The sequence below is a fragment of the Micromonospora sp. CNZ280 genome, assembly GCF_011759515.1.
Map to the genome: position 1 here is coordinate 337,043 of NZ_JAAOYP010000004.1, position 56,686 is coordinate 393,728.

Consider the following 56,686-nt stretch of genomic DNA (forward strand, 5'->3'; position numbering starts at 1 on the left):
ACAACACGCTGCTCGGGAAGTACCCCGGGACGGTCGGTGGCAAGACGGGCTTCACCGACCTGGCCCGGCAGACGTACGTCGGCGTGGCCGAGCGCGACGGCCGGCGGCTCGCGGTGACCCTGCTCGGCGCGGAGACCGCCCCGCTGGGCAGTCTGGGCGAGGCGTCCGCCCTGCTCAACTGGGGGTTCGGTCTCCCCGACGGCGCGTCCGTCGGGGAGTTGGTCGGGCCGGAGGAGAAGACGTACGACCAGGCCGTGGTCCCGGTCAAGGGCGAGCGGCGCAGCGGGGAGTCGTCGTCGCTGTCGTGGCCGGCGGGGCTCGGCCTCGGCGCGGCCCTGGCCTTCGCCGTCCTGGTCCTGACGATTCCGTGGTGGCGCCGGGGAGCCCGCGAACGGTAGGGGGCCGGGTCGGGACGGGCCGGGGGCCCCGGGGGTTGCGGGGCCCCGGCATGTGAGGATGCCGCCCATGCGTGCGGTGATCTTCGACGAGTTCGGTGCCCGGCCCGAGGTCCGCGACGTCGCCGACCCGGTGGCGCCGCCCGGGGGCGCGGTGATCCGGGTGGAGGCCACCGGGTTGTGCCGCAGCGACTGGCACGGCTGGCAGGGCCACGACCCCGACATCCGGCCGCCGCACGTCCCCGGCCACGAGTTCGCCGGGGTCGTCGCGGCGGTCGGTGCGGGCGTACGCGGCTGGCGGGTCGGCGACCGGGTGACCGCGCCGTTCGTCTGCGCCTGCGGCCGGTGCCCGGCCTGCCTGGCGGGCGACCAGCAGGTCTGCGAACGGCAGACGCAGCCGGGCTTCACCCACTGGGGCTCGTTCGCGGAGTACGTGGCGGTGCACGACGCCGAGGTCAACCTGGTCCGGCTCCCGGACGACCTGGACTACCCGGCCGCGGCGGCGCTCGGCTGCCGGTTCGCCACCGCGTTCCGGGCCGTGGTCGGCCAGGGGCGGGTCGCCGCGGGCGAGTGGGTAGCGGTGCACGGCTGCGGCGGGGTGGGGCTCTCCGCGGTGATGATCGCGGCGGCGTGCGGTGCGCGGGTGGTGGCCGTCGACGTCGCCCCGGGCGCGCTCGACCTGGCCGCCGGCTGCGGGGCGGCGGTCTGCCTGGACGGCAGTGCGCTGTCCGGTCCCGGTGCGGTGGCCGCCGCCGTCCGGGAGGCGACCGGCGGCGGCGCCCACCTGTCGCTGGACGCGCTGGGCAGCCACGCCACCTGCACCGCCTCCATCGAGAGCCTGCGCCGGCGCGGCCGGCACGTGCAGGTCGGGCTGCTTCCCGTCGCCCAGGGCCGGCCGGCGCTGCCGATGGAGCTGGTCATCGCGTACGAGTTGGAGCTGCTGGGCAGCCACGGCATGCCCGCGCACGCCTACCCCGAGCTGCTGCGGCTGGTGACCTCCGGGGTGCTGCGCCCGGCCGAGCTGGTCACCCGCACCATCGGCCTGGCCGAGGTGCCCGCCGCACTGGCCACCATGGACCGGCCCGGCGCCGGCGGGATGTGCCTGATCCGGCCGCACTGAGCGAGCTGCCGACCGGAGGCCGGGACCCGGTGGACGTGGCTCTTGCCGGCAAGGAGTGAATGGTGATTCAATCCTTGCGTGGTCTATCGGAGCACCGAGCGGGTGCAGGCCCGCCTGAGCGCCTCGCGGCAGCGGATCATCGCCGCCGCGTTGGAGATCATGGCCGGGGCGGGATACGCCGGCTGCTCGGTCGCCGCCGTCGCCGAGCGGGCGGGCGTGGCCACCGGCACGGTCTACCGCCACTTCCCCACCAAGGCCGACCTGTTCGCTGAGGTGTTCCGCACGGCCTCGCAGCGCGAGGTGGACGCCGTCGCACGCGCCGCGGCGCTGGAGCGCACCGCCGCCGCGCAGGTGTCGGCCGTCGTCGAGACGTTCGCCGGCCGCGCGCTGAAGTCCCCGCGGTTGGCGTACGCGCTGCTCGCCGAGCCCGTCGATCCGGCCGTCGACGCCGAGCGGCTGGTCTTCCGCCGGGCGTACGCCGACCTGATCGCGGGTTACGTCGCGGCCGGCGTCGCCGACGGCGAACTGCCCCCGCAGGACCCGGAGCTGACCGCCACCGCGCTGGTCGGCGCGCTGGCCGAGGCCATGGTCGGCCCGCTGGCCGCCGGGGTCGCCGGCCCGGGCACCATCGCCGGCCTGATCACGTTCATCCACCGCGCGCTGGGAGTATCGCCGTGACGACGCACGAGGTCATCAACCAGGTTCCCCCGCTGGTCGGCTACGACGCGGCGGACGATCCGGCCCTGCTCGACGGGCTCGAGCGGGAGGGCGCCGGTTGGGCCGCCGCCGAGCTGCACGAGCTCGGCCGCCTCGGCGGCACCGAGGCGGCGATCGAGCACGGGCGGTTGGCGAACGACCACCCGCCGGTGCTGCGCACCCACGACCGCTACGGCCACCGGATCGACGAGGTGGAGTTCCACCCGGCCTGGCACGAGCTGATGCGTACCGCTGTCACGCACGGGCTGCACGCCGCGCCGTGGGCGGACGACCGGCCGGGCGCCCACGTGGCCCGGGCCGCCAAGTTCTACACCTGGCGGCCCGACGCCGGGCACGGCTGCCCCATCTCGATGACCTACGCGGCGGTACCGGCGCTGCGCCACGAACCCGGGCTGGCCGCGCGGTACGAGCCGCTGCTCACCGCCACCACGTACGACTTCGGGCTGCGCGCGCCGCTGGGCAAGCGGGGTCTGCTGGCCGGCATGTCGATGACGGAGAAGCAGGGCGGCTCGGACGTCCGCGCCAACACCACCACCGCCCGCCCCGAGCCGGACGGCAGCTACCGGCTGCTCGGGCACAAGTGGTTCACCTCTGCGCCGATGTGCGACGTCTTCCTCACCCTCGCCCAGGCGCCCGGCGGGCTCACCTGCTTCCTGGTCCCGCGGGTGCTGCCGGACGGCAGCCGCAACCCGATGCGGCTGATGCGGCTGAAGGACAAGCTCGGCAACCGGTCCAACGCCTCGGCCGAGGTCGAGTACGAGCACGCCGTCGCCTGGCGGGTCGGCGACGAGGGGCGGGGCGTGCGGACCATCATCGACATGGTCAACCTGACCCGGCTGGACTGCGTCATCGGCGCGGCGGCCGGGATGCGCCAGGGCGTGCTCACCGCCGCCCACCACGCCACCCACCGGCAGGCGTTCAGCCGGTACCTGGTCGACCAGCCGCTGATGCGCAACGTGCTGGCCGACCTCGCGGTCGAGTCCGAGGCCGCCACCGTGCTGATGATGCGGCTCGCCGGCGCGACCGACCGGTCCGCGCGCGGCGACGACGCCGAGACCGCGTTCAAGCGGCTCGCCCTCGCCGTCGGCAAGTACTGGGTGTGCAAGCGCTGGCCGGCGCACGCCGCGGAGGCTCTCGAATGCCTGGGCGGCAACGGCTACGTCGAGGAATCCGGCATGCCGCGGCTGTTCCGCGAGTCCCCGCTGAACTCGATCTGGGAGGGTTCGGGCAACGTCGCCGCGCTGGACGTGCTGCGCGCTCTCGGCCGAGAACCCCAGGTCATGGCCGCGTTCCAGGCCGAGGTGGGGGCCGCCGCCGGCGCCGACGCCCGGCTCGACGCGGCGGTACGCCGGCTGCGGGCCGACCTGTCCGACGCCGGTGACCTGGAACTACGGGCCCGCCGCGTCGTCGAGCGGCTCGCGCTGGTGCTCCAGGGCTCGCTGCTGGTCCGGTACGGCCACCCCGCCGTCGCCGACGCCTTCTGCGCCTCCCGGCTCGGTGGCGACCACGGGCAGGCGTTCGGCACCCTGCCCAGCGGGGTCGACTTCGCCGCGATCATCGACCGGGCCGTACCCAAGCTGGGCTGACCGGGCCGCACCGGCGGCCGGTACGCGGAAAAGCGGCGGACCGGCGGGGGCGCCCTGACATAGGTTGGCGGGGTGGAGAGCGCGGCCGTCATCGTCGAACGCCGGGTCACCGAACGCGGCGAACTGGTCCTGCGGGCCGACGCGGGGCACTACGAGGTGATCAGCAACGGGGTGTTCCTGATGGACACCCGCGCCGGGCGGTCCGAGCGGCTGCTGATCCAGGCGGCGCTGGCGGCGGTACCCGGGAACCCGCGGCTGCTCATCGGCGGGCTCGGGGTGGGCTTCTCACTGGCGGAGGCGGCCCGCTCGGAACGGGTCGCGGAGATCACCGTGGTGGAGATCGAGCCGGCGCTGGTCGCGTGGCACCGCAGCCACCTGTCCCGGTTCAGCGAACACGCCCTGGACGACCCCCGGGTACGGGTGGTGACCGCCGACATCGTGTCCTGGCTGCGCGGGACCGACCAGCGCTTCGACGCGATCTGCCTGGACGTCGACAACGGTCCGGACTGGACGGTCTTCGACGGCAACGCCGACCTCTACGGCGTCGACGGTGCCGCCCTGCTCCGGTCCCGGCTGCGCCCCGGCGGGGTGCTGGCGGTCTGGAGCGCCGCGCCCTCCCCCGGGTACGCGCGGCGGCTGGCCGAGCACGTCGGCCCGGTGGACACCCATCGGGTCGACGTGCCGCGTGGCGAGCCGGACGTCGTCTACCTCGCGCACGCCCGGTAGCGGGATCGTCAGCCGACTCCGGCCAGGCTGTGCAGCGCCACCAGGCCGGGCACGGCGACGCGGCCGAGTTCCCGGCCGGTGGCGGGGTCGTACCAGCTCACGGCCCGGGTCTGGCCCACGTGGAGGCGATTGCCGCCGGGGCTCAGCACGAGGCCGGCGACCGGCTCGCGGACCGGCCACCGCGCGGCCTCGCCGAGGCCGGCGAGGTCCACCGTGCGTACGGTCGTGCCGGCGCCGATGAACAGGCGGTTGTCGTCCGCGGCGACGTGGGCCGCGCCGGTGGCCGTGGCCAGGGTGGCCGTCCGGCGTACCGTCAGCTCCTCGGTGGAGATCTCCGCGACGCCGCCCGAGGCGACGTCGGTCACGTAGATTCGCCGTCCGTCCGGCGTGATCGCCATGCCGTGACCGCTCGCCGGCCCCTCCCCGAACGGGTGCGGCAGGTCGACGCAGTACGCCCACCGCTCGACCAGGTTCAGCGTGTGGACGAACGCGTGCGCGTTGCCCGGCCGCCCGCTGACCAGGTCGCGGGTGTGCCGGTGGCCGGGCTGGTGGGTGTAGAGCGTGTAGAGCGTCCGGCGGTCCGGGGCGAGCACGGCCTGGCGTCCGTCGCCGCGCATCTCCTCCTCGGTGCCCGGTGGGACCGGCGCCTTGGCCCGGGTGGAGAGTGGGCCGGGCGTGCCGGTGGCGAGGTCGACAACCCGGACCCGGTAGCGGTCCGGCGCCGCCGCCGGCAGCCATTCGAGGACGAACAGGCCGGTGAGGTCGCCGGTGAACGCCTCGGGCACGACGTTGCCACGCAGGTCGAGCCGCTGGCGGACCCCGCCGGCGTCGGCGATCAGCACCGGCGTGACGTCCCGCCCGGCCGGACGCCCGGCGGTGACGCGCACGAGCTCCGAGGTGAGGGCCACCGCCGTACCGTGGGCGGCGACGGCCTGCGGCACCCACCGTCCCGGCAGGACGACCCGGGGCGACGTGCTGCCGGTGACGGTGTCCGCCCGCCAGAAGGCGGTGTCGGCGCCCTGGGGAGCGGCCGCGTAGACCGTCCGCCCGTCCGCGGTGGCGACGGCGTGCGGGAGCGTCCGCCGCTCGGCGCCGCGCAGCACACCGAGACCGCCGGCGAGTTCGACGAGCAGCGGGTCGGGAATCGCGGCGGTGGGTGCCGAGGCCGGGCCGCCGGTGGGATCGCAGCCGACCAGCGCGACGGCGCCGGTGCCGGCGAGCGCGGTCAGCAGGGTACGCCGCGAGAGCGTCGTCGTGGCCATCATGTCTGGGTGACACCGCCGCGTCCGCCGGGGTTCCGCCCGGTCGGTGGTACGCCGAGGTTCCGCTCGGCGGGTGGAACCGGGACGGCGTACGCGGTGTCATGAGGTCAGTCACCCGGAGGTTCCCCTGGACGACGAAGAGTTCGTCACCCGCGCTCGAGCCGGTGACCTGGAGGCGTACGAGTTCCTGGTCGCCCGGCACACCGCGTCCGCGCACCGGACGGCGGTGCTGCTCGGCGCGGGCTCGGACGCGGAGGACGTCATCCAGGAGGCGTTCGTGAAGGGCTACCGCAAGCTCTCCCGCTACCGCGGGGAGTCGTCCTTCCGCTCCTGGCTGCTGGCCATCGTGGCGAACGAGACCCGTAACCTGCACCGGTCGCGGGGGCGGCGGGACGGGCTGGTGCTGCGGGCCGCGGCGAACCGGGAGCCGGAGGTCGCCGAGGATGCGGCGGTCGGCGCCGTGCTGGCCGCGGAACGCCGCGCCGCGCTGGTCGACGCGCTGCGTCGGCTGCCGGAGAAGGACCGCGAGGTGATCGTCTGCCGGTTCTTCCTGGATCTGAACGAAGAGGAGACCGTGACCATGCTGGGCTGGCCGCGGGGCACTGTCAAGTCGCGCACCTCCCGGGCACTGGTGAAGCTCCGCGCCCTGCTCGACACTGCGGAGGTCCGCGGTGGATGACCTCGAACGGGAGCTGCGGGCACTGTCCACCTCGCTGCGGACGCCCGAGCCGCCCGACGTCACCGCCCGGGTTCGCGCCCGGCTCGGCGCGCCCGCGCCCCGGCGCAGCCGCTGGCGCCGCTGGCGTTACCACCTCGCGGTGGTGCTCGTCGCGGTTCTCGTCGCCCTGCTGCCGCCCGGGCGGGCCGCCGTCGCCGACGCCGTGGTCGGGCTGCTGCGCTTCGCCGGGATCACCGTCGACACGTCGTCCGGGCCGGCCCTGCCCACCGGCACCCCGTCGCCGATGCCGTCGCAGCGGCCCGCCTCCCTGGCCGAGGCGCAGCGGGCGGTGCGCTTCGCGATCCGCGTGCCGACCGCGCTCGGCCCGCCCGAGCAGGTGCTGGTCGCCGACCCGGACGGCACCGGCGGGCACCGGGTCGCCACCCTGCTCTACCGCGGGGGCGCGCTGCGCCTCGACGCCTTCGACGGCCGGCTCGACCCGGTCTTCCACAAGCAGGCCAGCGGGCCGGGCACCGAGCTGATCCAGCTAGACGGGGACTTCGCGGTCTGGGTGGGCGGACCGCACGCCGTGGCGTACGTGGACCGCACCGGCACGGTCCGGGTGGAGACCGCCCGGCTCGCCGCCTCGACGCTGGTCTGGGAGGAGGCCGGCGTGACCTACCGGCTGGAGGGCGAGGTCACCCAGGCCGAGGCGGTGCGGATCGCCGGCACGCTGGACTAGCCGGTTGCTCCCGTCGGACGGCGGCCCGGTGGCGTGAGATCGGCGTAACAGGTGATCCGGGAGTGCTCAGGGGGATCACCGACGTACCGTGAGATCGTGCAAACGACAGACGTGATCACCAGCGCCGACCTCGCCGAACTGCGCCGCTCGGCGCTCGGGACGGCCAATCCGCTCGGCGTCGCCGCCGAGCTGGCCGAGGCCGTGGAGCAGGGCCGGCTGGCGGAGCCGGCGGATGCCGGGGACGCGTTGACCCTGGCCGCCGAGATCGCCGAGATCCGGGCGCGGCTGGACGCCGCACTCCGGTACGCGGACCGGGCGGTGGCCACGTACCCGTCCGGGGACGACCCGCGGGCCGGGATCGCCCGGGCGCTGCGGGCCCGGATCCTGTTCCGCGCCGGCGGCCGCGAGGACGAGGCGATGGCGGAGCTCACCGCGCTGCGTCCGCTGCTGACCGAGCAGCCCGACGCCCCCGCGTACGTCAGCGCGGCGTTGGACGCCGGCGGCCGCACCGCGGTGGCCGAGGAGTGGCTGAGCGCGGCGGTCGACACTCTGCTCGGCGAGCGCGCCGGCGCCGCCGAACCGGCCGCCTCGACCGCTGCCGCCGCCGAGGCGGCGCTGGAGGTGGGCCCGCCGGAGGCGCCCGGCGTCCTGTTCTTCCTGCTGCAACAGCGGCACCGGGTACGCCGCGACCTCAACCTGCCGCACGACCGCAACGACGACCTCGCCGACCGGCTGGAGGCCCGGCTGGTCCGCCGGGCCCAGGAGCGGCAGGCGGCCGAGCCCGACCTGCTCTTCTGGCCCCGGGCCGAGTTCGACCGGCTGCTCGCCGAACAGGCGGCGCTGACCGAGGCGTACGGGCCGGACTGGGACGCGCACCGGGCCCGCCTGGAGAAGCAGTTGGTCCGGCTGGCCGGCGCCGGCCGCACCGGGCTGCACGTGCTCAGCGGATCGGTGGACGGGCTGGTCGGCCACGCCGGCCGACACGACGGCGACCCGGCGGACCCGGAGATCCGGGCCGGTTACGCGCGCGAGCTGGCGGCCCGCCCGACGGCGCGGATCGGCTGGCCGCCGGAGCGCAACGACGCCTGCTGGTGCGGCTCCGGCAGCAAGTACAAGAAGTGCTGCCTGCCGCGCTCCCGCGGCTGAACCGTCGGGTGCGGCGGCCCGGTCGCCGGTTCAGCCGGTGGTGGGGGCGGCGAGCAGCCGGAGGAAGTGTTCGACGGTCTGCGCCATCGCGGTCCGGCCGAGCGACAGGTACGCCCGCGGGTCGGCGCCGCGGGGATCGTCGGCGAGGCGGGCCCGGACCGCCGCGGTGAACGCGACGTTCAGCGCGGTACCGATGTTGATCTTCACGATGCCGCCGGCCGCCGCCTGGACGAGTTCGGCGTCGGAGACGCCAGACGAGCCGTGCAGCACCAGCGGCACGTCGACCGCGTCCCGGAGCTTGGCGATCAGCGCGTGGTCGAGGGTGGCCGTGCGGGTGGTCATGGCGTGCCGGCTGCCGACCGCCACGGCCAGCGCGTCCACCCGGGTCGCCGCCACGTACGCCGCCGCCTGGTCGGGGTCGGTACGGGCGCCGGGCGCATGGGCGTCCAGCGGCGCCTCGCCGTCCTTGCCGCCGATCCAGCCCAGCTCGGCCTCGATCCAGAGCCCCCGGTCGTGGGCCCAGTCGGCGGCCCGCCGGGTCGCCTCGACGTTGGCCGCGTAGGGCAGCCCGGCCGCGTCGTACATCACCGAACTCACTCCGGCGTGGGCGGCCTGGCGCAACAGTCCTTCGTCGCACACGTGGTCCAGGTGCAGCGCGACGGCGACGGCGGCGGACCGGGCCACCTCCGCGGCCGCCCGGGCGATCGGCAGCACCCGGCCGCCGTGGTACTTCACAGCGTTCTCGCTGATCTGGAGGATGGCCGGGGCGCCGACCCGCTCCGCCGCGTTCACCACGGCCTCGGCGTGTTCGAGGGTGATGACGTTGAAGGCGGCGGCCGCGTGGCCGGCGCGGGCGGCCCGCGCGACGAGGTCGGCGGTGGCGGACAGGGGCATGGCGGACTCCGGGTGCTCAGGTGGTGTGGGGCGTCGGCGTGCGGGTCACCGCCGGCCGGGGGGCGAGCCGGCGGTAGGTGTCGGCGTCGAACTGGCCCGCGCGGGGTGCCCGCACCGTGGCGGCGGAGAGCGCCACCGCGTCCGCCAGCCGCCGCGGCCACGGGGTTCCGGTGTGGAGGCCGGCCGCGATCGCGGCGACGACCGAGTCGCCGGCCCCGGTCGGGTTGCCGGCCAGGGGCTCCGGCGGTTCGGCGCGGAAGGTGCCGTCGGGGGTGGCGGCGAGCAGGCCCGCCGGTCCCAGCGACGCCACCACCGCCCGCGCCCCCGCCGTGCGGAGCGCCTCGGCGGCGGCGAGCGGGTCGGGCAGGCCGGTGGCCTCCGCCAGTTCGGTGGCGTTCGGCTTGACCACGTCCGGGCCCGCCGTGACGCCGGCGCGCAGCGCCGCTCCGGCCGCGTCCAGGATCACCGGCACGCCGGCCCGCCTGGCGGCGTCGGTCAGCTGGGCGTACGCGGTGTCGGGCAGCCCCGGCGGCAGGCTGCCGGAGAGGACGAGCACGGAAGCGTCGGCGAGCAGTCGGTGCACCTGCGCGCGGAGCGCCTGCCACTCCGCGCCGGACACCGCCGGACCGGCCTCGTTGAAGACGGTGGCGTCGCCGCTGCCGAGGTCGACGACGGTGAAGGTGCGTCGGCTCTCCCCCGCGGTGTCGACCAGCCGGTGGGCGATGCCGTGCCGGTCGAGGTCGGCGGCGACGGCGGCGCCGGTGAGGCCGCCGCGGAACGCCACGGCGACGGCGGGCAGCCCCAGCGTGTGCAGGACGCGGGCGACGTTGACGCCCTTGCCGCCGGCTTGGGCGGCGACGTCGGTGACCCGGTGGCTGCGGTGCGGCACCAGCGACGCGACGGTGTGGGTGATGTCGAGCGCCGGGTTCAGGGTGACCGTGACGATCATGTCGTCGCCGGCCGCGCCGTGTCAGGGTGCCGCATGACCCCTCCGAGTTTCCGCATTGGGGCTGGACCGTAATACGGCAGCCAGCCCGCTGGCAACTGTCGGTGCCGGCGGTCGCCACCCGATCGGGTCGTCGCAGGCACCGGCGGGCCGGGACCGACCCTTGACGGTCCACTTCGACCATCATTAAGGTCCGGCCCGTAATGACGTGGACGAACGGAGACAACGATGCCCCTCAGCCGTCGATCACTCCTGGCCGGTAGCTGCCTCACCGGCGCTGCCCTGGCCGTGGGCCACGGATCGCTCGCCACGCCGGCCTTCGCGCAGGACGACGAGCCGCTCACCCCGACCAGTTTCGGGCCGGCGTCGTTGACCGCCGCCGTCCGCGGCGCCGCCGTCATCGGCGACAGCGTCTTCATCACCTCCCGGTTCAACACCCCCGAGGGGAAGATGCGGCTGGGCGAGTTCGACGTCAACACCGGCGAGATGCGCAGCATCGACGACCTGGCCATCCCGAGCAACGGCGGGCAGAAGCTGGCCGCCGACGGCCGGTACGTCTACATCGGCCCGGCCGGCAGCGCGTACGTCCACCGGTTCGACCCGCAGACCAGGGAGCTGGTGGCCTGGGCGCGAGCCGGTGGCAGCACCACCTGGTACTACGACATGGTGGTGCACGGCGAGCACCTCTACCTCGGCACGTACCCCGACTGCACGGTCAAGCGGGTGCGGCTGGCCGACGCGACGGTCGAGACGTACGGACGCATCTCGACCTCGAAGTACGCGGCGGCCGTGGCGGTCGACGACGAGTACGTCTACGGCGGCTCGGCCGCGCCCGGCACCCTGCTGGTGTGGCCGAAGGCCGGCGGCGCCCCGACCGACCTGACCGCGCACCTCAGCGCCTCGCCGGTCGGCATCCTCGACCTGGTGGTCAACGACGGGGTCATCTACGTGGCCAGCGGCCGGCAGCTGATCTCGTTCCGCCGCGACGGCTCCGGCCGAGTCTCCCGGGACATCCCGGCCGAGGACCGCTACATCGACCAGCTGACCGTCGGCGGCGACGGCAAGGTGTACGCGCTGACCCGGCTCACCACCAACCTGTACGAGGTGACCGCGGACGGCCTGGTCCGGGTCGGCAAGCCGCTCGCCGACGTGGAGAACCAGCTCCTCGCCCCGCTGCCCGGCGGCGCCCTGCTCGGCGTGAGCGGCCTCGGGCACGTGTGGCGGGCGACGCCGAACGGCGCGGCCACCGTGTGGCGGACCGCCACCCGCGGCTTCGGCTACCCGGAGACCATCCAGTCGATGCTGCGGCACACCCGCAACACCGTCTGGGTCGGTGGCCACTACGCGATGACCGTGCACCGCCCGGAGGCCGGCACCAGCCAGCGGTTCGACGTCAACGGCGAGGTCAAGGCGATGGCCGAGGGGAAGGCGGGCACGGTGTACGCCGGCCTCTACCCGAGCACCCAGATCGTGGTGATCGACCCGGACAGCTTCGCCGTCACCGTGCTGGGGCTGCTCGGCAACGAGCAGCTGCGCACCAAGCGGATCCACGTCGACCGACCGCGCAACCAGCTGATCGTCGCGTCCAGCCCGCAGACCACCAAGCACACCGGCGCGCTGACCTTCGTCGACCTGTCCGACAACAGCTTCGACTCGCACCGGGAGTTCCTGCCCGAGCAGAGCGTGATGGACGTGGTGGTGCAGGGCACCACGGCGTACCTCGTCGGCGACACGTACGGCGAGGGCACCAGCGGGCCGATCCGCAGGACGGCGCAGGTGGCGGCCGTCGACATCGTCACCCGCAAGCTGCTGTGGCGCGAGGAGATCAAGCCGGACTGGCAGTCGTACGAGAGCTTGCACGTGGTCGGCAACCTGCTCTACGCGATGGGCCGCCGCCCGCGCGGGGCCTGGTTCGCCTACGACCTGACCACCCGCACCATCGTGATGGAGGGTGACCTCGGCGGGTACGGCCAGTTCAACGGGGTCGACGGCCGGGTGTTCTCCTGGGTGCACTGGACCAACGACATCTGCGAGCTGCCGACCGTGCCGGGCGGCGAGGTGACCACGCTCTACGACAACGTGCCACGTGGCTGGTACAACAACCCGGCGTTCCACTTCACCCCGGACGGCAAGGCGACCTGGGGCATGCTCGGCATGGACCTGGCCCGCTTCCCGCTGCCGAAGAAGTAGCCCGGCTCCGCCGGGCCCGGGCCGCGGTCCGGACCCGGTCGGGCCGCCGCCCGCCGGTCGGGCTCACCCGGCGGCGGGCGGCGGCCCGGTGTAGCCGCTGTTCCACCGGAACCGGTTGGCCGGCTGGGCGTACTCCTCGATGACGTGTGCGATCCAGCCCGCCGTCCGGGCCACTGCGAAGACCACCTCTGCCGCGCCCGGTCCCATGCCGGTGGCGTGCGCCAACGCGGCGAGCGCGAAGTCGACGTTGGGCCGGGCGTCCCGCCGCGCCGCCGTCGCGACCAGGTCGTCGACAGTGTGCCGGAGGGCGCCGTCGACCGACAGGTCCGCGACCAGGTCGAGCAGCGCCGCCCCGCGCGGGTCGCCGTCGGGGTAACGCGAGTGCCCGAAGCCGGGCAGGCCGCCGGTCCGCAGCCACTCGGCGACCGCGGCCGCCGTCCCGTCCCGCAGCGCGGCCTCGATGAACCGGTGGACGGTGCTGCCGATCGCGCCGTGCATCGGCCCGTCCAGCGCGCCGAGACCCGCGAGCACCGCCGCGTAGGGGTTCGCCCGGGTCGACGCCGCGACCCGCACCGCGATGGTCGAGGCGGCCAGGTCGTGGTCGGCGAGCAGGACGAGTGCGGCGTTGAGCGCGCGGACGCCGTCCGGGTGCGCCGGCGCGCCGGTCAACCGGCACCACAGCCGGGCCGCCAGGCTGTCGTCCGGTGGCGCCTCACCGGCCGGAGGCAGGGCGTCGACCATGGTGGACAGCAGTGCGGGCGCGAGCGCGGTGACGGTGGCCGGCGCCAGATCGAAGCGGAGCGGGTCCATCGCGGCGGCGACGGCGACGATCACCGGCAGCCGGTCGAAGACCCGGGCCTGCGCGGGCAGGTGCTCGCTCGCCCGCCGCGCCCGCTCCAGGGTCTCCGCGGGTGCGGTGAAGGCGGCGGGCCGCCGTTCGCCCGTCCAGAGCCACTGCGCGACTTCCTCGAACGAGGTGACCGGCGCCAGCGTCGCGGCGTCCAGCCCTCGGTAGTGCAGCCGCCCGTACGCGATCAGCGTGGTGGCGGTCCGCATCGCCGGGGCGGCGTCGCGTTCCGGCCGGGTCGCCTGCGTACGGGCGGCCAGCCGCTCCACGTCGGCCAGCCGGAACCGACTGACCCGCTCGCCCTGAACCTTGACCCGGTCAAGCAATCCCCGACTGACGTACGCGTAGACCGTCTCCGGCTTGATCCGCAGGCGGTGGGCCACCTCGGCGGTGGTCAGCAGGGGTTCTCCGGGCATGTGGCCATGCTCTCACATTGACTGGATCAATGTTGACTGGCCGCGCTCGGCGGCGCGAGGCTGCCGGGCATGGCTGACACCATCACCGTTCCGCGCGGGCTCGCCGGCGTCGTGGTCACCGACACCACCATCGGCCACGTCCGCGGCCACGAGGGCTTCTACCACTACCGCCAGTACTCGGCCATCGACCTGGCCGAGCGCCGCACGCTGGAGGACGTCTGGGCGCTGCTCATCGACGGTTCCCTCCCCGCCGAGCCCAAGGCGCTGCACGGGGAGATCGCGCCGCTGCGCCACATCCCACCCGCGGTCGCCGCCGCCCTGCCCGGCATCGCCGCCGCCTCGGCGTCGCAGGACCCGATGGGCGGGCTGCGCGCCGCGCTGGCCGTCGCCGGCCTCGCCGGCGGAGCCCGCCCGCTCTACGACACCCCGCCCGCCGAACGGCGGTCCCAGGCGATGGCGCTCTGCGCCCTGACGCCCAGCCTGCTGGCCGCGCTGTACCGGCTGCGCGCGGGACTGGAGCCGATCGCGCCGCGGGACGACCTGTCGCACGCGGCGAACTACCTGTACATGATCACGGGCGAGGAGCCGTCCGAGGTCCACGCCCGGGCGATCGAGCGCTACCTGATCGCGACCGTCGACCACGGGTTCAACGCCTCGACGTTCACCGCCCGCGTCATCGCCTCCACCGGCGCCGACATCCACGCCTGCGTCGGCGGGGCCCTGGGGGCGCTGTCCGGCCCGCTGCACGGCGGCGCTCCCAGCCGGGCCCTCGACACCCTCGACGCCATCGGCTCGATCGACCGGGCCAACGCGTGGCTGCGTTCCCGGATCCTGAACGGCGAGCGGATCATGGGGTTCGGGCACCCGATCTACCGGACCGAGGACCCACGGTCCCGGATGCTCAAGGGTATCGCCCAGTCCCTCGGCGGTGAGCTGGTGGACCTCGCGGTGGCCGTGGAGGAGCGGGTGCTGTCGTTGCTGGCGGAGCTGAAGCCGGGCCGCGAGCTGCACACCAACGTGGAGTACTACGCGGGGGTGGTCATGCACCTGTGCGGGCTGCCCCGGGAGATGTTCACCCCGACCTTCGCCACCAGCCGGGTCATCGGATGGTGCGCGAACGTGCTGGAACAGGCAGCGGACTCGAAGATCATCCGGCCGGACTCGCGCTACGTGGGCCCGCCCCCGCCACAGCCGGTGCCGTGAGCGGACCCGTGGGTCGGGACGCTCCGGCTGCTGATCCACCGCGTCACCTGCCGATCCGGACGTGATCGCCCGGCCCGGCCGTCGGCGCGTCAGGTGCCGGGGCCGCCGGTGACCTCAGCCCTCGCCGCCGGCGACGAGCGGGGTACGGGCGCACTGCCGGCAGGCGCGGGCCGAGGCCGCGATCCGGGCGTGCACGGCGACGGCGAGCACGGCGATGAGCGCGCCGAGCGGCCAGTTCCCGGCCAGCGCCGCCGCGACGGCGAGGGTGAGGGCGCTGATCGCGAGCGCCGCAGTGGCGGTGGTGCCGGCCCAGGCGACCAGCAGCGGCAGCCGGTGCGGGGTGGGCAGCCGGCGGGCCAGGGCCCCGGTGAGCGCCAGCGAGGCCCCGGCCAGCAGGGCTGCCGCGGCGGCCACGCCTCCCAGGTGGGCGGCCAGGGTCTGGGCGAGCTGGGGCACGTGCCGGCCCTGGCCGCCGCCGACGATCGTCACCAGGTGCCAACAGGCCAGCAGGAAGGGGACGGCGAGGACGACGGCACGGGCGGTGTGGCGGGCCTGGGCGACGGTGAGTTCCTGCTGGAAGGCGGGCGCGACCTCGTCGACGCTGCCGAAGTCGCGCACCGCGGCCCGGGCGGCGTGGTTGTCGACGGTCGCACCACGGGCGAACGCCGTCGCGGCATCGGTGAGGCCGTCGCGCGCCTCGGTCAACATCCGGGCCTTGACCCGTGCCGGGCCGTGCAGGGTGGCTGCCAGGGCCGCGAGATGGTCCTCGATCGGGTCGGGCCCGGCGCGGTCGAGGGCCGTCACGTGGCCGGCCTCGGCGCCGGCGTCGGGTCCAGGACGGCACCGATCGCGGAGGTGAGTTCGCGCCAGGCGGTGCGCTTGTCGACCAGGGCCCGCCGCCCGGCGTCGGTCAGCTCGTAGCAGCGACGGCGGCGCTCACCGACGGACTGCCAGTCGCTGCGCAGCAACCCGAGCCGTTCCAGCCGTTGCAGGGCCGGATACATCGTGCCCGTACGCAGTTCCAGGGCTCCACCGCTGCGGTCCCGGACGGCCGCGATGATCGCGTAGCCGTGCAGCGGCCCCCGCTCCAGCGCGGCCAGCAGCAGCGCGTCCAGGTGCCCGCGCACGGCGTCGTCCTTCATCGGTAGGCAGCCTACCTCTCCTCCTGTAGGTGTGCTATCTATTGGTAGCCAATATGTAGGCCACCAACCTAAGGGGAACCGGTGACCAAGCTACTGCTGTCGGTGCACGTCCTGGCGGCGATCCTGGCGATCGGACCGATCGCCGTGGCCGCCTCGCTCTTCCCGCGCTACGCCGGTGGCGACGGCCGCGAACCGGGCGGCCGCGCGTCCCAGATCGCCGCGTTCCTGCACCGCACCTGCCGCGCCTACGCGGTCGTCGGTGTGGTGGTCCCCGTCTTCGGGCTCGCCACCGGCGCGCAACTCGGCGTCCTGACCGACGCCTGGCTCGTCACCTCGATCGCGCTGACCGCTGTCGCCGCCGCCCTGCTGGCACTGGCCATCCTCCCCGGCCAGCGGCGCCTGCTGTCCACACCCGACGGTACGAGCGGCGGCGCGGGGGCGCGGACGGCGGCGCGCCGGCTGGCGATGACCACCGGCATGTTCAATCTGCTCTGGGCGATCGTGGTCGTCCTGATGATCGTCCGCCCCGGCTCCACGACGGGAGTGTGACCGGCGTGCGTACCCTGCGGATCGTGGCCGCGGCCGAGGCGGTCTCCCTGGTGGTCCTGCTGGCCAACCTGGCCACCGTGCACGCCGAGGCGATCACCGCCCTGGGCGGTCCGGTGCACGGCGCCGCCTACCTCGCCGTCATCGCCTGCACCTGGCTGACCGGAGCCGCCACCCCGGCCGCCCGCCGGCTCGCCCTCATCCCCGGCTTCGGCGGCCTGCTCGCCCTACGGCGCATCCAGCGCGCCCCCGCGCCGGCCACCGGCGCCGCGGCCGCGCGCTGAACACGGCTCCGGCCCCGGCTGCCGCCCCGGGGATCCTCGGCGACCCCACCGCTGCCCGCCCGGCCGCAACCGTGGACGAGGTCAGTGCACGTCGAGGCGGAACAGCTCGGCGGCGTTGCGCCAGGCCACCCGCTCGGCCAGCTCGGGCGACAGGTCGGCGGCGAGCACCGCCCCGTACGCGGCGGCCGGGTCGATCAGGGTGGCGTCGGTGCCGAACAGCAGCCGCCGCGGGTTGACCGCCGCCGCCACCGCGGCGAAGCGACCCGCCTCGGTGTGCGAGAAGCACGGCTCCAGCCAGAGCCGGTCGACCGAGTTGGCGGCCTCGACGGCGTGCCGCCAGCCGTTGGCGCCCATGTGTCCGGCGATGGCCCGCGCCCCGGGGACGTCCGCGACCGCCTGGGCCAGGTCGAGCGGGCTGGTGTCCCAGGTGTGCACGAGGGCGGGCAGGTCGTGCGCGGTGGCCAGTTCCAGCGCCGCCCGGGTCTGCGGCGAGTTCGCCGGCGAGCCGGTGTAGTCGGTGTGGATCTTCACGCCGACGAACCGGCCGCTGGGCAGCAGCTCGCGCAGGTCCCGCTCGGCGTCGTCCAGCCGGCGCGGGTTGACGGTCAGGTAGCCGAGCAACCGGTCGCTGCTCTCCAGCACCCGGGCCATCGCCCGGTTGCCGGCGGCGACGTCGTAGATCACCGCCTCGGTGGCGGAGACGACGGCCAGGTCGATGCCGTACCGGTCCATCACCGCGAGGTTGGTGGCGACCGCGCCGACCTCCATGCTGAAGAACCACGGCCCCCAGTGGGCGTGCACGTCGATAATCATTTGGTCAGGCCCAGGATCCGGCGGGCGTTGCCGCCCGTCACCGCCGCGACCGCGGTCGGGCCGAGCCCGCCGCGGGCCAGCCGCAGCCGCGGCACGACGGGCTCGTAGAACGGCGTACGGGAGCCGTAGAGCAGCCGCTCGACCCCGACGTGCGCGGCGACGGTCTCCAGCGCGTCCGGCGAGTTGAGCAGCCGGGTGGAGGTGTGGAAGCCCGGCTCGTCGCGGGCCACCACCACGAAGTCGCCCAGGTGGTAGAAGTGCGTGTCGAGGAAGACCACGGTGGCGCCGCGCAGCGGCCGCCAGAACCGGCGCACGTCGCCCCCGGTCAGGATGACCAGGCCGGCCTCGGTGGCCCGCCGGGCGAGGTGCCGTACGGACGGGAAGTCCGGCTCGACGCGCTGTTCGTCGGGGAACAGCCGAACGGCCCGGAAGCCGTGCTCGGCGAGCCGGACGACCTCCCGCTCGGCCCCGAGCGGGTCGCGCAGGTCCAGCCCGCCGACCGGCAGCACGCCGGGGCCGGCAAGGGCGGCCACCTCGTCGTTGCCGCTGCGCACGTCGAACAGGGCCGCCCGCAGGCTGGCCACGGCCGCCCGCTCGACGTCGTTGGCGGCCAGCGTCGCGGCGACCGCCGCCGGTTCGCCGGTGGGTCCGGGCCGGTCGGCGTACCGGCCGACGAGCACGTCGATGTCGAGGGTGACCGGCGGCAGGTCGCCGGCCACGAACGGGTTGTCGGTCACCGGCAGCCCGCCACTCGCAGCACCCGGTCCCGGTCGCCGTCGGGCAGCGCCGGGGCGTGCGGGTCGACGGCGTGGCCCGCCGGGATCCGCCCTTCCGCGGTGGCGATCCAGAGCATGCGTTGCACGTACCCTTCCATCGGTGCGGTGAAGGTGACCTCGGCCAGCCGATCGAGGTCGGCGGAGGCGGCGAGGAACTCGTCGTACCGCTTGTCGGCGTAGGCCCGCAGTGCCCGGGCGGTGACCGGGACCGCGGCGGCGGCCAGGCCGACCAGGGCCGCCTCGGCGCCCCACATCAGCGACGGCCCGAACATCCGGTCCTCGCCGGTGACCGCCAGCCGGTCGGCCCGGTGCGCGGCCGCCAGCGCGGCCTGGCAGGCGATGGCGTCGTGCAGCCGGGCCACCTTCACCCCGGCGACGCCGGGGTGTGCCAGCAGCGCGGCCAGCGCCGGGGCCGGGTACGGCCGCAGGTAGAGGTCGAAGGCGAGCAGCGGCAGGCCGGCCGCGCGCCAGAGCGCGTCGTGGTGGCCGACCGGGTCGTCGTCGACCGGGAAGACGAGCAGGCCGTCCGCGCCGAGGGCGGTGGCGCGTCGCGCCTGCGCGGCCACCTCGTCGGTGCGCTCCCCCGGCCGACCGCCGACGCCGACGATCACCGGCACCCCGCTCTCGACGGCATGCCGGACGACCAGATCACGGGTGGCCTCGTCGAGGTAGGGGCCGCGCCCGGTGTGCGCGAGCACCGCCAGCGCGTCCGCGCCGTCGGCGACCAGCCCGCGCAGGTAGCGACCGAGCACGTCCTCGTCGACGGCTCCGGCCGGGTCCACCGGCGTGGCGGCGGCGGCGACGAGCCCCCAGCGGAGCCGGTCGCGCAGCGCGGCGGCGGGCGGCGCGATCATCCGGCCACCGCGGCGCGGACGGCCCGGGCGATCTCGTCGACGTGCGCGTCGGTGTACCGCTCGTTCCAGTCGATCACCAGCAGGGTCTGTTCGATCAACCGCTCGGCGACCGGGCAGGCGCCGGGTCCGTAGGTCGGCGGCCGGTCGGCGGGCGGCACGGTGAGCGGGAAGCGGGAGCTGCCGTAGACGGGCGCCTCGGTCAGCGCCGGCGCGCAGTGCAGCGGCTGCTGAAGGTAGCCGGCGCGGGCGGGGATGCCGGCCGCGGCGAGCTTCCCGGCCACCTCGTGGTTGGTCAGCGGCGGGTCCAGCACGATCGGGAACAGCCACCAGGCGTGCGCGTCGACGTCCGCCGGCAGGTGCACGCCGGGCAGGCCGGCCAGCTCGTCGACCAGCCGTCGGGCGGTGCGCCGCCGGTCGGCGAGCACCCCGGGCAGCTTCGCCAGTTGGGCCCGGGCGACGGCGCCGGCGAGCTCGGTCATCCGGTAGTTGAGTCCGAGGCTGACGTGCCGGCGGGCCTCGTCGCGCGGCCAGCCCTTGTCGGCGAAGAGCCGCATCCGGCGGGCCAGCACCGGGTCGTCGGTGATGGTCAGGCCGCCGTCGCCGCAGGTGATGTGCTTCCACTGCTGGAGGCTGAAGCAGCCGATCGCGCCGGCCGTGCCGGCGAGGGTGCCGTCCGGGTAGCGGGTGAGCCAGGCCTGGGCGCAGTCCTCGATCAGCGGCACGCCGGCGGCGTCGGCCACCGCGCGCAGGTCGACGGCGGCGCCGAACAGGTGCACCGCGAGGATCGCCCGGGTCCGCGGCCCGACCGCGGCGGCGACCGCCGCCGGGTCCAGATTGCCGGTGTACGGATCGACGTCGGCGAACACCGGCACCGCGTTCTGCGCCAGAATGGGCGCGACCGTGCCGAAGTCACTGATCGGAGAGGTGATGATCTCGTCGCCGGGATCCGGCGCGACGGCCGCGACGGCCAGGTGCAGGGCCGCCGTCCCCGAACTGGCGGCCACCGCGTGCGACACTCCATGGCGGTCGGCCATCTCGCGCTCCAGGGCGCGGACCTCCGTGCCCCAGACCGAGCTGAGCATGCCGGACTGGAGCACCCGGCTGACCGCGGCCAGTTCCTCGGCGCCGATCGTTCGGCCGCTGGCGTCGGCCATGCTGGGAAACACGTGACCCTCCCGGGCTTCAGTAATACCGGGCCTGACCGTAATCTTGTGCTGCGAACAATGCAACCCCCGACAGGAGGCAGCGGTGACCATCGAGATCGGGGTCATCGGTCCGCACGACCTGGTCGACGACGTGGCTGCCGCCTGCGAGGAGCAGCCCGGCGTCACCGCCCGTCGGCTGCACTACGACCACGAGTCGCAGGCTCCGGCGATCGTGGAGGCGCACGCGGGCCAGGTGGAGGCGTGGCTGTTCACCGGCGTGGTGCCGTACACCCTCGCCCGGGAGGCGAACTCCCTGAACCGCCCGGCGGTCTTCGTCGACTACACCGGCGCCACCCTGCTCCAGGCCGCCGTACGGCTGTTGCGGGCCGGGCACGACGTCACCCGGATGTCGATCGACACCGTCACCGGCGCCGACGTCGCCACCACCTTCGGTGAGGCGGGGCTGCCGGTGGACCGGGTCCGCTCGCTGCCGTACCGCAGCGGGTTGCGCTCCGACGACGTGGTCGCGTTCCACCGCCGGCAGCACAAGGCCGGCGCGGACGTCGCGGTCACCTGCATCAGCTCGGTGTACGAGGTGCTGCGGCACGAGATGCCGGCGTTCCGCCTCGCCCCGTCGAACCACTCGGTGCGCACCGCGCTGCGCCAGCTGCTGCTCCAGGTCGGCAGCCAGGCCCAGGAGGACGCGCAGATCGCGCTCGGGCTGGCGAACCTCTCCGACGGCGACGACGGGCTGCTCAAGGAGGTGGCCGGGCTCGGCGGCACGCTCGCCCGGTTCGCGCCCGACACGTACCTCATCGTCACCACCCGCGGCCCGCTGCACGACGCCACCGGCGGGTTCACCGCGCTGCCGATGCTGCGCCGCCTGGCCGACCGGCACGAGACCGTGCAGATCGGCTTCGGCCTGGGGCGCAGCGCCGCGGAGGCGGAGAACCTGGCCCGCCGCGCGCTGAGCCGGGCCCGCCGGGTCGGACCGACCACGGCGGTGCTGTCGCTGCGCGGCGAGACCGACATCGTGCTCGAGTCGACCACGCCGCCCCCGGCGCCGTCGGAGGTGAACCTGGCGGTCATCGCCCAGCGGGTCGGCCTGTCGGTGCCCACCCTGCTGCGGCTGCGGGAGGTGCGCACGTCGGTCGGCGACGAACCGCTGACCAGCCGCGAGGTGGCCGACCAGTTGCGGGTGCAGCAACGCACCGCGCGGCGCATGCTGCACCGGCTGGAGCTGGCCGGCCTGGCCGAGCGGACCGGCAACCTCGCCTCGGGCACCAGCGGCCGTCCGCTGACCCTCTACCGGCTGACCCTCTGAGGCGCTCCGGTCCACGCCCCCGTTCGGCGTGGACCGGAGCGCCCCGGCGTCGTCACGCCAGCCACTCGTCCAGGTGCTCGGCGACGAAGTCGTCGTCGCGCAGGTGCGGATAGGCCCGGTGCACCCGGTCGATCTCGGCCAGCTGTCCCGGCGAGAGCTCCTCGTCCGGGTCCAGGCACCACCGGCCGGCCAGCAGGCCCTGCCGGCGCAGCACCTCGTGGATGCCGGGGATGCAGCCGTGGTAGCCGTTGGCGGCGTCGAAGATGGCCGCGTTGGCGTCGGTCAGGTGGCCGTCCAGGGTGAGCAGCCGGCGCAGCGCGGCGTCGTCGCCGGCCCGGGCCCGCCGGGCCTCGTCGAGCAGCGTCACCGCGGTGCCCGCCCAGACCGCCCACTGGCCGAGCAGGCCCCCGACGAACTCGACCTCCACCGCCCGCCCGTCCAGGATGACCCGGTGCGGCGCGACCAGGTCGGCCAGGATGTGGTCGTCGTTTCCGGTGTAGAGGGCGAGGTCGCCGGTGCGGCCGGCGGCGCAGACGCCGTGCAGCACGTCCAGGGTGCGGTAGCGGTCGAACGGCGCCACCTTGATCCCGACCACCGACTCGAGGGCGGCCAGCCGGGCCCAGAAGTGCCGGGACAGCTCCCGGCCGCCGACGGCCGGTTGCAGGTAGAAACCGATCACCGGCAGCACCTCGCCGACGGCCCGGGCCCGCTCGATCAGCGCGTCCTCGTCCAGCGGCCCGTACGGCGACAGCAGCACCAGGTGGTAGCCGAGCGACGCGGCGAGTTCCGCCTCGGCGACGGCCTGGGCGGTGTCCCCGCAGGCGCCGGCGACCAGGACCGCGTCCGAGCCGGCAGCGGTCTCGGCGGCCAGTTCCAGCACCGGGGCGAGCAGCCCCACCTTCGGGTCGTGGATGGCGAACTGGGTGGTGTGCACGCCGACGGCGATGCCGCCCGCCCCCGAGGCGAGGTAGTAGCGGGTCAACGCCCGCTGCCGGCGCTCGTCGAGCCTGCGGTCGGCGTCCAGGGCGAGCGGGTGGGCGGGGATCACGCACCCGCGCTGGAACCGGGTCAGGGCCGCGGCCTGTCGGGTGCTCGATGCGGTCAACACGGTCTCTCCTAGAACTTGCCGTCGCGGCGCTGGAAGCCGGTCGGCTTGTCGAGCAGGGGCTGGCCGTCGGCGACCCAGTCCGCCGTCAGCTCGATGAGCTGGGCGAGCGGCAGGTCGGGGTAGCCGAACAGGCGGTGGCAGAGCTGGGCGTTGGACAGCAGCGCGGTGGGCGCCTCGGCGCCGGTGAAGGCCGGCTCCCGGCCCAGCCGCGCGGCGACCGCGGTGGCGACCTGGCGGACCGAGACCAGCTCCGGCCCGGTCAGGTTGAGCACGAACGGCGGCGTGCCGGTGTGGTGCAGGGCGCGCAGGATGACCTCGTTGGCGTAGCCCTGCCAGACGACGTTGGCGTGCCCCATGGTGAGGTCCACGGCCTGGCCGGCGTGCACCGCCCGGGCGATGTCGACCAGCACCCCGTAGCGCATCTCGACGGCGTAGTTGAGCCGGATCAGGGCCAGCGGGGTCTGGTCGCGCTGCGCGAAGTGGGTGAGGATGCGCTCGCGGCCCAGGCAGGACATCGCGTACTCGCCGACCGGCTGGACGGGGGTCTGCTCGACGCAGCCGCCGCTGGTCACCGGCACCAGCGGGTAGACGTTGCCGGTGCTCAGCGCCACCAGCCGCGACCCGGCGAAGCGCTGGGCGACCCGGCCGGGCAGGTAGGTGTTGGTGGCCCAGGTGGCGTGCTCCCGGCCGGAGGTGCCGAACTTGGCGCCGACCAGGAAGACCACGTTCGGCGCGTCGGGCAGCGCGGCCAGCGCGGCGTCGTCGGCGACGTCCGCCTCGACCACCTCGGCGCCCTCGCCGCGCAGCGCGTCGGCCAGCCCGGCCTCGGAGAACCGCGACACGGCGATGACCCGCGCGCCGGTGCCCGCCGCCGCGACCCCGCGCAGCGCCAGCCGGACCAGGCTCGGCCCCAGCTTGCCGCCCGCGCCGAGGATCAGGATGTCCCCGCCGAGCTTGCGCAGGTCGTCCACCAGGACGTCCCGCGGGCGGGAGAGGCGCTCCTCCAGGTCCGCCACCGTACGCATGCCACCACACCCCTTCAGAAGTAACGGTCATGACCGTAACCTCCGGCCCGGAGAGCGTCAAGGTGCCCGGGGCGACGGGTCGCCCGGTGCGGCTCCGACGGGCCCGCCGAACCCCGCTGACTCCGCAGGTCGGGACGGTGGCGGGCGGTGCCGGACCACCCACACGACCGGTTTCCCGGCGCACGCCGTGCCGCGCCCGGTCCAATTGCGGACCGGGCCGTCGGGCGCGGCCGGGCCGTCCAGGGCGGCTGTCCAGTGGCTGACGCCGGCGGGCGCGACCGGACTACCGGCCCAGCCGTCGGGGCGGGTCTGCCACGGCGGGGTGCGGTCGGCTACGCGGGGTGGGCCGTGGCGCGGGCGGCGGCGAGAACGCCCAGCACGGCCCGGGTCTGCGCCCACGGCACCGGGCTCGGCGCACCCCGGACCATGGCGAGGAACGCCTCGATGGTGTCCCGGTAGCCGAGCTGGTCGGCGCCGCCGCGCAGCACCACCCGCCGCTCCCCCGCGGCGGTGTGGACGGTCACCTCGTACGCCTCGCCCTCGCTGACCCCGAGCACCTCGACCGCGCCGGGCACCCCGTCCGCCCACTGCAGGGCCAGCAGCCCGGTGTCCTCCGAGCGCAGCCCCCGGTGCTGGCGTACCGTGCCGGCGGCGCCGACCAGCCGGACCGCCGGCCCGAGCAGCGCCACCAGCAGCTCCACGCCGTGCAGCCCCATCATCACCAGCGTGCCGCCGCCGATCGCCGGGTCGTCCTGCCACGGGTTGTAACCGGTCGCCCAGAGCCCGACGTCGTGCCGCACCGTGGCCCGCACCGACAGCACCTCCTCGCGCGGCACCTCGAACGCCGCGAAGTCCGGCGCGAAGCGCAGCACCGAGGAGGTGAGCACCAGCTCCGCGGCCGGCGCCACGACTCGCTCCAGCCGGTCGAGCTGGGCCACCGTCGCGGCGGCCGGCTTGTTGACGAAGCACGGCAGCTCGCGGGCCAGCACCTGGGCCAGCGCGTCCGGCACGTCGGAGGTGGGGACGGTGAGGACCACCCCGTCCGGGCTGGTCGCCAGCAACGCGGCCAGGTCCGGCGCCACGGCGACGTCCGGCTGTTCGGCCCGGAACCGCGCCAGCCGCTGCGGGTCGGGTTCCCACACCACCAGCTCGGCGTGGTCGCGCAACGCGCGGGCGTCGGTGTAGGGGTGACTGGTGGCGAGTCCGGCCAGAGCGATGCGCATGAGCGCAGAGGCTACTTCTCCGCCCTCCGGCCGCGCCAGCGCAGGTCAGCCGGTCAGCCGGTGCGGTCGAGCTGCTCGGGCCGGACCTCGTGGACCAGCGGCTCGCCGCGCCGGAACCGGTCGATCTCGGCCACCACGATCGCGCCGGCCCGCCGCCGCGACTCGACCGTCCCGGCCGCCTCGTGCGGCGTGAGCAGCACGTTGGGCAGCCGGCGGAACGGGTGGTCGACCGGCAGCGGCTCGGCGTCGAAGACATCCAGCGCGGCGTCGATCCGGCCGCTAAGCAGCGCGGCCAGCAGCGCGGCCTCGTCCACCAGCGCCGAGCGGGCGGTGTTGACCAGCAGCGCCCCGTCCGGCAGCAGCGCGAGTTCGCGTGCCCCGATCATCCCGACGGTCTCCGGCAGCACCGGGGCGTGCAGGCTGACCACCAGGCTGCGGGCGAGCAGGTCGTCGAGGCCGACCCGCTCGACGCCGAGCGCCGCCGCCTCCGCCTCGGACAGGAACGGGTCGGCCACCAGCACCCGCGCGCCGAGCGCCCGCACCAGGCCGAGGTACGCCCGACCGGTGCGGGACGCGCCGACCACGCCGACCGTCGCCCCGCGCAGTTCCCGCCGGGGCGGGGCGGCCTTGGCGGCCGCCCAGTCGGCGCCGGTGCGCAGCGCGTGGTCGAACCGGTGCAGCCGGTGCAGCAGGGCGAGGGTGAGCGCGAGCGCCTGCTCCCCCACCGCGTACGCCATCGCCTCGCCGGCCTGGGTGACGCGCACCCCGCGGGCGAAGCTCGCCGGGGTGACGAACGGTTTGACGCTGGCGCCGGTGTGCGCGAGCAACCGCAGCCGGGGCGCGGCGGCGAGCACCGCGGCCGTCAGCGGGGCGGTGCCCCAGCCGGTGACGACGACGTCGGCGTCGGCGAGCAGGCCCGCGAGCACCGCCTCGTCGCCCACGTCGGCGCCGTCGGCCGGCAGCCGCACCTCGCCGAGCCGGCCCAGGGCGGCCCGGGTGTCGGGGTCGAGGAACAGCTCGCGGACGTACGGCGCCGCCGCCACCGCGATGACGCTCAACCCTTGATGCCCGTCGTGGAGACGCCCTCCTGGAAGTACCGCTGGCCGATCAGGTAGGCCATGAAGATCGGTACGAAGGCCACCACGGACCCGGCGAGCAGCATGTTCAACGCCACGTTCTCCTGTTGCAGCGAGGCGATGCCGGTGGTGAGGGTACGCATGTCGAGGCTCTGCCCGACGATCAGCGGCCACAGGAAGTCGTTCCAGTGCCAGAGGAAGACGAAGACGCCGAGGGTGGCCAGGATCGGCTTGATCAGCGGCAGCACGATCGAGACGTACACCCGCCACTCGGAGCAGCCGTCGAGGCGGGCCGCCTCGAACAGCGAGTCGGGCAGCGACGCGATGAACTGCCGCATCAGGAACACCGCCTGGGCGTTGGCCAGCGTCGGCACGATCATGCCCCAGTAGGTGTCCACGCCGTTCAGCTCGGAGATGATGATGAACGTCGGGATCATCGTGACGTGGTACGGCACCATCAGCATCGCCAGGAACGACCAGAACATGGTCTCCTTGCCGGGGAACCGCTTCTTGGCGAAGGCGTAGCCGGCCATCGAGGCGAACAGCAGCACGCCGACCACGGACACCACCGAGTAGATGATGGTGTTCCACATCCAGCGCAGCACGCTCTTGGCGCCGATCACCTGGTCGTACGCCTCGGTGGAGAACGGCCAGGGCAGCAGGCTGTCCGGGAAGGTGACCGGACCGGTCGGCTTGAACGACAGCACGACCATCGCGTAGAAGGGGAAGAGGGTCAGCAGGGCGCCGCCCAGGAGCAGGGCGGTGCGTCCGACCACCCAGCCCCGGCTGGCCCGGCCGACGCGGTACGGGCGCCGGTTGCGTCGGGGCGCCTCGGTGGTCGGCGCGGCGGTGGCCGGGGGCGTGATGATGTCGGTCAATTTTCCCTCCCCAGGGTCAGCCGCTGGATCAGCGCCACGACGATCGTCATCACGAACAGGGCGACCCCGACCGCGCTGGCGTAACCCAGGTCGAAGTACTTGAAGCCCTGGTCGTAGAGCAGGTAGACGAGGCTGTAGCTGGCGCGTACCGGGCCGCCGCCGGTCATCACGTAGATCATGTCGAAGACCTGGAACGACACGGTGGTCTCGATGATGGCGACGAAGAACAGCGCGGGACGCAGCTGCGGCAGCGTGACGTAGCGGAAGCGCTGCCAGGCCGAGGCGCCGTCGGTCAGCGCCGCCTCCTCCAGCTCGGCCGGGATGTCCTGCAGCCGGGCGAGCAGGATGAGCATGCCGTAGCCGAAGCGGGACCAGACCGAGACCAGCACCAGGGCCGGGATCACCAGCACGCTGTCGGCCAGCCAGGACTGTGCCGGCAGGCCGAGCCCGCCCATCGCCCGCGACCAGGGGCCGCCCTCGGAGAAAACCCAGCTGAAGACCACACCGGCGAGCACCAGGCTGGTCACCACCGGCAGGAAGAAGATCGACCGGAACAGCTTCGCGCCGCGGAAGGCGCGGCGGGTCAGCAGCGCCATACCGAGCGAGGCCAGCATCGACAGCGGTACGGACAGCACGGTGAAGATGACCGTCACGCGCAGCGCGGTCCAGAAGGTCGGGTCGTCGACGAGCCGGCGGAAGTTCTCCAACCCGGTCCAGCTGGTCTCGCCGCCGACCGTGTAGTCCGTGAAGCCGAGGAGCACCCCGGCGATCGCCGGCCCGAACCGGAAGACGGCGAAGAGCAGCAGGAACGGCAGGACGAAGAGCAGGGCCGTGCCGGCCTCGCGGGCGGACGGCCGGCGCAGCCGCCGGACCGGCGTCCCCGGTAGTGCAACCATCTGACAACCTTTCTCAGCGGCTCGCGCCCGCTGGGCGGCTCGCGGTGCGCAGGTTACGCCCACCGCGAGCCGCCCAGGGATCAGCCGAGCAGCGGGGCGGCGGCCTTCGCCGCGTCGTCGAGCGCCTGCTCCACCGACTTCTTGCCGAGCAGCGCGGCCTGGATCTCCGGCGAGAGGACGCCCTGGACGTCGCGGGCCTTCTCGTGCAGCGGGCCGACGGTGCTGGTGCCCACGTGCTTCTCCTGCTCCCCGAAGACGGGGTCCCCGGCGTAGAGCGAGCCGGTGGACTTCCGGGCGGAGAACAGGCCGGCACCGACGTCGTACTTCTTGCTGTTCTCAGCGTTGGTGGCGAAGGCGATCCACTTGCCGGTCGCCTCCTTGCTCTCGGCGTTCTTGAGCATCGACAGCGAGCCGACCGTGCCGTAGCCGATCTGCTTGGTCTCGGTGAAGTGCGGGATTACCTGGATGTTCTCCTTGCCCCAGAACTTCTCGATCTCCGCCGCCGGCACGTGCCAGACACAGCCGACCTTGTTCTGGGCGATCCTGGTCTGCTCGATCGGCGGGGCCGTGGTGAGCAGGGTCTTGTCGACGTAGCCGCCGTCGACGAGCTGCTTGGCGAAGGTCAGCGCCTTCTTGCCGGCGTCGCTGTTGAAGGTGACCGACTTGCCGTCCGGGCTGAACACGTCGCCGCCCGCCTGCCAGAGCAGCGGGTAGAAGGTCTGGTTCAAGGTCTGCTTGGCGTCACCGGCGTACGCGGTGATGTCGTAGCCCTTGGCCTTGAACTTCGGGGCCAGCGTGAGCAGGTCGTTCCAGCTGGTCGGGTAGGTCGTCTCGCCGACCGCGGCGAAGACCTTCTTGTTGCAGATCGGGGTGGCCGCGCTGGTGAGGATGGGCGCGCCCATCATCTTGCCGTCGATGCTCACCGACTGCACCACGTTCTCGTGGTAGTCGCTCTTGGCCGCGTCGTCGAGGTACTTGTCGATCGGCTCGATGTTGCGGGCGTACTTGGGCAGCTGGTCGGGGATGAGGTAGACCGCGTCGGGTCCCTTGTTGCCGGCGATCGCGGTGGCGAGCGCCTGGTCCCGGTTGGCCCAGGGGAAGATCTCGACCTTCACCTCGATATCGGGATTGGCGGCCTGGAACGCCTTGATGGTCTCGTCCCAGTGCGCGCGGTGCTTCGCCTCGTCGGCGATCACCGGGTATGTCCACATCGTCACGGTCGCCTCACCGGAGTCACCGGATCCGGAACCGCCGCAGCCCGTCGCCGCGAGCGCGGCGACGAGCGCCACCGCAACGGCCGACAGGCTCTTCCGAACACGCATCTCGCATCCTTCCGGGGGAGTCAGGTTCGCAGTACATTAACTTACGGTCCTGTCCGATACTAGAGGTGGAAAGTATCGAGGTCGTGTCGTCACTGATCGTGCGCACGCGTGGACAGATCGATCCAGCCCCGTAATGAGTGAAGGACTCCGATGACCGTCTCCCTGGCCATCGTCGGCGCGGGCAACCGCGGCAGCACCTACGCCGGCTACGCCCTGCGCACCCCCGACCGGGCGCGGGTGGTCGCCGTCGCCGACCCCCGGGACGCGCACCGCACCGCGCTCGCCGACGCCCACCGGGTGCCGGCGGCCGACCGGTACGACTCCTGGCAGGCCCTGGCCGCCCGGCCCCGGCTGGCCGACGCGATCGTGCTCGCCACCCCCGACCGCGAGCACGCCGAACCGGCCGCCCGCTTCGCCGAACTCGGCTACCACGTGCTGCTGGAGAAGCCGATCGCGCCGACCGAGGCGGAGTGCACGGCGGTCACCGAGGCCGCGGAGCGCACCGGCGTCCTGCTCGCCGTCTGCCACGTGCTGCGCTACACCCGCTACACCGACGCGGTGAAGCGGTACGTCGAGACCGGCGCGCTGGGCCGGATCGTCGGGGTGGAGCACCTGGAACCGGTCGGCTGGTGGCACTTCGCCCACTCCTACGTACGCGGCAACTGGCGCCGCGCCGACACTTCGTCCAGCAGCCTGCTCGCCAAGTGCTGCCACGACCTGGACTGGCTGCGCTACGTGGTGGACGACGTGCCCACCCGGGTCAGCAGCGTCGGCGGGCTGCACCACTTCCACCCCGGCAACCGGCCCGCCGGCGCCGCCGCCGGCTGCCTGGACTGCCCGGTCGAGTCCCGGTGCCCGTACTCGGCCGTGCGCTTCTACCGCGACTGCCTGGCCGACCCGCGGCGGCACGAGTGGCCACTGTCGGTGGTGACCCGCGACCTGACCGAGGCCGGCGTGACCGCGGCGCTGCGCGACGGCCCGTACGGACGCTGCGTCTACGCCGGCGGCAACGACGTGGCCGACCACCAGAGCGTCACGGTCTCCTTCGCCGGCGGGGCGACCGCGACGCTGACCATGAGCGCCTTCACCCCGGGCGGGCACCGGCGTACCCGCATCATGGGCACCCACGGCTACCTGGAGGGCGACGGCGAGCAGGTCAGCGTCACCGACTTCGTCACCGGCGCCACCGTCACCACGGACACCCGCGGCGGCGGGGCGGACGCCGGCTCCGGCCACGGCGGCGGGGACATGCGGCTGATGGCGGCCTTCGTCGAGGCGGTGGCCACCGGCGACCGCTCCGCGGTCCGGTCCGGGCCGCGGGAGTCGCTGGACAGCCACCGGATGGCCTTCGCGGCGGAACGCAGCCGGCTGGCCGGCGGCGCCCCGGTCGACCTCAGCGAACCCGTGTCGGTGGGCTGAACCCGCACGGGCCGCTCCCGCGCCCGCTCACCGTCACGGCGGAGCCCCGCCCTCCTCGTCCTGGGGGGCGGGGCTCTCGCCGTCGGCGGTGGTCGCCGACGGATGCCTTCCGGCGGCCGGAACAGCGGCCCGCTGCGGCCGACGGTCCCGGGTCAGCCGCCGATGTCGGAGCGGCCCGCCGCCGCCACGATCGCGTCCTGTTCCGGGCCGCTGAGCAGGCCGGCGTCGACCAGGTCGGCGGTGACCGCGGCGACGTGCGCGACGAACGCGCCGTGGCTGTCCCAGGACGCCTCGTCGCGGATCAGGTCGTTGACCGTGCACCCGCGCTCGGCGTACCGGTTCGGCACCCCGGTCGCGCCGCCCGCGTACACCTGGGCCCGCAGGTCGGAGCGGGGGCAGTCGTCGGCCTCCGGCACGTACCGCAGCAGGTGCGAGCCGTACTGCACCGCCCCGTTTGCGGCCTTCACCCCGTTGCGGAACCAGAGGTTGCCCTGGCCGTCCTGGGTCAGCCGGTAGGTCTGCGCGTCCCGGATCACCCGCACGTCCTTGGACAGCGGATCGATCCGGTGCAGGTAGCCGTCGAGCACGGCGTAGACGTGCTCGTCGGCGGCGCTGACCACGAGTTCGTCGGCCACCCCCGAGGAGCGGCCGGGCACGTCGACGCGGTGGGTCACCGCGCCGGTCGCCGGGTCGAGGACGAACACCTCGCCGTCGGCGAGCCCCCAGATCATCCCGTCCGGGCCGGCGACCAGAGAGGTGATCGCGTGGGCGCCGGGCACCGGCGTGTACTCGGCGGTCTTCTCCCCGGTCACCAGGTCGGCGGTGAACACCTTCGCCTCGGTGGCGCGCGGCACGGTGCCCCCGCCGCCGCCGATGGTGGTGCCCGCCCAGAGCCGGTCACCGACCACGGCCAGGCTGATCACGCCCTGGTCGACGACGATGTTCCGGCGGGTGGTGCGGTCGCCGGTGGCGGTGTCGTACACGGTCAGCGCGCCGCCCCACAGGCCGTAGTCCGGAGTGCTGCCGACGTAGATCCGGCTGCCGGCCGAGGCGAAGGCGATCGGCCGGTTCTGGCCGTCGGGCTGCAACCGGAACAGCTCGCGCGGGTTGGTGCCGAGCCGGTACGGCTGGGCCGGGTCGTACACCAGCACCCCGCCGTACGGGTACACGCCCTGGTACATCAGGCCGCCGTGCCAGCCGAAGCCGTCGGCCTGGCCGAGCCGGCCCACGTTGGTGGCCGTGCCGGTGGCCGGGTCGAGGACGGCGAGGTTGCCGTTGATGTAGAGGTTGGTCCAGATCCGGCCGTCCGGGCCCGCGGTGATGTTGTTGATGTCCAGCGCCTGCGGCGGGAACGGCAGCCGGTACCGCTCGCTGGCGCCGGTGGCCGGGTCGTAGCGCAGCGCCTGCCCGCCGTAGTTGCCGATCACCGCGTAGAGCTGGCCGTCGAGGAAGCCGAATCCGATGCCGGCGCCGTCGCTGCGCACCGGTGCCCCGGCGGCGTCGCGGACCGGCCCGACGGTGTCGGTCGGCAGGTCGTAGTGCCACAGGTCGGTGCCGGAGGTGAAGTAGACCGACCGGCCGTCGGGCGCGAGCGGTGAGGTGCCGCGCGAGCCCATGGTGAACCCGTCGGCCAGCACCGCGCCGGTGTCCGGGTCGAGCACCAGCCCCTGGAGCTTGTTGCGTTTGACGAAGAGCTTCCCGCCGACCAGGTTGATGTCGTAGGGGTAGTTGGCGTCGCCGCGCAGCGCCGCCGGCCAGATGTCGCGCTTCTCGCCGGTGGCCAGGTCGAGCCGGATCAGGTGGCCGGCGGTGCCGACCGCCGCCCAGAGCAGGTTGCGCACCGGGTCCACCGCGACGTCGACCACGTACTGCTCGCCGGCGTACATCCGGCCGTGGTCGCGGAAGCCCTCGCCCGGGGCGTAGGAGAAGACGTGCGCGCTCGGGTAGGTGCCGCCGTAGACCCGGCCGTCCGCGCCCGGGCGCAGGCCGTAGAGCACGGTCTGGCCGGCGACCGGGGCGCCGAGGTCCACGGTGGTCCGGGTCTTCGGGTCGTACGAGTAGAGGTGGGCGTTGGGGTAGCTGCCGGCGTACACCGTGCCGTCGCTGCTCTGGGTGATCCCCCAGGCGCCGGAGGAGTCGGGCAGATACGCGGTGTCGAGCAGCTCCCGGGTCACCGGGTCGGTCACGCTGAGCACCCCGGGAGATCCCATCTGGACGCCGTAGACGACCGGCCGGTCGTCGGCGCCGGTGCCGTAGTGCGCCTCGAAGACGGTGAGCGCGGTCTGCTGGACACCGAAGTCGGTGACGGTGCCGGGGGTCGCCTCCGCCGGGGCGGCCGACGCGGGAGCGGTGGCCGGCAGCAGGGCGGCGGCGAGGGTCAGGACGGTGGCGGGCACGAGGGTACGGCGGAACGGCGGCACGGGCGACCTCCACGATCGACGATGCCGGCACCCTATTACGGTGGCGGCCGGAATTCCAGGGCCACAGATCGATGCTCTCGATCTGCGTGGAAGATACGGGTAGGGCCTCGACAGGGCGCCACCCGACGTGGTGCGCTGTGACGGTTACAGCCCTGACCGAAACTATTTCTGGAGGTCGTGTTGCGACGTACCGCGCTGACCGCGGCCCTCGCGCTGGTCGCCGCCGTGCTGGCGGTCCCGGTGGGCACCGCCCACGCCGAGGCGCCGGCGGCGGCAGTCCAGGCCGAGGCGTCCCCGCCCGGCACCGTCACCGACCTCGGACCGGCGTCCGAGGTCACCTCCGTCAACGGCTCCGAGCTGATCGACGGCACGATCTACACGGCCACCGGCGGCGTGTCGCCGATCGTGGTGGGCGGCTACGACCTGGCCGCGCAGCGGGTCGACAAACGCTACGAACTGCCCACCGGCGGCGGCGCCTGGGCCACCGCGGCCGTCGGCACCGACCTGTACGTCGGCACCTACGAGCCCGGCGACCTGTACCGGATCGACACCACCGGCACCGCCGTCACCAAGGTCGCCGACGTCTCCCCCGACCGGTACATCTGGGCGCTGGCCACCGCGCCCGACGGCGTCCTCTACGGCGGCACCTATCCCAACGGGCGGGTCTTCTCCTACGACCCGGCCACCGGCGCCACCCGCGACTACGGCGTCGCCGTCCCCGGCGAGCAGTACGTGCGCAGCATCGCCGTCGACGCGACCACCATCTACGCCGGGGTCGGCGCGCACGCCCACCTGATCGCCATCGACCGGGTCACCGGCGCGAAACGGGAGATCCTGCCGCCCGAGTTCGCCGACCGCACCTTCGTCGGCACCCTCGCGCTGGACGACGGGCTGCTCGCCGCCGCCCTCTCCCCCACCGGCACCATGCTGCTGATCGACACCGCGGACCCGTCGCGGTACGAGGTCGTGCAGACGCCGGACAGCTTCATCACCGCGATCGCCGTCGACCGCGAGCGCAACGACGTCTACGTCGGCACCCGCCCGTCGGGCACCCTGCGCAAGTACGACCGGGACACCGGCCAGCTGAGCACGCTCGCCGTGCCCTACGACGGCGCCTCCTTCGGCCGGATCTTCGTCACCGGCGACCAGCTGCGTGGCGTGGTCACCAACACCGTGGTCACCTACGACCTGGCCACCGGTGAGCTGACCGGCGTCGACCTCACCGAGGCCGGCATGCCGCCGGCGCCGGAACTGGCGATGGCGATCGCCACCGACGGCCCTCGGGTGTACGTCTCCGGCAAGGCCGGGGTGCAGGTGCACGACCTGGCCGCCGGCACCTCCGCCCGCCGGTTCCTGCCGGGCGAGGCCAAGGCGATGACCCCGGTCGCCGGTGAGATCTGGATGTCGGTCTACACCCTGGCGTACCTGTTCCGGATGGCACCCGACGGCGACCCGCGGCGGGTGGCCACCATCGGCCACGAGCAGACCCGCCCGCTGGACGCGACCTGGTCCCCGGCCGACAAGCTGCTGGTCGTCGGCACCGAACCGGACTACGGCCACCACGGCGGCGCGGTCTCGTTCTACGACCCGCGCTCCGGTGCGCTGGACGTGCACCGCGACGTCATCGCCGACCAGTCCATCCGGTCGGTGGCGGTGAAGCACGGCACCGCCTTCCTCGGCAGCAGCATCAACGGCGGCTTCGGCACCACGCCGCGGGCCACCGAGGCCCGGCTCGCCGGCTTCGACCTGGCCACCCGGACGAAGACCTGGGAGATCACCCCGGTGCCCGGCGCCAAGCAGATCGTCGACCTGGTCGCCACCGGCGAGAAGATCCTCGGCCTGACCGAGACCGGCGTGCTCTTCGCCGTCGACCGGCGGTCCCGCCAGGTGGTGGCCACCACGACCGTCGCGTCCGGACAGAGCACCCTGGTGCAGGTCGGCGCGACGGTCTACGGCAGCAACGGCCGGGACGTCTGGAAGCTGGACCCGGCGACGATGACCGTCACCCCGTTCGTCACCGGCCTGAACGCCCAGTGGTACGGCGGCGGCGCGCTGCTCACCGCCGCACCGGACGGCTCGGCGCTGTACGCGCTGCGCGGCCGCAACCTGGTCCGCATCCAGCTGTAGACCCGGCACCCCGGTGCGCACGCCGGGCGGGCCGGCGATCCCGGGGGGATCGCCGGCCCGCCCGGCGTCACTGCCCGCGCCGTCCGCCCGGGACGGGCGGTCAGCCGGTCACGGTGAGCCGGTACAGGTGCTCGCCCGCGCCGAGGAAGACCCGGCCGTCGGGGTGCACGGCGAGGTACTCCGCCGGCTGCGCCAGCAGCTGCCGGCTGGCGCCGGTGGCCAGGTCCACCCGGACCACCTGCTGCCCGCGGACCAGCGCGTACAGCAGGTGGCGCGGGGCGTCGTAGCCGAGCTTGCCGCGGCTGTCGGCGACGCCCGACGCGAGCTGGATGCGCTGGACCACCGACCGGCTGGCCAGGTCGAGGGCGAAGAGCTGGCCGCCGGCCAGCCCCCAGAGCAGCCCGGTGCGGTCCACCACCAGCGCCGGGATCGCGGTCGCGCCCGGCACCGGCACGAACTCGAACACCTTGGCGTCGCCGGCGACGTCCCAGCCGAACAGCTTGGCATCGGTCTGGGTGGGCGGTGGCACGCTGTAGCCGCCGGAGATGGAGGTGCCGCCGACGAGCAGGCCGTTGACGTGGGTGAGGCTGACGATCGACTGGTCGGTGACCACCGGCCGGTGCACCCGCGCGGCGCCGGTGGTCTTGTCCACGATGGCCAGCACGCCGCCGAGGGTGGTGTTCGGCATGGTGCCGTAGGCGACCTTGTCGCCGGCGTCGGTCAGCGCGCGGGCGCGTACCTGGTCGGCGGACTTCAGGTCGAGCAGCTTCGCCGGGTTGTCGGCGCTGCCGGGCAGGCCGGGCGAGTACTCCGGGCTGTGCCACGGCGCGGCCGGGTCGTACCGGTAGAGCCGAGAGTCCGGGTACGCCCCCACCCAGACCCGGTCGCCGGCCTCCAGCACGCCTTCCACCTGGGCGAAGCGCTGGAAGGTCGAGACGCCGGTGTCCGCGTCCACCCGGGCCAGGCCGCCGTTGAGGTAGCCGCCGACCCAGACCGTGCCGGTCGGGCCGACGTGCAGCGCCGCGATCGGGATCGGCGCGCCGGGCACGTCGGTCTGCACCACGTCGGCGCGCCCGGTCGCCGGGTTCCAGCGGAACATGTCGCCGCGCCAGAGCAGCCCGACCAGGGTGCGGCCCGGCCAGTCCGGGTCGGCGAGGGTCACCCAGCCGATGCCCCGGTTGTTGACCACCCGGCCGGGGAAGACCAGCGGGGTGTCGGTGAACGTCCGCCGGCCCGGGTGGTAGCCGGTGAGCCGGCCGCCGCGGGTGAGGTAGACCAGGCCGCCCGGGCCGGGTGCGGAGACGTCCAGGCCGGCGACGTCGTCGATCAGGTCGGTCCACCGCTGCCCGACGATGTCGTACACCCCGAGCCGGCCGTTGATGGCCGAGCCGAACCGCGCGTACACCCGGCCGTCGTGGGCGTTGAGGTCGTACACCGTCTGGCCGGTGCCGGTGCCCAGGCCGTCGGGCAACGGCAGCTCGCGCCGCTCGCCGGTGACCTTGTCGATCTCGAACAGGTGGGCGTCCGGCTGGGTGCCGGCGTAGATCTTGTCGGCGGTCACGGCGAGGCTGCGGACGTACTGGACGCCGGGCAGCACCTGGCCGTAGTCGCGGGTCGTCCCGGTCGCCGGGTCGTAGCCGAAGACCCGCGCGCCGGGGAAGGTGCCGCCGTGGACCACGCCCGCGTCGTCCACGGCGATCCGCCAGATGTACGTCTCGGACGGCAGCGGACGGCCGAGGTTCTCCACCGGGCTGTCCGGGCCGGGCCGGCGGCGGTACAGGTCACCGGTGGTGTACGCGCCGACGTAGACGGTGCCGTCGGGCGCGGCGGCCACCGCGTACGAACCGGGGGCGCCGGTGAGGTCCTGGGCGGAGACGGTCCGGCCGGTGGCCGGGTCGATCGCGGCCAGCCGGGCCGGTTCGCCGGAGACGGCGGACCAGAGCACCGGCTCACCGGTCGGTCCGGGGGCGACGGTGCCGCCGATGAGCAGGACGTCGCGCAGCGGGATGCCGAAGTCGTCCACGGTCACCCCGTCCGCGGCGGGGTTCGCGGCCGCGGCCCCGGCGGACCAGGCGACGGGCAGGGCCGGCGCCGCGGTGAGGGCGACGGCGGAGCGGAGTAACGTGCGACGGTTGGTCATGGGCGCCTGCTTCTCTTCCAGCGACCACCGGGTAGCCGGCGGCCGAGCCGTAACGGTCAGAACCGGAATCTCGATGGGCCGGGAGTGGCGAGCCGTACCCGGCTGTTTGAGGAGCTGCTACTGGCAGGATCAGCCGTGAGGCATATTCGGCCAGGGCCGTAATGACCCTAGGGTGCTGTTCGGTCGACGTCAACGCCCCGGCGGGCGGCGACGCCGGATCCGGCACCGCGCGGCGCGGGCGGATCCGGCCCCCGCCGCGCGTGCCGGCCATCGGCGACCCTCGAAGGGCTATGCCACGGCCCGGCCGGCGGGTACGGTCCGGATTGACCGCGATCAACGGCAGCGGCCGGGATGGCGGGGCGTGTCCGGGCGCGAGGGGGGAACGTGGTGACGGTCAGAGCTGGGCTGTGCGTGGCGGCGATGGTCACGGCGGGGCTGGTGGCCGCGCCACCGGCCGCCGCCGCCGAGGTGGGCAGCGCCACCGTGGTGCCGATCCAGGTGACCGGTGATCCGGCCAAGCGGTTCAACCTGGTGCTGCTCGGCGACGGCTACACCGAGGCCGACCTGCCCACGTTCCGGTCGCACGTGGACAAGCACCTCAACACGCTCTGGACCATCGAGCCGTTCAAGTCCTACCGCAGCTATTTCAACGTCTACGCCGTGGAGATCGTCTCGGCGGAGTCCGGGGTGGACTGCGACCCCGGCCTCACCGACCCGCGGCGGGACACCGTGCTCGGCATGGGGTTCTGGGGCGGCTGCAACCCGAACAGCGTGCAGCGCCTGCTCTCGGTCAACGGCGCCGCCGCCAACACGTACGCCAACCTGGCGACCGGCACCAACCCGGGCAACCGGCAGCTGATCGCGCTGGCCAACAGCGGCACCTACGGCGGCGCGGGCGGCGCCAACGCCACCGCGTCCGGCGGCAACGCGCTCTCGGCGCTGATCAGCCCGCACGAGCTGGGGCACTCGCTGGGTGGCCTGCAGGACGAGTACGACTACTACGCCCGCGGCGTGGCCGGTGACACCTACACCGGGCCGGAACCGTCCTCGGTGCACCACACGGTGCTCACCGAACAGCAGATGCGCGACACCCGGGCCAAGTGGTGGCGCTGGCTCGGCGAGCCCAGCGAGTCCGGCGGCACGATCGGCCGCCACGAGGGTGGCCTGTACCTGCAGCGGGGGGTGTGGCGGCCCAGCCAGCACTCGATGATGAAGTCGCTGGGCTTCTACTTCGACCAGGTGGCCCGCGAGCGGATGACCCAGCGGATCGCCGGCAAGGTCAGCATCCTGCAGGGCGGAACGCCGGCGGACCGTCCGATCGGCGCGGACCGGGTGGTCCGGGTGGAGACCCTGCACCCGGTCAGCCACGAACTGGCCGTCACCTGGTCGGTCGACGGCGTCACCGTACCCGGCACCGGCAACGCCCGCAGCCTGCACCTGCGCTCGCTGCGGCTGACGCCCGGCACGCACGCCGTCACCGCCACGGTCACCGACCCGACCCCGTTCGTCCGCGACCCGGCGGTGCGGGACTCGGCCGCGCTGACCCAGCGCCGGACCTGGACCGTCGACACCGCGCTGAGCACCCCCGCCGCCGGCGAGCCGCTGGCGATCACCGCGTCGACCGCGACCGACCGGCCGGTCGGTGCGCGGGACGTGGTGTACGTGGAGAGCACCCAGCCCACCGACCGGGTGCCCACGGTCAGCTGGACCCTCGACGGCGAACCGGTGACCAACCCGGGCCACGACGGTGACCTGGAGCTGGCGCCCCTCGATCTGGCCCGGGGCACCCACCGGCTCACCGCCACGGTCACCGACCCGGCGACGGGAGAGTCGGTGAGCCGCAGCTGGACGGTCGACGCGACCCGGCCGGAGGTGGACTACGACGTCTCCGCGCCGCTGCTCACCACGACCAGGCCCGGCAGGCCCACCGAGTACCTGTACAACGGCCCGTTCACCATGCGACTGACCGGCACGGACGACGGCGCGGGGCAGGTGACCGCGGAGTTCCGGCTGGACGGCGATGGCTGGCACAACTACTACGGCTGGCCCACCGACGCCGACGAACCGTTCCGGTTCACCGCCACCGGCACCGACGTGGACGGCCTCGTCTACGGCAACCTCGGCTCGGGCGGGCTGTCGGTGTCGCCGTTCGCCGAGCGCTCCCCCGGCTACGGCCGGCACACCATCGAGTACCGGGGCATCGACGGGGTCGGCAACATCGGCGCGGCCGGGTCGTTCGTGGCCACCCTGATCCCGTCGCCGCCGGCCTGCACCAGCGTCGTCTCCGGCCGCCACACCGGCCCGCTGGTGGTCAGCACCGGGGTCACCTGCCTGCGCGGGGCGACCGTGACCGGCGCGGTCGTGGTCCGGCCCGGAGCCACCCTCGTCGCCGAGCGCGCCACCATCGCCGGCGCCCTGGCGGCGACCGGCGCGAGCGCCGTCGAGCTGCTGGACAGCACCGTGCGGGGCGCGGTCACGGTGGCCGGCACCACCGGTCACGTCACCGCGGTGGGCACCCGGGTGGACGGTCCGCTCGTCCTGTCCGGCAACGTCACCGGCGACACGGCGGCGATCCTCGCCGGCAACGACGTCGCGACGCTGCACTGCGCGGGCAACAGCCCGGCCCCGGTCGACCTCGGTGCGTCGAACACCGTCCGGGGTGCGGCGTCGGGGCAGTGCCGGGCACTGTAGGCGGTCCGGGTGGCGGGTTCGCGGGCGGCGACCGGTCGCCCGCGCCCCGCTCCGAGGACTACGCCCACTCCCCCTCGAACAGCGGCGCCACCGGGCGCTCCCGGCGCCCGATCTTCAGGTCTCCGAAGATGGTGCTCCGTTCCGCCCGCTCGACCTCCGCGTCCAGGTCGAGCCGCAGCTCCTCGGACGCGTCGTGCGCCGCGCCGATGAGGACGACCTCGGTCCCGGGGTGGTCGAGGAAGGCAGGCGGGTCGAGCGGGGCGAAGCGACGACCGTGGAACGTCGCCCGCAGCGCGGCGGGCAGCTGAACCCTCCGGGATCCGCGCAGGCCGACCCCGGGCGGGGACGGCGCCTCCGGGTTCTTCACCGTGACGATGTAGCTCGCCTCCGGTTCGATGCTGAGCCCGTGCTGCGCCGGGCCGGGGTGCAGCGGAAGCTCCAGCTGGTACGCGAGGTGGGTGTGGTCGTCGTGCCGGGCGATCACGTACGCCCCCTCCGCCGCGGGCCGGGTCGCCGGCTGCTCCCGCTCGCCCCGGGTCCTCGTCCGGTACCGGTGCGCCCGCAGCGTCTCGTGCAACTGTTTCGGCCGCGCCACCACCTCGTCGACGAACGCCCAGAACCGGTCGTGCTCGTCGATACCGGGCAGCCGCTTGCGCCCGACCACGAGGAGCCGCAGGTGCCGGCCCTGCCACGGGTGCAGTACCACCAGCAGCCGCTGCACCTCGTCGAGCGAGTCGACGTGCTCCTCCGCCACCCGGGGGCGGTAGAGGAAGTAGATGTCCCCGTCCTCCAGCAGTTCGGCCACGCGTGCCGGGTACCCGCCTCGGCGGGGCCGACACCGGGACGAGCGGGGTGGCATGCGGGGATCGGGGTGGGGCGAGTCCCCCCGGTCCCTAACGTCCGGCGAGGTGGGTGCCCTAATCCGGCGGGCAGGGTTGCGGGCTCGTCCCCGATGTCCGGCGGGGGCCGCCGGCCATACCGTTGCCGCCGACATCAGATCCGCCCAGGTCCGAGGAGTACCCAGATGGAAACGCAGCAGAGTGTGTCCGTGGACGCGCACGCGTCCCTGCAGGACTTCGTGTTGAACCTGCTCGCCGATGCGGGCGCGCGGTCGGCGTTCGACCTCGACCCGGAGGGCGCGTTGCGGGCCGCCGGCCTGAACGACATCACCGCCGCCGACGTGCAGGACGTCGTCCCCCTGGTGGTCGACTACGCCCCCGTGCACGGCCTCGCCCCCGTCGGCCCCACCGCCGGGCAACTCGGCGTCGACCCCCTGCTCGCCGACACCACCGACGTCGTCGGCCAACTCCAGAACGTCACCCACCAACTCACCCTCAGCACCAGCGACAACGGCCTCGACGTCAAAGCCGGCGTCCTCGGCGCCATCGCCGTCGACCCCACCGCCGTCGGCGTCGGCGCCACCGTCCTACCCGGCATCGGCCTCGGCATCGGCCCCGGCGGCCTCAGCACCGACCTCACCGGCGCCCACGACCTCGCCCACACCCTCGACGCCGACGTCATCGGCGCCGCCGACACCATCACCGACCCCGCCGTCGGCGACCTCACCACCACCCTCGGCAACCCCACCACCGCCCTCGACGGCAGCGACACCGGCCTGCTCGGCACCGGCGTCCTCGGCGACGACGGCCTGCTCGGCGGCACCCTCGGCACCACCCAGAGCCAGGTCGGCGGCCTCGTCGACGGCCTCGGCGTCGACGACACCCTCGACGGCCTCGGCATCGGCACCGGCCAGGGCGGCGTGGTCCCGCCGATCGACGTGCCGTCCACGGTGGACGGCGTCACCGGCCAGGTCGACGGTGTCGTCTCCGGCGCCCTGGGGTCCGTCGGCGGGATGTCCACCGCCGTGGAGGTGCACGGCGAGGCGTCCGCCTCGGCCGGCGGCACGCTGGGCGTCACCGACGGCCTGCTCTGAGCAACTGTCGGCGTACGCCGACGAGGGCCGGACCACCGCGGTGGTCCGGCCCTTCGGCGTCCGGCGGACGCGCCGGAGCCCGACCGCCGCGTTCGCGTCCCTTCGGCCCGAACTCCAGCTCGACGTTACGGGCCACGCTCAAATCTGCCGATGAAAATCCCTCGTCGCCCATACCGGCGAGGCCATCGGCGACGCTAGACTCTGGCGCAATTCCGGTCCCGACCGAAAGGCTGCGCCATGGTCGCCCGTCGTCGTCTACTGCAGACCGCCGCGCTCGCCGGCGGAGCCGCGCTCCTTCCTCCTTCCCCGGCCCACGCCGACGCTGCCGCCGAACCCGAAGGCACCCTCACCGACCTCGGCCCGGCCAGCGTCACCACCCCGCTGGGCAACGGCGAGTTCGTCGGATCGGTGCTCTACGCGGCCACCCGCGGGCTCTCGCCCAACGTGGTGGGCGCGTACGACCTCACCGCCGACGCCGTGACCGCCCACACCGACGTGCCCACCGGCATCGGGGTGTGGGCGATGTGCCGCGTGGGCACCGACGTCTACATCGGCACCCACAGCCGCTCCGACCTCTACCGGCTCGACACGGTGACGGGTGCGCTGGACCAGGTGGGCGCCTACCCGTACCACTTCATCTGGAATCTGGCCTCGTCGCCCGACGGCAAGGTCTACCTCGCGATCTCCGAACCCGGCCGGGTCGTCGAGTACGACCCGGTGACCGGGGTGAGCCGCGACCTCGGCGTGCCGGTCGAGGGCGAGGCGTACGTGCGCAGCATCGCCGCTGACGAGACCACCGTCTACGCGGGCGTCGGCGCGCACGCCCATCTGATCGCGATCGACCGGGCGACCGGCGCCAAGCGCGACATCCTGCCGGCCGCGCTCGCCGGCCGCGACTTCGTCGCCAGCATGGCGCTGTCGGAGACCCACCTGGCCGGCGGCATCTCCTCCAACGGCGAGGTGCTGGTGCTGAACAAGACCGATCCGGCCGACCATCGGGTGCTGACCACGGGCGAGAAGTACGTGACCTCGGTGCTCATCCACGACGGATACGTCTACTTCGCCGGACGGCCGTCGGGCATGCTCTACCGGTGTGCCATCGACGGCGGCGCCGTCGAGACCCTGGGCGTGGCCCAGCCCGAGGCCGCCACCCACCGGCTCCTCGTCCACGACGGCCGGATCTACGGGGTGCAGGACGGCGCGATCTTCGTCTTCGACCCCGCCGACCGTTCGCTGCGCTACGTCAACCTCGTGCAACGCGGCTTCCCGGCCGCGCCCGAGCAGCCCATGTCCGTGCACAGCGACGGCGCGCGCGTCTACGTCGGCGGCAAGGGCGGCGCGGACGTCCACGACCTCGCCACCGGTACGCGATCCCGGCTGGGCATACCTGGCGAACCCAAGACGGCGCTGACCGTCCGCGACGCCACGTACCTCGGCGTCTACACCCAGGCCCTGCTCTACCGTCACCGGGCCGGCGAGACCGAGGCGACCCTGCTGGCCAGGACCGGCAACCAGCAGGACCGACCGCGCGATCTGGCGTACGACGAGGCCACCGGGCTGATCGCGATGACCACCCAGCCGGAGCCGGGCCACCTCAACGGGACCCTGGCCCTCTACGAGCTGCGCACCGGAAGGTTCGACACCTACCGGCCGGTGGTCGAGCGGCAGAGCCTCTACGCCGTGACCTGCCAGGCCGGCGTCGCCTATCTCGGTACCAACATCCAGGAGGGGCTCGGCCTGCCGCCGGTCACCACCACCGCCCGGCTCGCCGCCTTCGACCTGCGCGGCCGCCGGCTGCGCTGGCAGGTCGAACCGGTGCCCGGGGCGAAGGTCATCCCGGGTCTCGCGCACACCGCGCTCGCCGTCTACGGCGTCACCGACACCGGTGTGCTGTTCGAGTACGACCTGCGGCGCGGCCGGGTCACCCGGACCACGAAGGTCGGCGCCCGCGGTTCCGATCTGCACATCGTCGGTCGGGTCGCCTACACCACCGACGGCAACGCCATTTACAAGAGCGATCTGATCACCTTCACGGTCACCACGGTCGTCGACGGGCTGGCCGGCGAATGGTTCGGCGGCGAACCCAAGCTCGCCCTCGACCCGTCCCGGAGCGCGCTGTTCGGCCTCAAGGGACGCAACCTGGTCCGTATCGCGATCTCCGGCGACTGACCGCCCGTGACCGGCATCCCGCGCGCCCAGGACGACAACCCGGCGGGCGACGGCGTCTCGACCGCCACTCCCCCGGCCTCACCGAAGAGGAGCTTGCCCATGACCCAGCTGAATCGGCGTAACCTCATCCAGCTCACGGCACTGTCCGCAGTGGGTGGCGCGGTGCTCGGCGAACTGCCGGCCGCCGCGGACGGCCCGCGCCAGCCGGGGCGGTACGGCCCGGCCTCGCTGAGCGCGGCGATCGTCGGCATGGCGGTGGACGGCACCACCGGATACTTCGTCACCCGGGGGCAGACGCCGCCGAAGGTGGTCACGTACGACATCGCGTCCCGCGCGGTGACCGACGTGGTGCCGCTGGAGCGCGGCGACGGCGCCTGGGCCTGCACCGTCTCCGGCGGAAAGGTGTACATCGGCACGTACTCCTTCGGCGACGTCGTCGAGTACGACCCGGCGACCCGGACCGCCCGGCGGCTCGGCACCATCGGCCCGTCGGGCACGATCGTGTTCGCCGCCACCACCGCGCCGGACGGCGTGGTCTACTTCGGCACCTATCCCCGTGGCGAGGTCTGGTCGCTGCAGCCGGCGACCGGGACGCTGACCAACCTCGGGCGCGCGTACCCCGGGTCGCAGTACGCCCGGCTGCTGGCCGCCGACGAGCGCTACGTCTACGCCGGCACGATTCCCGCCCACATCGTCCGGATCGACCGCGGCACCGGCGAGAAGGTCGACATCATGCCCGCCGGCACCCCGCTGGACGCGGGGCTCGGCGCGCTGGCAGCGGCCGGCGGCCGGGTCTACGCCGCGTCCGCGTTCGGGGTGCACGACATCGCCCGCGACGGTTCCGGCCACGTCGAGGTGCCCGCCGACGGGGAGTACCTGGTCGACTCGCTGAGCGTCACCGGCGACGGCGGGCTGCTCGCCCTCGGCCGGCTGACCGGATCGATCCTGCGCCGGGAGGGCGACCGGCTGGTGACGATCGCCCAGGGTCCGGCTGGCGACGAGGGACGCGGCGTGGTGGAGCTCGCCGACGGCACCGTCTTCGCCGCCAACGGCAGTGGCCGGGTGTCCATCCTGGCCCCCGGCGGGGACACGGTGGAACAGCACGACCTGACCGACGACCCCCGGGCGGCCGGGCCGGAGCTGCTCCAGTCGATGTGCGCCGCCCCGGACGGCTCGGTCTACGTCGGCGGGCACTTCGCGATCACCGTGCACGAGCCCGCGCGTGGCGTCAGCCGCCGGTACCCGGTCGCCGGCGAGGCGAAGGACATCGTCGCCTGGCGGGACCGGATGATCAGCGCCCTGTACCCGAGCGGCGAGGTGATCGAGCTGGACCCGCGGACCGGCCGGGTGCGCAGCTTCGGCCCGATCGGCCACAACCAGCAGCGGCCCTGGGACGTGGTGCACCACAAGCCGTCCGGCCTCGTCCTGATCGCCTCGGCCCCGCGGTACGGCAATCTGCAGGGCGCGCTCACGCTGCTGGACCCGGCGACCGGCCGGATGGAGGTACGCCTGGACATCCTGCCGAACCAGGCGCTGAACGCCATCGCGCTGGACGGCGACCTGGCGTACATAGCCGGCGACACCTGGGGCGGCAACGGGATCCCGCCCACCGAGCCGACCTCCCAGGTGGCGGTCTTCGACATCCGCCGCCGCGAGGTGGTCGACCGGTTCGCACCGCTGCCCGGCCAGCCGAGCATGCAGCACGTCGAGGTGTTCAACGGCGTGCTCTACGCGTCGTACAAGCGCACCAGCGGCACCTGGATCGCGTACGACCTCACCACCCGCACGGTGCTGCACTCCGGCAAACTCAGCGGGTACGGCGAGATCGTCGCGCACCACGGCCACGTCTACGCCGCGACGAACTTCGGCGACACCATCTACCGGCTGGGACCGGGGCTGGCCGCGGCGGAGCCGCTGTACAGCGGCATCGGCACCAACTGGTACACCGTTCCCCGGATCGAGCCGGTCCCGGGAGCCCGCACGGCGTGGACGGCGGTGGACCGCAACCTCGCCCTGGTCGAGTTGCCGGCCTGACCGGCACCGGACCGAGGTCCCCGCCGCTGACCGGTGGGGGCCGCGGTCCGAGCCGGCACCAGCCGGCCGCCGCTCGCGATGACCGGGCCGGCTACGGCGTCAGCCCTCGGCGTAGACGAGGTCCATCGTGTCGGTGCGCCCGGACCAGCGCAGGTCGAGGTGCCAACAGCCGGGCTGCGGCAGGTCGATGATCGACGGGCCCGGGCCGCCGGTCACCTCCCGGGTCACCCGGGTGTCGGTGCCGTGCAGCGTCGCGGTGATGGCCAGCGCCGGCGAGGACGTCGGGTCGGGTGAGGTCGTCGCCGGGCGGGAGACCCAGAGGATCTTGTTGTTGGAGCCGTCCGTCCGGGGCTGCCGCAGCGGATGACCGAACAGCACCGCGACGATCTCGCCCTTCGTGCCGAAGACGTGCGCGATCCGGGGCTCCCCGTGGAACCCGGCATCCGCCCAGTCGGGCAGCGGGCCGGTCTCCACCCGCGAGCCGCAGCCGGTCGCGGGTGGCGCGCTCGACCTGGCTGTGGCCGCCGCGCTCGACGGGGTCGTGGCCGGCGCGCCGGGGGCCGACGTGGCCGACCCGTCCGTGGGCGTGCACGCCGCCAGCAGGACCACCGTTGCCAGCACCGACCTGGCCCGTGAACCCATCTCGTCACCTTCCCGGTGGACGTCCGGCGGAACTGACTCGTCCCGTAGTCAGGACACCGGTCGGACGGTCCGGGTTCCCGGGCACGGGCTCAGGCGGCCAGGGTTCGACGGCCGGATTGCCCGAAGGCCAGGTGCCGGTGCCTCGGGTTGGTGATGATCGGGGCGTGAGCGCCAGGATGCCGGCCCTCGTGCCGCCGATGCTCGCCACCAGCGGCGCGCTGCCCGGCGACTCGGGGTGGGGATACGAGTTCAAGTGGGACGGCGTCCGCGCGATCGCGTACGTCGCCGACGGGGTGCGGCTGCTCAGCCGCAACGATCGCGACGTCACCCGGGCGTACCCGGAACTGGGCGAGCTGGCGCGGCTGCTACCCGGCCGGCGCGCGGTGCTGGACGGGGAGATCGTGGCGCTGGACGGCAAGGGCCGGCCCAGCTTCGCCGCGCTGCAGCGCCGCATGCACGTCCGGACGCCGTCCGCCGCCCTGGTCGGCGGCACCCCCGTCCGGATGTACCTGTTCGACCTGCTGCACCTCGACGGTCGGGACCTGACCTCGCTGCCGTACACCGAGCGCCGCGCCGCGCTGCAGGAGCTGGACCTCAGCGGGCAGAGCGTCGACACGCCGCCCTACTGGACCGGGGACGCCGGCCGTGACCTGGCCACGGCCGCCGCCGACCTGGGCCTGGAAGGGGTCGTCGCCAAGCAGTCGGGCTCGCCGTACCAGCCGGGCCGCCGCTCGCCGGCCTGGGTGAAGGTGCCCCTCAACGACACCGTCGAGGTCATCGTGGGCGGCTACCAGCCCGGTGCGGGCCGGCGCGCCGGCACCATCGGCTCGCTGCTGCTCGGCATGTACGACCAGGCCGACAAGCTGACCTTCATCGGCCACGTCGGCACCGGCTTCACCCAGACCGCGCTGCGCGACCTGCGGCAACGCCTGGACCCGCTGCGCCGACCGGACTCGCCGTTCGAATCCCCGGTGCCGCGCGAACACGCCCGGCACGCCGTCTGGGTCGAGCCGGTGCTGGTCGGTGACGTCACCTTCCGGTCCTGGACCCCGGACAACCGGCTGCGCCACCCCTCCTGGAAGGGACTGCGCAGCGACCGCGAGCCGACCGAGATCCGGCTGCGCCGCTGAGCCCGACGGCTGTGGCATTGACCATGCCTGATAGACCGGAGGGGACGCGCGTGGAGGGGACGCCATGACGGAGGAGATGCAGGACCGGGCCCTGACCGCCGCGCTGGCCGACGCGGCGGCGATCCGGAGCACCATCGAACGCAAGGCGAACCACAACCAGAACGTCATCGGACTGCACCTGACGGTCGTCGCGGCGGTCGCCGGTTTCATCCTCGCCGAGAAGGCCGACCTGCGGCTGCTGCTCCTCCTGCCGCTCATCAGCGCGGCGCTGGGTCTCAACGTCGCCTCGCAGTACCGGGACATCCGCATCGCCGGTGAGTACATCGAGCAGGTCCTCAGCCCGGCGATCGCCCAGTACACCGGGAACAGGACGATCTTCGGCTGGGAGTCGTTCTACTGGAAGCGCAAGCACGACGGGCACCTCGCCCAGGCCGTAGCGATGGGGCTGATCTTCCCGGGCGTCTCGACAGTCGCGCTGGGCGTCGCCCTGCCGGCCGCGCGGACCGGCTTCGATCTGCTCGCCTGGGCCGTCGGGGCGGGACTGCTGGCGCTGCTGCTCGTCTCCTGGTCGAACCGGCTGCGGGAGATGATCCGCGCCCGCGACGTGCGGCTCTGGCGACGCCGGACGACGCCCGCGACCGCACCCCGGCCGGCGGCGGTCGGCCCCCGGTCCGGCGCCGACCAGGAGGCACAGCCAGGGCGCGAGAGCGCCCCGGCGTAGGCCCGAGCGGCCCTCGAACCGTCCCCCGGAACCGGCGGGCCGGTCCTAGCGGTCCGGGCTGTCGGCGGGGGCCATGATGCGCAGCGCGTTGGGGTCCAGGCCGATCCGGATCGGGGTCTCGCCGTACAACTCGCCGTCGACCTCGACCGGTGCCGGCCGGTCGGTCTCCAGCCACAGCTGGCGTACGGCGAGGAAGGGCTCCTCGCGCAGCGTGCGGCGATGCCCGGTGGCGGCGTTGCGGGCCGTGTCGCGCAGCAGCTCGCGACGGGTGGCGCCGCCCACCGGGTAGCCGACCAGCAGCCGGTCGTCGGCGTCCGCGTCGGCGGTGATCGGCCGGCCGGCGTGGAAGCCGCCGTTGGCCACGTAGAGCTGGTGGGTGACGAACTCGCGCTCCCGCCCCTCGGCGCGGACGGTGGCCCGCAGCGGCCGGTGCCGGGTCAGCAGCGCCAGCGCGGTGAGCGGGTACGCGAGCCGGCCGGTGGCCCGCTTCAGCCGCGGCGGCGTCCGGAGCATCACGTCGGCGGAGAGGCCGATGCCGACGTGGTTGGTGAACCGCATGTCGCCCACCAGGCCGAGGTCGACGTCGATCACCTTGCCGGTGGCGAGCACCTCGACCGCCGCGTCGAGGTCGAGCGGGATGCCCACGGTGCGGGCGAAGTTGTTGGTGGTGCCCAGCGGCAGCAGGCCGAGCGCGATGTCGCGGTGGGCGAGCAGCCGGGCGGCGGTGCCTATGGTGCCGTCGCCGCCGCCGGCGACCAGGAGGTCCGCCCCGAGGTCGGCGGCCGCGGTGAGGGTCTGCTCCAGCTCGCCCGGCCGGTCGACCGGGTACGCGCCGAGGAGCGTGAAGCCGGCCGCCGCGAGCCGCGCCCGGGCGCCCTCGTAGAGCCGCCGGCCCCGCCGGGAGTGGGCGTTGACCACGAGCACCGCCCGCCGTTCCCGGCGGATCGTCGCGCTCAGCTCCGGCTTCGTCCGCATAGGACCAGACCCTATCGCCGGCGGGCCGCGCCGACCTCACCTTCCCCACGGTGGCCGCCGCGCCACCGGCAGGTGCGTCGCCTCACCCGTCGATGCCGGCGACCGCCCCTGGGCAGGCCGGACACCGCCGGGACGGCGGTCACCGTCACGCGAGGTCGGGCGTCGGGTGGGCGGGCTCGCGAGCTGCCGCGGTCGCCCCGGTCGCGGACAGGTGGGCGAGGGCGTCGTCGCGGCTGTCGAAGATCGGGAAGACACCGTCCAGGCGCATGGTGTGCAGGACGGTGCGGACGAACCGGGACGGGCCGGCGAGGCACAGCATGACGCCTCGGTCGCGGGCGTCGCGGTGGGCGCGGACGAGCACACCCAACCCGGTGGAGTCGATGACGTGCACCTGGCTGAGGTCGACCACCACGTGCCCGCCCATGTCGGCGGCGTGTCCCAGGGCGGCGCGGAGGGTGTCGCCGCTGTCGAGGTCGATGTCGCCGGTGGCGGCGACGACGGTGGCGCCGTCGACGTGGTCGATGCCGACGATCCCGCCCGGGCCGTGGTCCCGGCAGGGAGCGTGACCGCCACCGGCGGGCGGCAGCAGGCTGCAGTACGGACACCGGTGGGGTCCGGTCGCGAACGGTGATCCGCTCCAGCCGTGCTCGGCGACCAGCGTCCAGACGATCTCGGCGTCGGGCGGCACGCAGGCGGTCACCGTGACGGTGTGGCCACAGGTGTCGCAGATCAACGCCATCAGCTGGTCGTCCGGGACGACGCTCATCGTGCTGTCCTTCCTGCCCGTCCGGGACCCGGTCGGCCACCACCCTGCCCGGCCGGATCTGCGGCCACCACGCGGGTCTGTGACAGTCGCGTGACAAGTCCGGTCCGCCGGCGGGTGGCGGACATCGCCATCCACGCGCCGCCCGGGACGACCCTCAGTAGCGGTCGCGCAGGATCCTCTTCATCTGCGCGATCTCCTCTTCCTGCGACCGTACGATCTGCTCGCAGAGCGCCACGATCTCCGGGTCGGTGATGTCGGACTCCTCGCAGACGAGCACCGCACGGGAGTGGTGCGGGATCATCGAACGGAGGAACGCCTCATTTCCCACGAAGGGTTCGGTCCGGACCGCGGCGAAGCCGCCGAGAAGGACCGCGGCGAACGCGACGTACAGTGCGACGTTCAGGCGCTTGTTCGAGAACATCGGGTACATCACGGCCAGCATGATGACGCCCATTGCCGCCACCATGATCAGCGACATGTAGAAGTTGCTCAGGTTCAGATAGAAGTCACCGAACCGGCGGACCTGCGCGAGGGTCAGGAGAAACATCACGACCAGGCTCACCGCGATGACGACACCGAACCGGACATAGTTCTTCATGGCTTCTCCAGACCTCGCTCGGCAGTGTTTGCGGCAGGGATGCGCCGGCCTGCCGATACCCGTCGCGCGACCTGATAACCGAAGCTCGGAGACGCAGCGCCCCGGCGTGGTCTGAGCCGGTACGCCGGGGCCGACCACCTTGACGCCCCCGGCGGTGAGGATGATGGCGACGAACTCCATCACCAGGAACGGCGTCGGCGCCCGACAGCGGGGCCGCGGCCCCGGTCGAACTACCGCGCTACCCGGCCCCGGGCGCGGCAAAGCCCCTGCTCGACGGCCTTGCTCCGGCCGGCTCGACGGGGTGCCGGAACTTCGGGGAGCACCGGTCATCCCGCCGGGCCCGTCCGGGGTCCGGAGCACCGGACCGACCGGTCGCCCTGTCGCACCGCGCCGCGGCCGGCGGTCAGTCCGCCGAGGCGCGCAGCCGGTTGTTGACGTCGTGCACGCCGGGGGTGCTCCAGGCGCGGTCGTGGGCGGCGGCGCTGGCCTCGGCTGAACTGACCACGCCATCCAGGATCACCACCCGGTTCTGCACCTCGATGCAGATCCGTTCGTGCCTGAGCAGCGGGTCCTGCTGCATCCGTTCGAGCAGACGGTAGGCCAGCCGGGCGTCCTCGGAGGTGGGTCCGGGCTGGAACAGCGACGGGAATTCGTGGGGGAAGAACCAGGGGTAGGTCACGCTGAGCTCCTCGGGTCGCTGCGGCGTGGCGGTGGCCGGCTGTGCGGCCGCCACGGGCACGCCGCGGTCGGGGGTGCGTGGGCGCACCGCCGGGCCGACGGAGCAGACGGGGTACGCCGCGCGCCCGCGGTCGCCGGTCCTGACCGGCGGCACCGTCGTGTCGCGTGGCATGAGCTGCTCCGTCCGTAGCGGCTGATCCCCCTGCACTACCCTGCGCAGACCGCGGCCAACACGACGAAACGATGACGGTTTGCGGCCAGCCTCATGACGGTCACCGCCGTGCGCGGTCGCGCGGCGGCAGCGATGGTCCCCCTGACCCTCGTCCCGGGTTCGCCGGTGGGCGCGCGGAGCGCGACGTACAGTGGCGGGTCGGCCACGACGAGACGCCCTCGGCCGCTATCCCGCGGCTACCTCGGCATCATCCAGCCGTCGACACCGTCGCTGATCGCGGGAGCAGCGGTGGCTACAGGTTGTGGCGGTCGTCGGCCGGCAGGCCCGGCGGCTGCGCCGGCTGCGCGGACTGGTCGGGCTGACCGAGCTGCGCGACGTGGGTCGGGTCGAGGACCCGGGAGAGGAACGAGCGGGTCCGCTCGTGCCGGGGCGCGCCGAGCACCTCCTGCGGCGGTCCCTGCTCGACCACCACGCCGCCGTCCATGAAGACGACCCGGTCGGCCACGTCGCGGGCGAACGCCATCTCGTGGGTGACCACCATCATCGTCATGCCGTCCTCGGCCAGCTTGCGCATGACGGTGAGCACGTCGCCGACGAGTTCCGGGTCCAGCGCGGAGGTCGGCTCGTCGAAGAGCATCAGCTTGGGGTCCATCGACAGCGACCGGGCGATCGCCACCCGCTGCTGCTGCCCGCCGGAGAGCTGCGCGGGGAACGCGGTGGCCTTGTCGGTCAGGCCGACCCGCTCCAGGTTCTCCCGGGCGATCCGCTCGGCCTCCGCCCGGCCGCGCCGGAGCACCTTGCGCTGGGCGACGGTGAGGTTGTCCAGCACGGTCAGGTGCGGGAACAGGTTGAACGACTGGAAGACCATGCCGATGCCGCGGCGGACCGCGTCGATCTCGACGTCCGGGTCGGTCATCTCGATCCCGTTCACCCAGATCTTGCCGGCGGTCGGCTCCTCGAGCAGGTTGACGCAGCGCAGCAGGGTCGACTTGCCGGATCCGGACGGCCCGATGACGCAGACCACCTCGCCGTGGCCGACCTCGAAGTCGATGCCCTTGAGCACTTCGATCGGGCCGAAGGACTTGTGCAGGTCGCGGATCTCGACGGCGGGTCGGGCTTCAGTAGTCGTCATGTGGGTCACCGAGCCTTGGCGTAGCGGAGTTCGAGGCGTCGTACCACCTGGGACAGGGGCAGGGTGATGATCAGGTAGGTGAAGCCGGCCACCAGCAGCGGCGTGGCGTTCACCCGGTCGTTCAGCGTGTCCCGACCGAACTTGGTGATCTCGATGGTCGACGCCGTCACGCCGAGCACGTAGGCGAGCGACGAGTCCTTGGTGAGCAGGATGAGCTCGTTGGTCAGCGGCGGGATCACGATCCGGAACGCCTGCGGGATGACGATGGTGCGCATCGCGGTGAAGTGCGACATGCCGAGGGTGCGGGCCGCCTCCATCTGCCCCTTCGGCACGGCCTGGATGCCGGCGCGGATGGTCTCGGCCATGTACGCGGCGGCGGTCAACCCGAGACCGATCGCGATCGACCCGAACACCCCGCCCGGGATCTCCCGGTCCGGGAAGGCGATGGGGATGCCGTACCCGACCAGGAACAGGACCAGCAGCGCGGGCAGACCGCGGAAGAGTTCGATGTACCCCGTGGCCACCCAGCGGTACGGCGCCACCCGGGACAGCCGCATCAGCGCGAGGATGGTGCCGAACACCAGGCCGAAGGCGAACGCACCGAGCGTGTAGAGGATCGTGTTCCGCAGCGCGACGGTGATGATCGTCGGGAACATCGACTCGATGATGTCGACGCGGAAGAAGGCCTCCTTCAGCCTGCCCCAGTCGGCGGCGTAGATCACCGCGGCGACGACGGCGACGAAGGCCAGGTACTGCAGCCAGAGGGACAGCCGCTCTCGTTGGCGGCGTCGCAGCTTCACCGTTCGATGCTCCTTGCCCACGGGGAGGGCGCGCGCCGGGCGCGCGCCCTCCTGCCACGAGTTCCGATCACTTGGCCGGCTGCTTGCCGATCCACTTCTCGTAGATCTTGTCGTACGAGCCATCCTGCTTGGCCTTGGCCAGCGTCTCGTTGATCTTCTTGAGCAGCTCCGGGTTGCCGTCCTTCTTCACCGAGAAGCCGTACTGCTCGCCGGTGTCGAACTCGGCCGTCACCTCGAACCCGCCCGGGTTCTCCCTGATGTACTCGGTCCAGACCGGCAGGTCGTTGATGGCGGCCTCGACCTGGCCGTTGGCGAGCGCCTGCTGCAGCGCGGCGAGGTCCTCGAACTCGACGAGCTGCAGGCCCTTCTCCGCCTCGAACTTCTTGGCGTAGTCGCGGCCGGTGGTGGCCGCCTGGACGCCGAGCTTCTTGCCCTTGAGGTCGTCGAGCGACTTGTACGCCTTACCGGTCTTCACCAGCAGCGCCTGGGTGGCGTCGAAGTAGGGGTCGGAGAAGTCCATCACCTTCTGCCGCTCCTCGGTGATCGTCATGCCGGCGGCGGCCGCGTCACACTTGCCGGTGTTCAGGTCCTGGCCGGACTTGATCCCCTCGAACGGCGTGTCGACGATCTTCTGCTCGACGCCCAGTTCCTTGGCGACGAGGTCCATCACGTCGACGTCGAACCCGACCACCTTGCCGCCGGCGTCCTTCGACTGGAACGGCGCGTACGGCAGGTGGGTGCAGACGGTGAGCTTGCCCCCTTCGATGAGCTTGACCCCGCTCGCCTGGACCTCGCCCTCATCCTTCTTGGCGCATCCCGCGCTCACGGCGAGGGCGGCGATCGCCGCGATCAAGCCAGCCTTGCGGACTGCGCTGTGGAACGTCACTGCGGTGTCCCTCCCCGATTTCGGCCGCGTACGACCGGCGGCCCGTGTTGGTGCAAAGACGGTGTGCCAGGGGACGCTACCTGATCGGACGAGCCGCACCTAGATCAAGTCGGGCGGTTGTGGCCATGCTGTAGCCATCACGGTCGGTAAACCCGGCAGTCGGCCCGCAACCGGACGGCCCTGCTGGCACTGGCGGACCCGGTGACGGGGCTCACCAAGATCGCCACTTTGGGTGACAGGTCGGTGGTGTCGCGCCACCGGGTCGGCGCCGACGACCGGTCGCACTCACGGCCGGGGACATCCGCCCCGGCCGCCGCTCCGGTCCCAACAGCTCCCTAACGGCGTCACCGACTGACCGGATGCAGGATCACCCGCGTTCGGGCGGGCGAGCGGCGGGACAGCAGGCATCCAGTCAGCGCGGCGGCGAGGCCGGCCAGCCCAGCCGCCGCGAATCCGCCCGCTGGCACGGAGACGTCGATCGCCAGCCCGACGAGCGGGGATCCGAGCGCGAAACCCGCGCTCAGCGCCGAGGATTGCAGACCCGTCGCCTCACCCCGCACGCTGGCCGGCGCCAGTCGGCTCACCGCGTCGGCCACCGCGGAGAGGGTCGGCGCGGTGAAAAACCCCGCGCCGACAACGGCCACGCACAACCAGGGCCAGTCGCGGGCGAGCCCGGCGGGAATCGTCACGAGGCCGAGCAGGCCGAGCAGCAGCCACGTGGGCAGCGGCCGGGGCAGCGCGCCATAGATCAGCCCGCCGGCGACGGAGGCCACGCCGAACACGGCCACGACCACGGCGGCCCAGGACACCTGACCTGCTTCTCTGAGCGTGGCGACGATGGCGAGGTCGACGCCGCTGAGCAGCGTCGTGGCACCGAACGCCATCGTCAGTACGGCGATCATGCGGGCGCCCAGCCACTCCCGGCGCGGGGGCCGTCCGGCCGCGCCGGCATCCGCCTCGTCCTCGGCACGCAGCGGCGGGTTGAGCAGAGCGATCCCGACTCCGCCGGCCGCGATCGCGGCACCGACCCCCCACGCCACCACACCGGGGGACATCTTCGCCGCACACACGATCACCACCGCCGGGCCCACGATGTACGACAGCTCGCCCTGCACCGATTCCAGCGCGAACGCGGCCCGGCGCTGTCCCGCCGTCGTCATCGCGGCGATCGCCTGCCTGGTCACCGACTGGGCCGGCACCATCAGCAGACCCGCCGCGAAGGCGGCGGCCAGCAGGATCCCGTACGGCAGGGTCGGCACGCTCAGCCAGAACACGACCTGCAGTACGACAGTTACCAGCAGCACAGCGCGCAGGCCCCGCCGGTCGATCATGCGGCCAAGCAGCGGCCCGCCCAGCGCCAGCCCGGCGGTCAGAGCCGCCGCGACACCACCCGCTGCCGCGTAGCCCATGTCCAGGCCCAGTACGACATACATGGTCAGCGCCATCACGTCAGCCGTGATCGCGGCACGGGCGAGCAGCGAAACGCCCAGCAGCGGTGCCATCCCTGGCACGGCGAGCACCTGTCGGTATCTGGTCACCTGCGGGACGCTAGGTCCTCCGAGAGCCCATAGGAAGTGGTTAGCTTCTTGGGTCTGACATAATGAATGCTTATGGCAAGGGATCTTGAGGCCGCGTTGCTGCGGTCATTCGTCACCGCCGTGCGGGCGGGCAGCATCAGCCGCGCCGCGACCGCGATCGGCCATACCCAGCCCGCGCTCAGCCAGCAGTTGCGCAAACTCGAGAGCGCCGTCGGCCGTCCGCTGCTCTACCGGTCGCCGTCCGGCGTCTCGCCGACCCGGGCGGGTGAGCAGCTCCTGCCGTACGCCGAACGCATTCTTTCGCTGTCCGCACAGGCACTGACCGAAACCAGGCGCGCGCTCACCGGCCGCTGCGGCGTCGGGTTGCTCGAAGACCTCGCCGCGTCCCAGCTTCCACAGGCCCTCGCCGACCTCGCCGGGCTGCACCCCGACGCGACGCTGGAGGTGCTCACCTT

51 protein-coding genes (2 of these 51 cut by a window edge) are annotated in these 56,686 nt (G+C 73.7%); 22 read left to right on the forward strand and 29 right to left on the reverse strand.

Annotated features, from left to right (window positions below):
* The 5 genes from FHX32_RS28710 to FHX32_RS28730 form a co-directional block, all read left to right on the forward strand.
* On the forward strand, positions 1–398 hold the 3' portion of the coding sequence (locus FHX32_RS28710) for a D-alanyl-D-alanine carboxypeptidase family protein (RefSeq protein WP_486481385.1). It extends 793 nt beyond the left edge of the window; only the last 398 of its 1,191 coding nucleotides appear in the window; the start codon falls outside the window, past its left edge; it ends in the stop codon at positions 396–398.
* A gap of 67 nt (positions 399–465) precedes the next feature.
* Complete coding sequence (locus FHX32_RS28715; protein ID WP_167190117.1) at positions 466–1,515, forward strand: zinc-dependent alcohol dehydrogenase family protein; 1,050 nt, start codon at positions 466–468, stop codon at positions 1,513–1,515.
* Positions 1,516–1,593: 78 nt separating this feature from the next.
* A complete protein-coding gene (locus FHX32_RS28720; RefSeq protein ID WP_167190120.1) occupies positions 1,594–2,193 on the forward strand; it encodes a TetR/AcrR family transcriptional regulator in 600 nt (199 codons plus the stop codon).
* A complete protein-coding gene (locus FHX32_RS28725) occupies positions 2,190–3,818 on the forward strand; it encodes an acyl-CoA dehydrogenase family protein (protein ID WP_167190123.1) in 1,629 nt (542 codons plus the stop codon). Before FHX32_RS28720 ends, FHX32_RS28725 begins: the two co-directional genes overlap by 4 nt.
* 72 nt (positions 3,819–3,890) lie before the next feature.
* Positions 3,891–4,544, forward strand: a complete 654-nt coding sequence (locus FHX32_RS28730) for a spermine/spermidine synthase domain-containing protein (protein WP_167190126.1) — start codon at positions 3,891–3,893, stop codon at positions 4,542–4,544.
* An 8-nt stretch (positions 4,545–4,552) separates the two neighbouring features.
* Here FHX32_RS28730 and FHX32_RS28735 read toward each other — a convergent pair whose 3' ends face one another.
* Entirely contained in the window at positions 4,553–5,806 is a 1,254-nt protein-coding gene (locus tag FHX32_RS28735; RefSeq protein WP_167190128.1) for a hypothetical protein, read from the reverse strand.
* 73 nt (positions 5,807–5,879) lie between these two features.
* On the opposite strand from FHX32_RS28735, the gene FHX32_RS28740 reads away from it, so the two are divergent.
* From FHX32_RS28740 to FHX32_RS28750, 3 genes are all read left to right on the forward strand, one after another.
* Positions 5,880–6,485 carry an RNA polymerase sigma factor gene (locus tag FHX32_RS28740; RefSeq protein WP_167190131.1) on the forward strand — a complete coding sequence of 202 codons (606 nt, stop codon included), beginning with the start codon at positions 5,880–5,882 and terminating at the stop codon, positions 6,483–6,485.
* Positions 6,478–7,206 carry a hypothetical protein gene (locus tag FHX32_RS28745; protein WP_167190134.1) on the forward strand — a complete coding sequence of 243 codons (729 nt, stop codon included), beginning with the start codon at positions 6,478–6,480 and terminating at the stop codon, positions 7,204–7,206. The genes FHX32_RS28740 and FHX32_RS28745 overlap by 8 nt, the downstream gene beginning before the upstream one ends.
* Before the next feature lie 96 nt (positions 7,207–7,302).
* Positions 7,303–8,352, forward strand: coding sequence for an SEC-C metal-binding domain-containing protein (locus tag FHX32_RS28750; RefSeq protein ID WP_486481386.1), 1,050 nt, complete (start codon positions 7,303–7,305; stop codon positions 8,350–8,352).
* A 30-nt stretch (positions 8,353–8,382) separates the two neighbouring features.
* Here FHX32_RS28750 and FHX32_RS28755 read toward each other — a convergent pair whose 3' ends face one another.
* Together FHX32_RS28755 and FHX32_RS28760 are read right to left on the reverse strand one after the other, a co-directional pair.
* Positions 8,383–9,246: a class II fructose-bisphosphate aldolase gene (locus FHX32_RS28755; protein WP_167190137.1), complete on the reverse strand. Its 864-nt coding sequence runs from the start codon at positions 9,244–9,246 to the stop codon at positions 8,383–8,385.
* A gap of 16 nt (positions 9,247–9,262) precedes the next feature.
* Positions 9,263–10,195 carry a 1-phosphofructokinase gene (locus FHX32_RS28760; RefSeq protein ID WP_167190140.1) on the reverse strand — a complete coding sequence of 311 codons (933 nt, stop codon included), beginning with the start codon at positions 10,193–10,195 and terminating at the stop codon, positions 9,263–9,265.
* 225 nt (positions 10,196–10,420) lie between these two features.
* Between FHX32_RS28760 and FHX32_RS28765 the strand changes: the two genes are divergently transcribed.
* Positions 10,421–12,382, forward strand: coding sequence for a hypothetical protein (locus FHX32_RS28765; RefSeq protein ID WP_167190143.1), 1,962 nt, complete (start codon positions 10,421–10,423; stop codon positions 12,380–12,382).
* Between the two features lie 63 nt (positions 12,383–12,445).
* On the opposite strand, the gene FHX32_RS28770 is transcribed toward FHX32_RS28765, so the two are convergent.
* Positions 12,446–13,645 carry a citrate synthase gene (locus FHX32_RS28770; protein ID WP_167190146.1) on the reverse strand — a complete coding sequence of 400 codons (1,200 nt, stop codon included), beginning with the start codon at positions 13,643–13,645 and terminating at the stop codon, positions 12,446–12,448.
* A gap of 69 nt (positions 13,646–13,714) precedes the next feature.
* Here FHX32_RS28770 and FHX32_RS28775 point away from each other — a divergent pair, with 69 nt between their 5' ends.
* The gene (locus tag FHX32_RS28775; RefSeq protein WP_167190150.1) at positions 13,715–14,848 is read left to right on the forward strand and encodes a citrate synthase; all 1,134 of its coding nucleotides are present in this window, start codon (positions 13,715–13,717) and stop codon (positions 14,846–14,848) included.
* A gap of 114 nt (positions 14,849–14,962) precedes the next feature.
* Here the strand turns inward: FHX32_RS28775 and FHX32_RS28780 are convergent, their stop codons facing one another.
* The gene (locus tag FHX32_RS28780; RefSeq protein ID WP_167190153.1) at positions 14,963–15,652 is read right to left on the reverse strand and encodes a permease prefix domain 1-containing protein; all 690 of its coding nucleotides are present in this window, start codon (positions 15,650–15,652) and stop codon (positions 14,963–14,965) included.
* Positions 15,649–15,990, reverse strand: a complete 342-nt coding sequence (locus FHX32_RS28785) for a helix-turn-helix transcriptional regulator (RefSeq protein ID WP_167190156.1) — start codon at positions 15,988–15,990, stop codon at positions 15,649–15,651. The genes FHX32_RS28780 and FHX32_RS28785 overlap by 4 nt, the downstream gene beginning before the upstream one ends.
* Positions 15,991–16,071: 81 nt before the next feature.
* Here FHX32_RS28785 and FHX32_RS28790 point away from each other — a divergent pair, with 81 nt between their 5' ends.
* Complete coding sequence (locus FHX32_RS28790; RefSeq protein WP_167190159.1) at positions 16,072–16,539, forward strand: hypothetical protein; 468 nt, start codon at positions 16,072–16,074, stop codon at positions 16,537–16,539.
* The gene (locus tag FHX32_RS28795; protein ID WP_486481387.1) at positions 16,536–16,820 is read left to right on the forward strand and encodes a DUF3817 domain-containing protein; all 285 of its coding nucleotides are present in this window, start codon (positions 16,536–16,538) and stop codon (positions 16,818–16,820) included. Before FHX32_RS28790 ends, FHX32_RS28795 begins: the two co-directional genes overlap by 4 nt.
* Before the next feature lie 81 nt (positions 16,821–16,901).
* Here FHX32_RS28795 and FHX32_RS28800 read toward each other — a convergent pair whose 3' ends face one another.
* The 4 genes from FHX32_RS28800 to FHX32_RS28815 are packed head-to-tail and all read right to left on the reverse strand — an operon-like array spanning position 16,902 to position 20,429.
* Positions 16,902–17,621: an amidohydrolase family protein gene (locus tag FHX32_RS28800; RefSeq protein ID WP_208419456.1), complete on the reverse strand. Its 720-nt coding sequence runs from the start codon at positions 17,619–17,621 to the stop codon at positions 16,902–16,904.
* 8 nt (positions 17,622–17,629) lie between these two features.
* Complete coding sequence (locus FHX32_RS28805; protein WP_208419457.1) at positions 17,630–18,370, reverse strand: amidohydrolase family protein; 741 nt, start codon at positions 18,368–18,370, stop codon at positions 17,630–17,632.
* The gene (locus FHX32_RS28810; protein ID WP_167190165.1) at positions 18,367–19,263 is read right to left on the reverse strand and encodes a dihydrodipicolinate synthase family protein; all 897 of its coding nucleotides are present in this window, start codon (positions 19,261–19,263) and stop codon (positions 18,367–18,369) included. The genes FHX32_RS28805 and FHX32_RS28810 overlap by 4 nt, the downstream gene beginning before the upstream one ends.
* The gene (locus FHX32_RS28815; RefSeq protein WP_208419458.1) at positions 19,260–20,429 is read right to left on the reverse strand and encodes a DegT/DnrJ/EryC1/StrS aminotransferase family protein; all 1,170 of its coding nucleotides are present in this window, start codon (positions 20,427–20,429) and stop codon (positions 19,260–19,262) included. The genes FHX32_RS28810 and FHX32_RS28815 overlap by 4 nt, the downstream gene beginning before the upstream one ends.
* Positions 20,430–20,511: 82 nt before the next feature.
* Between FHX32_RS28815 and FHX32_RS28820 the strand changes: the two genes are divergently transcribed.
* Positions 20,512–21,732 carry a response regulator gene (locus FHX32_RS28820; RefSeq protein ID WP_167190169.1) on the forward strand — a complete coding sequence of 407 codons (1,221 nt, stop codon included), beginning with the start codon at positions 20,512–20,514 and terminating at the stop codon, positions 21,730–21,732.
* Positions 21,733–21,784: 52 nt separating this feature from the next.
* Here the strand turns inward: FHX32_RS28820 and FHX32_RS28825 are convergent, their stop codons facing one another.
* The 7 genes from FHX32_RS28825 to FHX32_RS28855 all read right to left on the reverse strand — a co-directional run bounded on the left by FHX32_RS28825 (position 21,785) and on the right by FHX32_RS28855 (position 29,260).
* Positions 21,785–22,840 carry a dihydrodipicolinate synthase family protein gene (locus FHX32_RS28825; protein WP_208419459.1) on the reverse strand — a complete coding sequence of 352 codons (1,056 nt, stop codon included), beginning with the start codon at positions 22,838–22,840 and terminating at the stop codon, positions 21,785–21,787.
* 8 nt (positions 22,841–22,848) lie between these two features.
* The gene (locus FHX32_RS28830) at positions 22,849–23,865 is read right to left on the reverse strand and encodes an NAD-dependent epimerase/dehydratase family protein (RefSeq protein ID WP_167190172.1); all 1,017 of its coding nucleotides are present in this window, start codon (positions 23,863–23,865) and stop codon (positions 22,849–22,851) included.
* Between the two features lie 332 nt (positions 23,866–24,197).
* Positions 24,198–25,088, reverse strand: a complete 891-nt coding sequence (locus FHX32_RS28835) for a Gfo/Idh/MocA family protein (protein ID WP_167190175.1) — start codon at positions 25,086–25,088, stop codon at positions 24,198–24,200.
* A gap of 53 nt (positions 25,089–25,141) precedes the next feature.
* The gene (locus tag FHX32_RS28840; protein ID WP_167190178.1) at positions 25,142–26,146 is read right to left on the reverse strand and encodes a hydroxyacid dehydrogenase; all 1,005 of its coding nucleotides are present in this window, start codon (positions 26,144–26,146) and stop codon (positions 25,142–25,144) included.
* A complete protein-coding gene (locus FHX32_RS28845) occupies positions 26,143–27,042 on the reverse strand; it encodes a carbohydrate ABC transporter permease (protein ID WP_167190181.1) in 900 nt (299 codons plus the stop codon). The genes FHX32_RS28840 and FHX32_RS28845 overlap by 4 nt, the downstream gene beginning before the upstream one ends.
* Entirely contained in the window at positions 27,039–27,938 is a 900-nt protein-coding gene (locus tag FHX32_RS28850) for a carbohydrate ABC transporter permease (RefSeq protein ID WP_167190184.1), read from the reverse strand. The genes FHX32_RS28845 and FHX32_RS28850 overlap by 4 nt, the downstream gene beginning before the upstream one ends.
* Positions 27,939–28,018: 80 nt before the next feature.
* Positions 28,019–29,260, reverse strand: coding sequence for an ABC transporter substrate-binding protein (locus FHX32_RS28855; protein WP_167190187.1), 1,242 nt, complete (start codon positions 29,258–29,260; stop codon positions 28,019–28,021).
* A 150-nt stretch (positions 29,261–29,410) separates the two neighbouring features.
* On the opposite strand from FHX32_RS28855, the gene FHX32_RS28860 reads away from it, so the two are divergent.
* Positions 29,411–30,679, forward strand: a complete 1,269-nt coding sequence (locus FHX32_RS28860; protein ID WP_167190190.1) for a Gfo/Idh/MocA family protein — start codon at positions 29,411–29,413, stop codon at positions 30,677–30,679.
* 152 nt (positions 30,680–30,831) lie between these two features.
* Here FHX32_RS28860 and FHX32_RS28865 read toward each other — a convergent pair whose 3' ends face one another.
* Positions 30,832–33,099, reverse strand: coding sequence for a PQQ-binding-like beta-propeller repeat protein (locus FHX32_RS28865; protein ID WP_167190192.1), 2,268 nt, complete (start codon positions 33,097–33,099; stop codon positions 30,832–30,834).
* Positions 33,100–33,279: 180 nt separating this feature from the next.
* Between FHX32_RS28865 and FHX32_RS28870 the strand changes: the two genes are divergently transcribed.
* Positions 33,280–35,226: a hypothetical protein gene (locus tag FHX32_RS28870; protein ID WP_167190195.1), complete on the forward strand. Its 1,947-nt coding sequence runs from the start codon at positions 33,280–33,282 to the stop codon at positions 35,224–35,226.
* 100 nt (positions 35,227–35,326) lie between these two features.
* On the opposite strand, the gene FHX32_RS28875 is transcribed toward FHX32_RS28870, so the two are convergent.
* Positions 35,327–37,366 (reverse strand): PQQ-binding-like beta-propeller repeat protein, encoded by a 2,040-nt coding sequence (locus tag FHX32_RS28875; RefSeq protein WP_167190198.1) that lies wholly within the window; start codon positions 37,364–37,366, stop codon positions 35,327–35,329.
* Between the two features lie 387 nt (positions 37,367–37,753).
* Here FHX32_RS28875 and FHX32_RS28880 point away from each other — a divergent pair, with 387 nt between their 5' ends.
* Positions 37,754–40,057, forward strand: coding sequence for a M64 family metallopeptidase (locus FHX32_RS28880; RefSeq protein ID WP_208419460.1), 2,304 nt, complete (start codon positions 37,754–37,756; stop codon positions 40,055–40,057).
* A 58-nt stretch (positions 40,058–40,115) separates the two neighbouring features.
* On the opposite strand, the gene FHX32_RS28885 is transcribed toward FHX32_RS28880, so the two are convergent.
* Positions 40,116–40,862, reverse strand: coding sequence for a hypothetical protein (locus FHX32_RS28885; protein ID WP_167190201.1), 747 nt, complete (start codon positions 40,860–40,862; stop codon positions 40,116–40,118).
* Between the two features lie 219 nt (positions 40,863–41,081).
* Here FHX32_RS28885 and FHX32_RS28890 point away from each other — a divergent pair, with 219 nt between their 5' ends.
* From FHX32_RS28890 to FHX32_RS28900, 3 genes are all read left to right on the forward strand, one after another.
* Positions 41,082–41,990, forward strand: coding sequence for an IniB N-terminal domain-containing protein (locus tag FHX32_RS28890; protein ID WP_167190204.1), 909 nt, complete (start codon positions 41,082–41,084; stop codon positions 41,988–41,990).
* Positions 41,991–42,227: 237 nt separating this feature from the next.
* The gene (locus FHX32_RS28895; RefSeq protein WP_167190207.1) at positions 42,228–44,159 is read left to right on the forward strand and encodes a hypothetical protein; all 1,932 of its coding nucleotides are present in this window, start codon (positions 42,228–42,230) and stop codon (positions 44,157–44,159) included.
* 99 nt (positions 44,160–44,258) lie between these two features.
* On the forward strand, positions 44,259–46,193 hold the full coding sequence (locus FHX32_RS28900; RefSeq protein WP_167190210.1) for an outer membrane protein assembly factor BamB family protein: 1,935 nt from the start codon (positions 44,259–44,261) through the stop codon (positions 46,191–46,193).
* A gap of 99 nt (positions 46,194–46,292) precedes the next feature.
* Here the strand turns inward: FHX32_RS28900 and FHX32_RS28905 are convergent, their stop codons facing one another.
* On the reverse strand, positions 46,293–46,835 hold the full coding sequence (locus FHX32_RS28905; RefSeq protein ID WP_167190213.1) for a hypothetical protein: 543 nt from the start codon (positions 46,833–46,835) through the stop codon (positions 46,293–46,295).
* Positions 46,836–46,999: 164 nt separating this feature from the next.
* Between FHX32_RS28905 and ligD the strand changes: the two genes are divergently transcribed.
* Entirely contained in the window at positions 47,000–47,965 is a 966-nt protein-coding gene (gene ligD, locus FHX32_RS28910; RefSeq protein ID WP_486481388.1) for a non-homologous end-joining DNA ligase, read from the forward strand.
* 64 nt (positions 47,966–48,029) lie between these two features.
* Entirely contained in the window at positions 48,030–48,686 is a 657-nt protein-coding gene (locus FHX32_RS28915) for a hypothetical protein (protein WP_167190216.1), read from the forward strand.
* Between the two features lie 45 nt (positions 48,687–48,731).
* Here FHX32_RS28915 and FHX32_RS28920 read toward each other — a convergent pair whose 3' ends face one another.
* The 8 genes from FHX32_RS28920 to FHX32_RS28955 form a co-directional block, all read right to left on the reverse strand.
* Positions 48,732–49,661: a YegS/Rv2252/BmrU family lipid kinase gene (locus FHX32_RS28920; RefSeq protein WP_167190218.1), complete on the reverse strand. Its 930-nt coding sequence runs from the start codon at positions 49,659–49,661 to the stop codon at positions 48,732–48,734.
* A 145-nt stretch (positions 49,662–49,806) separates the two neighbouring features.
* The gene (locus tag FHX32_RS28925; protein WP_167190221.1) at positions 49,807–50,427 is read right to left on the reverse strand and encodes an STAS domain-containing protein; all 621 of its coding nucleotides are present in this window, start codon (positions 50,425–50,427) and stop codon (positions 49,807–49,809) included.
* Positions 50,428–50,581: 154 nt separating this feature from the next.
* Complete coding sequence (locus tag FHX32_RS28930) at positions 50,582–51,205, reverse strand: DUF305 domain-containing protein (protein ID WP_486481421.1); 624 nt, start codon at positions 51,203–51,205, stop codon at positions 50,582–50,584.
* Between the two features lie 223 nt (positions 51,206–51,428).
* Entirely contained in the window at positions 51,429–51,875 is a 447-nt protein-coding gene (locus FHX32_RS28935) for a BON domain-containing protein (RefSeq protein ID WP_167190224.1), read from the reverse strand.
* Positions 51,876–52,167: 292 nt separating this feature from the next.
* Positions 52,168–53,007: an amino acid ABC transporter ATP-binding protein gene (locus tag FHX32_RS28940; RefSeq protein WP_167190227.1), complete on the reverse strand. Its 840-nt coding sequence runs from the start codon at positions 53,005–53,007 to the stop codon at positions 52,168–52,170.
* 5 nt (positions 53,008–53,012) lie between these two features.
* Positions 53,013–53,807 carry an amino acid ABC transporter permease gene (locus FHX32_RS28945; protein WP_167190230.1) on the reverse strand — a complete coding sequence of 265 codons (795 nt, stop codon included), beginning with the start codon at positions 53,805–53,807 and terminating at the stop codon, positions 53,013–53,015.
* A 67-nt stretch (positions 53,808–53,874) separates the two neighbouring features.
* A complete protein-coding gene (locus FHX32_RS28950) occupies positions 53,875–54,693 on the reverse strand; it encodes a basic amino acid ABC transporter substrate-binding protein (protein WP_167190233.1) in 819 nt (272 codons plus the stop codon).
* Between the two features lie 344 nt (positions 54,694–55,037).
* A complete protein-coding gene (locus FHX32_RS28955; RefSeq protein WP_167190236.1) occupies positions 55,038–56,195 on the reverse strand; it encodes an MFS transporter in 1,158 nt (385 codons plus the stop codon).
* A gap of 108 nt (positions 56,196–56,303) precedes the next feature.
* Between FHX32_RS28955 and FHX32_RS28960 the strand changes: the two genes are divergently transcribed.
* On the forward strand, positions 56,304–56,686 hold the 5' portion of the coding sequence (locus tag FHX32_RS28960; protein WP_167190237.1) for a LysR family transcriptional regulator. The gene runs 460 nt beyond the window's last position; only the first 383 of its 843 coding nucleotides appear in the window; its start codon is at positions 56,304–56,306; its stop codon lies off the right edge, out of view.

What these genes read in the sequence shown, in the direction of transcription:
- FHX32_RS28715 (WP_167190117.1), top strand. Translation starts at nt 466, where the DNA reads ATGCGTGCGGTGATCTTCGACGAGTTCGGTGCCCGGCCCGAGGTCCGC.
- FHX32_RS28735 (WP_167190128.1), bottom strand. Translation starts at nt 5,806, where the DNA reads ATGGCCACGACGACGCTCTCGCGGCGTACCCTGCTGACCGCGCTCGCC.
- FHX32_RS28755 (WP_167190137.1), bottom strand. Translation starts at nt 9,246, where the DNA reads ATGCCCCTGTCCGCCACCGCCGACCTCGTCGCGCGGGCCGCCCGCGCC.
- FHX32_RS28760 (WP_167190140.1), bottom strand. Translation starts at nt 10,195, where the DNA reads ATGATCGTCACGGTCACCCTGAACCCGGCGCTCGACATCACCCACACC.
- FHX32_RS28765 (WP_167190143.1), top strand. Translation starts at nt 10,421, where the DNA reads ATGCCCCTCAGCCGTCGATCACTCCTGGCCGGTAGCTGCCTCACCGGC.
- FHX32_RS28770 (WP_167190146.1), bottom strand. Translation starts at nt 13,645, where the DNA reads ATGCCCGGAGAACCCCTGCTGACCACCGCCGAGGTGGCCCACCGCCTG.
- FHX32_RS28775 (WP_167190150.1), top strand. Translation starts at nt 13,715, where the DNA reads ATGGCTGACACCATCACCGTTCCGCGCGGGCTCGCCGGCGTCGTGGTC.
- FHX32_RS28785 (WP_167190156.1), bottom strand. Translation starts at nt 15,990, where the DNA reads ATGAAGGACGACGCCGTGCGCGGGCACCTGGACGCGCTGCTGCTGGCC.
- FHX32_RS28810 (WP_167190165.1), bottom strand. Translation starts at nt 19,263, where the DNA reads ATGATCGCGCCGCCCGCCGCCGCGCTGCGCGACCGGCTCCGCTGGGGG.
- FHX32_RS28830 (WP_167190172.1), bottom strand. Translation starts at nt 23,865, where the DNA reads ATGCGTACGGTGGCGGACCTGGAGGAGCGCCTCTCCCGCCCGCGGGAC.
- FHX32_RS28835 (WP_167190175.1), bottom strand. Translation starts at nt 25,088, where the DNA reads ATGCGCATCGCTCTGGCCGGACTCGCCACCAGTCACCCCTACACCGAC.
- FHX32_RS28850 (WP_167190184.1), bottom strand. Translation starts at nt 27,938, where the DNA reads ATGGTTGCACTACCGGGGACGCCGGTCCGGCGGCTGCGCCGGCCGTCC.
- FHX32_RS28855 (WP_167190187.1), bottom strand. Translation starts at nt 29,260, where the DNA reads ATGCGTGTTCGGAAGAGCCTGTCGGCCGTTGCGGTGGCGCTCGTCGCC.
- FHX32_RS28860 (WP_167190190.1), top strand. Translation starts at nt 29,411, where the DNA reads ATGACCGTCTCCCTGGCCATCGTCGGCGCGGGCAACCGCGGCAGCACC.
- FHX32_RS28875 (WP_167190198.1), bottom strand. Translation starts at nt 37,366, where the DNA reads ATGACCAACCGTCGCACGTTACTCCGCTCCGCCGTCGCCCTCACCGCG.
- FHX32_RS28890 (WP_167190204.1), top strand. Translation starts at nt 41,082, where the DNA reads ATGGAAACGCAGCAGAGTGTGTCCGTGGACGCGCACGCGTCCCTGCAG.
- FHX32_RS28895 (WP_167190207.1), top strand. Translation starts at nt 42,228, where the DNA reads ATGGTCGCCCGTCGTCGTCTACTGCAGACCGCCGCGCTCGCCGGCGGA.
- FHX32_RS28900 (WP_167190210.1), top strand. Translation starts at nt 44,259, where the DNA reads ATGACCCAGCTGAATCGGCGTAACCTCATCCAGCTCACGGCACTGTCC.
- FHX32_RS28905 (WP_167190213.1), bottom strand. Translation starts at nt 46,835, where the DNA reads ATGGGTTCACGGGCCAGGTCGGTGCTGGCAACGGTGGTCCTGCTGGCG.
- FHX32_RS28915 (WP_167190216.1), top strand. Translation starts at nt 48,030, where the DNA reads ATGACGGAGGAGATGCAGGACCGGGCCCTGACCGCCGCGCTGGCCGAC.
- FHX32_RS28920 (WP_167190218.1), bottom strand. Translation starts at nt 49,661, where the DNA reads ATGCGGACGAAGCCGGAGCTGAGCGCGACGATCCGCCGGGAACGGCGG.
- FHX32_RS28925 (WP_167190221.1), bottom strand. Translation starts at nt 50,427, where the DNA reads ATGAGCGTCGTCCCGGACGACCAGCTGATGGCGTTGATCTGCGACACC.
- FHX32_RS28930 (WP_486481421.1), bottom strand. Translation starts at nt 51,205, where the DNA reads ATGGAGTTCGTCGCCATCATCCTCACCGCCGGGGGCGTCAAGGTGGTC.
- FHX32_RS28935 (WP_167190224.1), bottom strand. Translation starts at nt 51,875, where the DNA reads ATGCCACGCGACACGACGGTGCCGCCGGTCAGGACCGGCGACCGCGGG.
- FHX32_RS28940 (WP_167190227.1), bottom strand. Translation starts at nt 53,007, where the DNA reads ATGACGACTACTGAAGCCCGACCCGCCGTCGAGATCCGCGACCTGCAC.
- FHX32_RS28955 (WP_167190236.1), bottom strand. Translation starts at nt 56,195, where the DNA reads ATGGCACCGCTGCTGGGCGTTTCGCTGCTCGCCCGTGCCGCGATCACG.